Source organism: Pseudomonas sp. FW305-E2 (assembly GCF_058782925.1).
This window is the reverse complement of the sequence record NZ_JBYSYE010000046.1, coordinates 1-41,026: the sequence shown is the minus strand read 5'-3', so window position 1 is coordinate 41,026 and position 41,026 is coordinate 1. Positions and strand designations below refer to the sequence as shown.

Sequence of the window (41,026 nt, the reverse complement as noted above, 5' to 3'; positions counted from 1 at the left end):
GGTAAACCCGCGCCTACAGGGGCAGCGATAATCCTGTAGGCGCGGGTTTACCCGCGAAAGGGCCGGCACTGACAACACACATTCAGAATAAAAAAACGGGAACCCGAAGGTTCCCGTTTTTTCATTGCCTTACAAGCGAATCAGCGTGGAAACGCTGGCGGGTTCACACCGGCCATGTCTTCCATCACACGAACCACCTGGCAGCTATAACCAAATTCGTTGTCGTACCAGACGTACAGAACAACGCGGTTGTCGTTGGCGATGGTCGCCTCTGCGTCAACCACACCGGCATGGCGCGAGCCGACGAAGTCGGTCGAAACCACTTCCTGCGAAGCCACGTAGTCGATCTGCTTGTGCAGCTCCGAGTGCATGGCGGTCTGGCGCAGGTACTCGTTGATCTCGTCGCGGGTGGTGGCCTTTTCCAGATTCAGGTTCAGGATGGCCATCGAAACGTTCGGCGTCGGAACACGAATCGCGTTGCCGGTCAGCTTGCCCTTCAGCACTGGCAGTGCCTTGGCAGCAGCGGTGGCGGCGCCGGTTTCGGTGATTACCATGTTCAGCGGCGCGGCACGGCCACGGCGGCTGCCCTTGTGGAAGTTGTCGATCAGGTTCTGGTCGTTGGTGAACGAGTGAACGGTTTCGACGTGGCCGTTGACGATGCCGTACTGGTCGTTGATGGCCTTGAGCACCGGCACGATGGCGTTGGTGGTGCAGGAGGCCGCCGAGATGATCTTGTCATCGGCAGTGATGTCACCGTGGTTGATACCGTGCACGATGTTCTTCAGCGCGCCCTTGCCAGGTGCGGTGAGGATCACGCGGGCAGCACCCGGGCAGGCCAGGTGCTGGCCCAGGCCGTCGGCGTCACGCCATACGCCGGTGTTGTCGACGATGAGCGCATTGTCGATGCCGTACTGGGTGTAGTCGACTTCGCTCGGGCTCTTGGCGTAGATAACCTGGATCAGGTTGCCGTTGGCGGTGATGGTGTTGTTGGCTTCGTCGATGGTGATGGTGCCATCGAACGGGCCGTGCACCGAGTCACGGCGCAGCAGGCTGGCACGCTTGACCAGGTCGTTTTCGGCGCCTTTGCGCACGACGATGGCACGCAGACGCAGGCCGTCACCACCACCGGTCTTCTCGATCAGGATGCGCGCCAGCAGGCGGCCGATGCGACCGAAGCCGTACAGGACAACGTCGGTGCCTTTGCGCGCCGAAGCGTTCTGCTGACCGACCACGTCGGCCAGCTCTTCACGGACGAACTGCTCGGCAGTGCGGCCATTGCCTTCCTGCTTGAACTTGTTGGCCAGCTTGCCCAGGTCGACCGATGCGGCGCCCAGTTTCAGCTCGCTCATGGCCTTGAGCAGGGGGAATGTCTCGTGGACGGACAGTTCGGTTTCGTCGGTTTGGCGGTGGCGCGCAAAGCGGTGCGCCTTGAGGATCGAGATAACCGAACGGTTGATCAGGCTGCGGCCATAAATCGAGCTCACCACATTGTTATTGCGGTAGAGCTGACCGATAAGCGGGATCATCGCTTCAGCCAGGGCTTCACGATCAATCCACTCACCAAGACACTGGTCGGGCTTCTGAGTCACGGGAACCTTCCACATGTAGGGACAGAAAAAAGGGGCTACATTATGACGCCCCAACGCGGAACCGGCAATGAGTGCCTGTCACAGTGACGCAAGCCAGCGTTCATGCCCTTTCGAGCCTGACAGCCGGCACTGTCACCGGTACAATCGGTCTCTTTGCCGCAACGCTTGGAGTGCAATCTCCCGTGTCAGTTCTGCGCCTACCGCAAATGTCGGCCACGGCCGGCAAACAAACCTGGGGCAACCTGCCCGGTGCCGCCCTCAGCCTTGCCATCGCCGAAGCCGCCAGCAGCGCTGGCCGCTTCACCCTGCTGCTGACGGCCGACAGCCAGGCCGCCGACCGTCTGGAGCAGGAGCTGCGCTTCTTTGCCCCAGACCTGCCAGTGCTGCCGTTCCCCGATTGGGAAACCCTGCCCTACGACCTGTTCTCGCCGCACCAGGACATCATCTCCCAGCGCATCGCCAGCCTGTACCGCCTGCCGGAGCTGAGCCACGGCATCCTCGTGGTGCCGATCACCACCGCCCTGCACCGCCTGGCACCCACGCGTTTTCTGCTGGGCAGCAGCCTGGTGCTGGATGTGGGCCAGACGATCGACGTGGAACAGATGCGCCTGCGCCTGGAGGCCAGCGGCTACCGTTGTGTCGACACCGTCTACGAGCATGGCGAGTTCGCCGTGCGCGGCGCGCTGATCGACCTGTTCCCGATGGGCAGCAAACTGCCCTATCGCATCGACCTGTTCGATAACGAGATCGAAACGCTGCGCACCTTCGACCCCGAGACCCAGCGCTCGATCGACAAGGTGGATTCGGTGCGCCTGCTGCCGGCACGCGAATTCCCGATGCAGAAGGAAGAAGTGACCCGCTTCAAGGCACGCTTTCGCGAGCGCTTCGACGTCGACTTCCGCCGCAGTGCAATCTTCCAGGACCTGGCCAGCGGCATCATCCCCGCCGGTATCGAGTACTACCTGCCGCTGTTCTTCGAAGAAACCTCGACCCTGTTCGACTACCTGCCGACCGACACCCAGGTGTTCTCGCTACCCGGTGTGGAACAGGCCGCCGAGCACTTCTGGAACGACGTGCGCGGGCGCTATGAAGACCGCCGCGGCGACCTCAGCCGGCCGCTGTTGCCGCCGGCCGAGCTGTTCCTGCCGGTGGAAGATTGCTTCGCCCGGCTCAAGCAGTGGCCCCGGGTGGTGGTCAGCAGCGAAGCGCTGGAGCCTGGCGTGGGCCGCGAGCGCTTCCCGGCGCGCGCCCTGCCCAACCTGGCCATCGAGGCCAAGGCCAACCAGCCGCTGGCCGAGCTGGCCAACTTCCTCGACCAGTTCCCCGGCCGCGTGCTCTTCACCGCCGAATCAGCGGGCCGCCGGGAAGTGCTGCTGGAACTGCTCGAACGGCTGAAGCTGCGCCCGCATACCGTCGAAGGCTGGGACGATTTCATTACCGGTGCCGAGCGCCTGGCGATCACCATCGCCCCGCTGGACGACGGCCTGCTGCTGGACGATCCAGGGCTGGCCCTGATTGCCGAAAGCCCACTGTTCGGCCAGCGAGTGATGCAGCGCCGGCGCCGTGACAAGCGCGGCGAAACCGCCAACGACGCGGTCATCAAGAACCTCACCGAGCTGCGCGAAGGTGCGCCGGTGGTGCACATCGACCATGGCGTCGGGCGCTACCTGGGCCTGGCCACGCTGGAAATCGACGGCCAGGCCGCCGAATTCCTGACGCTGGAATACGCCGAGAACGCCAAGCTGTATGTGCCGGTGGCCAACCTGCACCTGATCGCCCGCTACACCGGCAGCGACGACGCCCTGGCTCCGTTGCACCGGCTGGGTTCGGAGGCCTGGCAGAAAGCCAAGCGCAAGGCCGCCGAACAGGTCCGCGACGTGGCCGCCGAACTGCTCGACATCTATGCCCGCCGCGCCGCGCGCAAGGGCTACGCGTTTGCCGACCCGTCCGCCGACTACGCCACTTTCAGCGCCGGCTTCCCGTTCGAGGAAACCCCGGACCAGCAGGCCGCCATCGAGGCCGTGCGCGCCGACATGCTGGCACCCAAGCCAATGGACCGCCTGGTCTGCGGCGACGTGGGCTTCGGCAAGACCGAAGTGGCCATGCGCGCGGCGTTCATCGCCGTGCACAGTGGCCGCCAGGTGGCCGTACTGGTGCCCACCACCCTGCTTGCCCAGCAGCATTACAACAGCTTCCGCGACCGCTTTGCCGACTGGCCCGTGACCGTGGAAGTGATGAGCCGCTTCAAATCGGCCAAAGAAGTGGCCGCCGCCGCCGCGGACCTTGCCGAAGGCAAGATCGACATTCTCATCGGCACCCACAAGCTGCTGCAGGACGACGTACGCTTCAAAGACCTGGGCCTGGCCATCATCGATGAAGAGCACCGCTTTGGCGTGCGCCAGAAAGAACAGCTGAAGGCGCTGCGCAGCGAGGTCGATATCCTCACCCTGACCGCCACGCCGATTCCGCGCACGCTGAACATGGCGGTGGCGGGCATGCGCGACCTGTCGATCATCGCCACGCCGCCAGCACGCCGCCTGTCGGTGCGCACCTTCGTCATGGAACAGAACAAGAGCACGGTCAAGGAGGCGCTGCTGCGCGAACTGTTGCGCGGTGGCCAGGTGTATTACCTGCACAACGATGTGAAAACCATCGAAAAATGCGCCGCCGACCTTGCCGAGCTGGTGCCCGAGGCACGCATCGGCATCGGCCACGGGCAAATGCGCGAACGCGAGCTGGAACAGGTGATGAGCGATTTCTACCACAAGCGTTTCAACGTGCTGGTGGCCTCGACCATTATCGAAACCGGTATCGACGTGCCCAGCGCCAACACGATCGTCATCGAGCGCGCCGACAAGTTCGGCCTGGCCCAGCTGCACCAGCTGCGTGGCCGGGTTGGCCGTAGTCACCACCAGGCCTACGCCTACCTGCTCACACCTACCCGTCAGAAGGTGAGCGCCGACGCCGAAAAGCGCCTGGAGGCGATCGCCAACACGCAAGACCTTGGCGCAGGCTTTGTGCTGGCCACCAACGACCTGGAAATCCGCGGTGCCGGCGAGCTGCTGGGCGAAGGCCAGAGCGGGCAGATCCAGGCAGTGGGCTTCACCCTGTACATGGAAATGCTCGAACGTGCGGTCAAGGCAATCCGAAAAGGTACCCAGCCGAACCTTGAGCAACCCCTGGGTGGCGGCCCGGAGATCAACCTGCGCCTGCCGGCACTGATCCCCGAGGACTACCTGCCTGACGTGCATGCGCGCCTGATCCTGTACAAACGCATTGCCTCGGCTGCCGACGAGGAGGGCCTCAAGGACTTGCAGGTCGAGATGATCGACCGCTTCGGCTTGCTGCCAGAGCCGACCAAGAACCTGATGCGCCTGACGTCACTCAAGCTGCACGCGGAAAAGCTCGGCATCAAGAAAGTCGATGCGGGGCCCAACGGTGGCAAGCTCGAGTTCGAAGCCGAAACACCGGTCGACCCACTGACCCTGATCAAGCTGATCCAGGGTCAACCCAAACGCTACAAGTTCGAAGGCGCCACCCAGTTCCGCTTCCTGGTACCGATGGAACGCCCCGACGAACGTTTCAATACCCTGGAGGCGCTGTTCGAGCGCCTGACCCCACAGCCTGCCTAAGGAAGACTCATGCGTGCCATCCGTTGCCTGACCCTGCTGCTGGCGCTGTTCGCCCCAGCGGCCTTCGCCGAAGGCCTGTATCAGGTAGAAATGATTCTGGTGCGGCAGAACAGCGTGCCCGCCTTCACCAGCCCGTTCGCCCCCGAAGACTGGAGCGCTGGCGCCCCACGCCTGGCGAAAGAGGCCGAGCGCCCCCCAGCACTTGAAGATGAAGCCACCCGCCTGGAAGCCACCGCCGACTACACGGTGCTGATGCACAAGGCCTGGCAACAGCAGGTGGGCAGCGAACCCAGCCGCATCGCCCTGGGCGAAGGCACCGAACAGTTCGGGCACTTCCCTATCGAAGGCAACCTGAGCATCGCTGAAGGCCGCTTCATCACCGTCGAGGCCAACTTCTGGGTCAACCAGCTGGATGGCAACGGCAACGTGCTGCAAAGCGAGCAGTTCAGGCAAAGCAACAGCAACGTCAAGGGCGGCCAGCTGACCTTTCTCGACGGCGGGCACCTGGCGGTGCTGCTGAAGGTGACCCCACCAGGCACGCCGAAAATGCCGGTGATGGACCCGGAGATGATGGAGCAGTAAGCCCATGAAGGACGATGCCGCCGAAATGGTGAACGCCTATCCGAACTGGATTCAATCGTTCAGCAAAGCTGCCCTGCAGCGCGGTGAGCGCTATGCCGAGGAAGGCAGGGCCGAACTGGAAGGCATTCATGGGCCAACCATAACGGCCAGTTGCCAGGGGAGCGGCAACAACCACTACCGGCAACACATCAAGTTGCACGTAGCGGGCGGCCGGTGCCATGTGCGCGGTGACTGCGATTGCCCGGTACGGCAAAACTGCAAGCATTGCGCCGCTGTCCTTTTCTGCGTCAGCGAGCGCTTTTCCAGCAGTAAGGACACGCAAGCCAACCCGGGCGCCTTGTCCGCCGAACTGCAGCACTGGTTGAGCGGCCTGGAGCAGGCCCCACCCAAGACCGACGCGACCGAAGACAAACGCGGGCGCATGGTGTGCTATCAGCTGCAGCTCACCGACGATGCGGGCTGCGCCCTGCTTGTGCGCAAGGGCACGCGAACGGAGGACGGCATCCGCTTCAGCCGCGTCCAGTCCCTTTACGATTTCCTCTACGAGCCACCGCGCTTCGTAACAGACGAAGACATCCGCATTCTGCGCCTGCTCTCGGCCCTGAATCAGGGCGGCGGCCAGGATCGCGGCTACCGACTGAAGGGCCATGAAGGTGGCGAGCTGTTCCAGCGCGCCCTCGAAACCGGGCGGATGTTCTTCGACACCGACCTCCCCCTGCTTCATGAAGGCCCGGTGCGCCACGCCGAGTTTCGCTGGGTACGCCTGGACAACGGAAATTACCGGGGGCGGTGGTACAGCGGCGAAGCGATGCTGCGCTGCGTCATCCCGCTGCTGCCGCTTTACTACCTGGACCTGCCGACCCGTGAAGTGGGCAAGGTCGAGCACAGCCTGGATCCCCACGTCGCCGTACAGCTGACTATTGCACCCGACGTGCCGGAACACCTGGTCGTACCCCTGAGCCACAAGCTCAATGCCCTCAGCCATAAGGTGCCGACCCCGACGCAAGTGCAGGAGCAGTTGCTCGATAACATCCAGCCAAAGCCCCTTCTTGCTCTCGGCAGCCTTGAATACACCGCCTACATGCCGAAAACCGGTCGCATGCAACGGCAAATGCAACACCGCGCCGCATTGGCGTTCGATTATGACGGCTTGCAGGCCAGCGGCACCGACGAAAAGCCGCTGACCCGCCTGGCAGGCAGCACCAGCCAGCGCATTCGCCGCCAGACTCAAGCCGAGCAGGCGCTGCGCAAGGTACTGCGCGATTTCGGCTTCAAGCCCGCCACACGGCAGAGCAAGGCCCTACCCGACAGCGCCGGCGAAATGCACCAGTTGCCTGACGACGAAGCCTGGCTGCGCTTTGCCCGCGAAGGCCTGCCGCGCCTGCGCGAAGCCGGCTGGGACATCGATATTCACCGCGACTTCGCCTTCAACCTGCAGGAGGTGGACGACTGGTATGCAACCATCGACGAAGCGCCTGGCCATGAATGGTTCGACCTGGAACTCGGCATCGTGGTCGATGGCCAGCGCCACAGCCTGCTGCCGATCGTGTTGCACCTGCTGCGCAGCAGCCCGGAGCTGCTACGCCCTAGCGAACTGGCCCGGCGCAGCGATGATGAACACCTGCTGATCGACCTCAATCGCGGCCGTCTCGATGCCCCGGCTTTGCGCGTCGCCCTGCCCTATGGCCGCATCAAGGCAGTCATGGGCACCCTGGGCGAGCTCTACCTGCACGAGGACACTGCAGGCCCGTCCCTGCGCATGGAGCGCGCCGACGCCGCGCGTCTGAACGAAATAGAAGGCCTGCCCCTGCACTGGGAAGGTGGCGAGCACGTACGCGATCTGGGCCGGCGCCTGCGCGATGCCCGGGACCTGCAGGTAGAACCGCCCACAGGGCTGCAGGCCAGCTTGCGCCCCTATCAGCAGCAAGGCTTGAACTGGCTGCAGGCCCTGCGCGAGATGGGTACCGGCGGTATCCTCGGCGACGACATGGGCCTGGGCAAGACCCTGCAGGCCTTGGCCCATCTGCTGCTGGAGAAACAGTGCGGGCGCCTGAATGCACCGGCCCTGGCAGTCATGCCGACCAGCCTCATACCCAACTGGCTGGACGAAGCCCAGCGCTTCGCCCCCGACCTGCGCGTCCTGGCACTGCATGGGCCGGGGCGCAGCAAGCACTTCACCAAACTCCATGAGTACGATCTGGTCCTGACCACTTACGCCTTGATGCCACGCGACCTGGAACAGCTGCGCCCCCAGGCCTGGCACGTGCTGATACTGGACGAGGCGCAAAACATCAAGAGCAGCAGCAGCAAGGCTGCCCTCGCCGTCTGCGAGCTACAGGCCGGGCAGCGCCTGTGCCTGACCGGCACGCCAATGGAAAACAACCTGGGCGAACTGTGGTCGATCTTCCACTTCCTGATGCCCGGCTGGCTGGGCGACCTGAAGCGCTTCAACCAGGATTACCGCAACCCGATCGAGCGCCACGGTGACAGCGAGCGCATGGCCCACCTGGCCAGCCGCATCCGGCCGTTCCTGCTGCGCCGCACCAAGGAGCAGGTAGCCACAGAACTGCCGGCCAAGACCGAGATGGTGCACTGGGTCGAGCTCAGTGATGCCCAGCGCGATACGTACGAAGCCGTGCGAGTGGCCATGGACCAGAAAGTCCGCGACGAAATCGCCCGCAATGGCGCCGCACGCAGCCAGATCGTGATCCTCGATGCGTTGCTCAAGCTGCGCCAGGTGTGCTGTGACCTGCGCCTGGTCAAGGGGGTAGAAAGCAAAGGCAACCAGGCCGACAAGGGCAAGCTGGGTGCGCTGCTGGAGATGCTCGAAGAACTGCTCAGCGAAGGGCGCCGGGTGTTGTTGTTCTCACAGTTCACCTCGATGCTGGCGCTGATCGAGCAGGAGCTTGAGAAGCGCAAAATCCGTTACAGCCTGCTGACCGGTGATACTCGCGACCGTCGCACGCCAGTGCAGCAGTTCCAGCAAGGTGAAAGCGAAGTGTTCCTGATCAGCCTCAAGGCAGGGGGCGTAGGCTTGAACCTGACGGCGGCGGACACCGTGATCCACTTCGACCCCTGGTGGAACCCGGCCAGCGAAAACCAAGCTACCGACCGTGCCTACCGCATCGGCCAGGACAAGCCGGTGTTCGTGTTCAAGCTGATTACCCGGGGTACGGTGGAAGAGAAGATCCAGTTGTTGCAGCAGGAAAAGGCAGCACTGGCGGCCAGCCTGCTGGACGGCGGGCAGGCTGGGCAATGGCGGCTTGGCGATGAAGAAATCGAGGCCCTGTTTGCGCCATTGCCTGGAAAGCGCGGGCGGTAGACCAAAAGCGGATACAGCCTGTGCGGGCCTCTTCGCGGGCAAGCCCGCGCCTACACACGCATCGGTGATTCGGCACAGGCCGCTGTAGGAGCGGGTTTACCCGCGAAGAGGCCGGACCTGCCGGCCAATTACCACCCGCCGTTCACCGTTGCCGCCGCCACCGTATCCGCGGGTAAACCCGCGCCTACAGGCACGCATCGGTGGTTCGGCACAGGTCGTCGTAGGAGCGGGTTTACCCGCGAAGAGGCCGGACCTGCTGGCCAATTACCACCCGCCGTTCACCGTTGCCGCCGCCACCGTATTCGCGGGTAAACCCGCTCCTACAAGCATGAGATGCGGTACCTGTGAGCGCGAACAGGCCAGCAGTCAATCGACCAGCTGAGCTTCCCTCAACGCCCCCAACGCCTCCAGCCAGCGCGGCTGCTGGCGATAATCGGTCCGCGCAAACCCTTGCCCACGCATCCGGGCAATCCGCGGCGATGGCTTGACCTTCATGCGCTGCGCCGCACTCAGCGCCAGCTCCGCCGCCGCCCGGTCATTGCACACCAGGCCCATATCACAACCGGCGCTCAGCGCCGCCTCGATACGGCTGGCCGCGTCGCCAACCACATGCGCACCAGCCATCGACAGGTCATCACTGAAAATCACCCCATCAAAGCCCAGCTCGCCACGCAGGATGTCCTGCAACCAACGCCGCGAGAAGCCAGCGGGCTGGTTGTCAACCTGCGGGTAGATGACATGCGCCGGCATCACTGCCGCCAGTTGCCCACTCAGGCGGGTAAACGGCACCAGGTCGGCCTGGCGCAGTTGTTCCAGGCTGCGCTCATCGGTGGGGATGGCCACATGCGAATCGGCTTCGGCCCAGCCATGCCCTGGGAAATGCTTGCCACACGCGGCCATACCTGCCGCATTCATGCCACGGATGAACGCGCCGGCCAGTCGCGTTGCACGCAGCGGGTCACCCTCGAAGGCGCGGCTGCCCACCACGGCGCTACGCTGGTGGTCCAGGTCGAGCACCGGAGCAAAGCTGAGGTCCAGGCCAACTGCCAGTACCTCGGTCGCCATCAGCCAGCCGCACTGTTCAGCCAGGTATTCAGCATTGTCGTTATCGGCCAGCGCACGCATGGCCGGCAGGCGCACAAAGCCCTGGCGCAGACGCTGTACGCGACCACCTTCCTGATCCACTGCCAGGATCAGCTCGGGGCGAATGGCGCGGATGGACGCGCACAGTTCGCGCACCTGGCGCGGGCTGTCGATATTGCGGGCGAAGATGATCAGGCCAGCCACTTCCGGCTGGCGAAGCAGTTGACGGTCTTCGGCGGTCAGCCATTTACCGGCGATATCCACCATCAGGGAGCCTTGCAGGCTGACAGTCATGGGTAATCCTTCATTGAAGACAGAGAGAAGCCCACCGGGGGGCAGCAGACACCGGCAGACACGCGCTGTTGGCCACAGGCGAAGCCATAAAGGCGCTGGTCAGCAAGGGAAATGTGAAGTAGATCGAGATAGGGCATGGGCGCTAGCTTAGCGGAAGCGCCCCGCCACGCCCAGCCTTCAGGCCTTGGCGGTAGCCGAACTGGTCTTGGTTCGCGGACGCAGCTGCGCAGTGGCCATCGCCTCGTCGGTCACACCGCTGTCAGCGCGCATGCCTGCCGCCAGGAACGGCACCATCAGGCGCATCACCTGCTCGATCGAGGTATTGATGCCGAAGTCAGTCTCGGCAATCGCCCGCAAGGCCTTGATACCGGACATGCTGAAGGCCGCGGCACCCAGCATGAAGTGCACACGCCAGAACAGTTCCAGTGGCGGAATGCGTGGCGCAGCCTCGTTCACCAGCAGCATGTAGCGGCGGAACACCTTGCCGTACATGTCTTCCAGATAGCGCCGCAGGTGACCCTGGCTCTGGCTGAACGCCAGACCCAGCAGGCGCATGAAGATCGACAGGTCGTTGTTGCTACGCGGCTGCACGGCCAGCGCCTGCTCTACGAGCATTTCCAGCAGTTCTTCAAGGCTGGGCTTTTGCTCCGGCTTGGCCTGGCGGCGCTCCAGCTCACGCTCGAGACTGGCGCAGAATGGGCCGAGGAAACGCGAAAAAACAGCCTGGATCAGCGCCTTCTTGGAGCCGAAATGATAGTTGACTGCCGCCAGGTTGACCCCGGCCTTGCTGGTAATCAGCCGCAACGAGGTTTCGGCGAACCCCCTTTCCGCGAACAGCTGCTCGGCAGCATCGAGAATGCGTTCAACGGTTTCCGATTGGGCCATGACTACTCCGACTACTCCGTCAGACAAACAGGTGTTTGAAACATACGTTTCAGCCCTGCTTCTGTCAAGGCTCGGTGACTGGGCGGTCGCCATTTAAAAGCGCCAGCCGGCCCACTGCAAGCGCCACCTCTTCTGTTTATTGCGGTTTTTGGCTTGCAGCGCACCCAGTACTGTATATAATCCCAGTCACTGTACAAAAAGACAGAGCGCTTACCATGTTGAAACTGACGCCACGCCAAGCCGAAATTCTCGCGTTCATCAAGCGCTGCCTGGAAGACAACGGCTTCCCGCCTACCCGCGCCGAGATTGCTCAGGAGCTGGGCTTCAAGTCGCCCAATGCCGCCGAGGAGCACCTCAAGGCCCTTGCCCGCAAGGGCGCGATCGAAATGACGCCGGGCGCTTCCCGCGGCATCCGCATCCCTGGCCTGGAAGCTAAGGCCGAAGAAGCCGGCCTGCCCATCATCGGCCGGGTCGCTGCCGGTGCGCCGATTCTTGCCGAACAGCACATCGAGCAATCCTGCAACATCAACCCTGCCTTCTTCCACCCCCAAGCCGACTATTTGCTGCGCGTACACGGCATGAGCATGAAAGACGTCGGCATCTTCGACGGTGACCTGCTGGCGGTGCACACCTGCCGTGAAGCCCGTAACGGCCAGATCGTGGTGGCGCGCATCGGCGACGAAGTTACCGTCAAGCGCTTCAAGCGTGAAGGCAGCAAAGTCTGGCTGCTTGCCGAAAACCCCGAATTCGCCCCCATCGAAGTCGACCTGAAAGAACAGGAGCTGGTGATCGAGGGCTTGAGCGTCGGCGTCATTCGCCGCTGATCCAGGAGGCGTCATGCAGCAGTTCATTCACGCACCCGAGCAAGCCCAGTTGCCCCTGTTCGAAGCATTCCTCGCTCAGCCCGTGCTGCCTGGTTTGAAAGCCAGGGAACCGGCGCGCAAGAGCAGTCAGCCCGAGCTGTTCAGCGAACTGTCGCTGCGCGGTGCCCCTGGCCACTGCCAAAGCCTGCTGGCACCCGTGCTGCGCGAACTGAGCGAAGAGGACGAGGCCCGCTGGCTGACCCTGATCGCCCCACCGCCAAGCCTGACCCAGGCCTGGCTGCGCGATGCCGGGCTCAACCGTGAACGTATTCTGCTGCTGCAACCCCGGAGCAATCAAAGTGCGCTGCAACTGGCCTGTGAGGCTTTGCACCTGGGCCTCAGCCACACCGTGGTGAGCTGGCTGGGCAACGTCAATGCCACTGCACGCCAGCAACTGCTACGTGCAGCCAGTGCCGGAAACGCACAAAGCCTGAACATCCGCCTCGGCTGATGTTCAGGCTCTGCCTGTCACTTCAAATAGCCTGATACGCTGCTGCACACTCAGTGCAGCACACGCGGCCCTTCATCACGCTCGAGCTCGCCATCCATCAGGCGACCGGCCATCTGCACGCCCACACTGAGCATGGCCTTGGCCACTTCCACATGCTGACCCTGCAGGAACACCTTGGCGTCTTCCGAGAAATCCAGGGTTACCAGAGAGCCCTCATCCTCGGCGCGACGAAGCTCGATGCGGCCGTCAGGCAACTCGACAATTTCCAGAAAAGACGTAGACATAAATGGCAGTTCTCCGCGAAAGGCGATTATTGTACCAGCCGTTGCGGCTATCAGCACTCACTCAACGCGTCACGGAAACGTCTCACCAAACTTTTAAGGTCATTGCGCCAGCTTTCCAGCTCGGCACGCGACAGCGCTGGATGCTCAGGCTCATCAAGATTGACAGCTTGAATCAGGGGTTGGGTGACGTCGGTTTTCGGCGCTTTTCTGGCGACCGGTGGTCGGAACAAATCGGCATAAGCACCGAGCATTTGCGCCAGCCAGGTTTCCCGCTGGCGGGCCAGTTCCAGCAACTCGGCCACTTCCGGGATGGCGATACCGTTCAGGGCATCGTCGGCCAGGGCTTGCTCCACCGTTGCGACGACCGGCAGGCGATAGAAGCCCCCGATTTCATGGCACAGCCCCAACAGAGCGCCATACAGGTGGAACAGCGCCGACTCGCGCTCAGCCTGGACCAGGCCTTGGGCATTCATGGCCTGGCTTTGTTCAGCCTTGGCCATGGACTCGAGGGCGAGGCCGGCGAAGAACAGTTTCTGGTTGGTGCGGGTGTAGAGTTCCTGGGCCATTTCAGTGCCCTCCCATAAGGCTACAAGGCGGATATCTGCATCATAAATGATTGGGGCCGCTTTGCGCCCCTTCGCGGGCTTGCCCGCTCCCACAGGTATCGCGCCGCCCATGAATGTGGCGCTGTACTGGTGGGAGCGGGCAAGCCCGCGAAGGGGCGCAAAGCGGCCCCAAATCACAGCACCGATGGATCAGCGCTTGTCTTCAACCTTCCAGGCATTGCCGTCGTAAAACGCCTTCCAACCGGTTGGCTTGCCATCGACCTCGGACTGCACGTACTGCTCCTTGGTCTTGCGGCTGTAACGAATCACCGCCGGGCGGCCATCCGGGTCTTTCTGCGGCGCATCGCACAGGAAGTGGTACTTCGGGTCGATCTCATGCTTGTGCGGCACGATCTCCAGCACCAGCGGCGCACGGGTTTCGCGGTTCTTGGGGAACTGGCTGGCAGCCAGGAACAACCCAGAAGCACCGTCGCGCAGCACGTAGGTATCGTCGACCTTCTCGCACTTGAGCTCCGGCATGTCCACCTTGTCCATCTTCGGTGGCGCCGCCTCGCCGCTCTTGAGCAGCTTGCGGGTGTTCTTGCATGCCGGGTTGGTGCAGCCGAAGAACTTGCCGAAACGGCCGGTCTTCAATTGCATCTCGCTACCGCACTTGTCGCACTCCAGGCTCGGCCCTTCGTAACCCTTGATGCGGTAGTTGCCTTCCTCGATCTCGTAACCGACACAATCCGGGTTGTTACCGCAGATGTGCAGTTTGTGTTTCTCGTCCAGCAGGTAGGCGTCCATCGCGGTGGCGCAGATCGGGCAACGGTGCTTGCCCAGCAGTACGCGCGACTCCGACTCGCCCTCGTCGTCAGCGGCAATCTCGTCGCCCGGCACCAGGTTGACGGTAGCCTTGCAGCGCTCTTTCGGCGGCAGGCTGTAGCCAGAGCAGCCCAGGAACACACCCGTAGAAGCGGTGCGAATCATCATCGGCCGACCACATTCCTTGCATGGAATGTTGGTCATGGTCGGCTGGTTGGCGCGCATGCCGTCTTCGCTGGACTCGGCAGTCTGCAGCTTTTTGCTGAAATCGCCGTAGAACTCGTCGAGCACGTTCTTCCAGTCACGCTCGCCCTGGGCCACGTCGTCGAGGTTCTCTTCCATGTCGGCGGTAAAGCCGTAGTCCATCAGGTTGGAGAAGCTCTCCGACAAGCGCTCGGTGACGATATCGCCCATCTTCTCGGAGTAGAAGCGGCGGTTGTGCAGCGTCACATAGCCACGGTCCTGGATGGTGGAAATGATCGCCGCGTAGGTCGATGGGCGGCCAATGCCGCGCTTTTCCATTTCCTTGACCAGGCTGGCTTCGGTAAAGCGTGCAGGCGGCTTGGTAAAGTGCTGGCTCGGGTCGATCTGGATCAGTTTCAGCGCCTCACCCTGAACCATCTCTGGCAGCACGTCGTCTTCGCCCGGCTTGCTCTGCTGTGGCAGCACACGGGTGTAGCCGTCGAACTTGAGGATGCGGCCCTTGGCACGCAGCTCGAAATCGCCGGCAGCGACGGTAACACTGGTGGACAGGTACTGCGCTGGCGGCATCTGGCACGCCAGGAACTGGCGCCAGATCAGCTCGTACAGGCGCTCGGCGTCACGCTCCATGCCGCTGAGCTTGGTCGGGTGGGTATTCACGTCAGAAGGCCGAATCGCTTCGTGCGCCTCCTGGGCGCCCTCCTTGCTGCCGTAAACCAGTGGCGCCTCCGGCAGGTACTGCTTGCCGAACTCCCGCTCGATGTAGCTGCGTGCCATATCCAGGGCGTCAGCCGACAGGTTGGTCGAGTCGGTACGCATGTAGGTGATGTAACCCGCTTCGTACAAGCGCTGGGCCATCATCATGGTTTTCTTCACACCGAAGCCCAGGCGGTTACTGGCCGCTTGCTGCAAGGTGGACGTAATGAACGGTGCCGATGGCTTGCTGCTGGTCGGGCGGTCTTCGCGCTTGACCACGCTGTAACTGGAAGCCTTGAGCTTTTCCAGTGCAGCCATGGCCTGAGCTTCGTTCAGCGGCTTGAAGGCCTCGCCCTTCTCGCGCGCCACCTCGAAACGCACCTTGGCGTTCTTGGCGGTGCCGAGGTCGGCGTGGATCTCCCAATACTCTTCCGGGATGAACGCGCGGATCTCACGCTCTCGCTCAACCACCAGCTTCACCGCTACCGACTGCACACGGCCAGCGGACAGGCCACGGGCAATCTTGGCCCACAGCAGCGGCGAAACCATGTAACCGACCACGCGGTCGAGGAAACGCCGCGCCTGCTGGGCGTTGACCCGGTCGATGTCCAGCTCGCCTGGCTGCGAGAACGCTTCCTGAATGGCCTTCTTGGTAATTTCGTTGAACACCACGCGCTTGTAGCGGGTGTCGTCACCCCCGATGGCCTCGCGCAGGTGCCAGGCAATGGCTTCCCCTTCGCGGTCCAAGTCGGTTGCGAGATAGATGGTGTCGGCATCCTTGGCCAGGCGGCGCAGCTCTTCGATCACCTTTTCCTTGCCAGGCAGGATCTCGTACTTGGCCTTCCAGCCATGGTCGGGGTCGACGCCCATGCGTGCCACCAGCTGGCGGCGGGCCTTCTCTTTCGGCGAAAGCGCCGGCGCCTCACCCGCAGCCTTGCCACGCTTGGCGGCCGGCTCTTTGCTCGCGCTGGCCGAACCGCTGGTGGGGAGGTCTCGGATATGGCCGATACTCGACTTCACCACGTACTGGTTGCCCAGGTACTTGTTGATGGTCTTGGCCTTGGCCGGGGATTCCACAATGACCAGCGATTTGCCCATGGATCGGAGTATTCCTGAATCTGAAGATAAAAAACGCGCCAAGTGCCAGACGCGGCACCGCTATATATAGTGGCAAAAGTGTGAGGTCAAGCTCGGACGATCACGCGTGCGACTTGCCCAGCAACCCGGGCAGCCCCTCTTCGGCCTTGACCAAAGCAAAGCGTGGCACCTGCTCGCCGTCAAATTCGACGGACTCCTGGAACATCGAAAGGGGACGTACCCAGAAGCTGTAATCACCATACAGGCATTGGTAGAACACCATCCACTCTTCGGTTTCGGAGTGCCGCGCAACACTGAAGACACGGTACTCAGGCCCTTTGTAATGCCGGTATACGCCTGGTTGTATCTGCATGTTGCACACCTCCTGAAGAAAACCTGAAAAAACAAAACCGGGGCACTAGGCCCCGGCTGCTGTCCCGCTACGCGATCAGACGCGTTCGAAGACAGTGGTGATACCTTGGCCCAGGCCGACGCACATGGTCGCAACACCCAGCGTACCGCCATTTTGCTTCATGACGTTGAGCAGGGTGCCGGAAATCCGCGCCCCGGAGCAACCGAACGGGTGGCCCAAAGCAATGGCGCCGCCGTGCAGGTTAACCTTCTCATCCATCTTGTCGAGCACTTTCAAGTCTTTCAGCACGGGCAGGGCCTGTGCAGCGAAGGCTTCGTTGAGCTCGATGAAGTCAATATCGGCCATGGTCAAGCCCGCACGCTTGAGGGCTTTCTGGGTCGATGGCACCGGGCCGTAGCCCATGATTGCCGGGTCGACACCGGCAACTGCCATCGAACGGATCACCGCCAATGGCTGGATACCGAGGTCCATGGCACGCTGACCGGACATGACGATCATGCACGAGGCGCCGTCGGTGATCTGCGACGAGGTACCGGCCGTGACCGTACCGCCTTTCGGGTTGAACGCAGGCTTCAGCGATGCCAGGCCTTCGAGGGTGGTTTCCGGGCGAATGGTTTCGTCGAAATCGAACACCTTCAGGAAGCCGTTCTCGTCGTAGCCCTGCATCGGGATGATCTCGTCCTTGAACTTGCCTTCGACCGTGGCCTTGTGGGCCAGCTGGTGCGAACGCAAGCCGAACAGGTCCTGCTGCTCACGGGTGATGCCATGCATCTTGCCGAGCATTTCTGCAGTCAGGCCCATCATCCCGGAAGCCTTGGCGGCATGCAAGGACAGGTGCGGGTTGGGGTCTACGCCATGCATCATGCTGACGTGGCCCATGTGCTCCACGCCACCGACCACGAACACATCACCGTTACCGGTCATGATCGCCTGGGCGGCCGTGTGCAGCGCGCTCATGGACGAGCCGCACAGGCGGCTGACGGTCTGCGCCGCGGAAGTGTGCGGGATCTGGGTCATCAGCGAGGCCATGCGGGCGATGTTCCAGCCCTGCTCCAGGGTCTGGTTGACGCAGCCCCAGATCACGTCCTCGACTTCTTTCGGGTCAACCTTGCCGTTGCGTTCCAGCAGCTTGCTGATCAGGTGCGCCGACATGTCTTCGGCGCGGGTGTTGCGGTGCATGCCACCCTTGGAGCGGCCCATTGGCGTGCGACCGAAGTCGACAATCACCACGTCTCTTGGATTCAGGCTCATATCAAATCTCTCGCTCTAGCTCGTTGACCGCTCAGTTGAAGAAGCGCTGGCCGTTCTTGGCCATTTCACGCAGCTTGGCGGTCGGGTGGTACAGCGGCCCCAGGTCGGCATACTGATCGGCCAGGGCGACGAATTCGGCCACACCGATCGAGTCGATGTAACGCAGCGCACCACCGCGGAAGGGAGGGAAACCAATGCCGTAGACCAGGCCCATGTCGGCTTCGGCAGCGGTTTCGACGATGCCGTCTTCCAGGCAACGCACGGTCTCCAGGCACAGCGGGACCATCATCCAGTTGATGATGTCTTCGTCAGTGACTTCGCGCTGCTCGAACACGATCGGTTTGAGCACGTCGAGCACGGTGGCATCGAAAACCTTCTTCGGCTTGCCGCGCTTGTCGGTTTCGTAGGCGTAGAAGCCCTTACCGTTCTTCTGGCCCAGGCGGTTGGCCTCGTACAACGCGTCGACTGCCGAGCGGCGCTCGTCCTTCATGCGATCCGGGAAGCCTTCGGCCATGACGTCACGGCCGTGGTGGCCGGTGTCGATGCCGACCACGTCCATCAAGTAGGCTGGGCCCATCGGCCAGCCGAACTTCTCCATGACCTTGTCGATGCGCACGAAGTCGACACCGGCGCTGACCAGCTTGGCAAAACCGCCAAAGTACGGGAACAGCACGCGGTTGACCAAAAAGCCCGGGCAGTCGTTGACCACGATCGGGTTCTTGCCCATTTTCTTGGCGTAGGCCACGGTGGTGGCGACCGCCACGTCACTGGACTTCTCACCACGGATCACTTCCACCAGCGGCATCATGTGCACCGGGTTGAAGAAGTGCATGCCGACGAAGTTTTCCGGGCGCTTGAGCGCCTTGGCCAGCAGGTTGATAGAGATGGTAGAGGTGTTGGAAGCGAGGATCGCATCGTCCTTCACCTGGCCTTCCACTTCCGCCAGTACCGCTTGCTTGACCTTCGGGTTCTCGACCACTGCCTCGACGACGATGTCGACATTGGCAAAATCGCCATAGGACAGGGTCGGTCGAATGGCGTTGAGGGCCTCGGCCATCTTGGCTGGGGTCAGGCGGCCCTTCTCGACGCGGTTGCCAAGCAACTTGGAGGCCTCGTTCAGACCCAGCTGAATGGCTTCTTCGCGGATGTCTTTCATCAGGATCGGCGTACCTTTGACCGCCGACTGGTAGGCGATACCGCCGCCCATGATGCCGGCGCCGAGCACGGCGGCCTGCTTCACGTCGTGGGCGATCTCGTCATGCGCCTTGGCCTTGCGCTTGAGTTCCTGATCGTTGAGGAACAAGCCGATCAGGCTCTCGGCGACCGAGGTCTTGGCCAGCTTGGCAAAGCCTGCGGCTTCGACTTCCAGGGCCTTGTCGCGACCGAAGTTGGCGGCTTTCTGGATGCTCTTGATCGCTTCGACCGGGGCCGGATAGTTCGGGCCGGCCTGGCCAGCGACGAAGCCCTTGGCAGTCTCGAAGGCCATCATCTGCTCGATGGCATTGAGCTTGAGCTTTTCCAGCTTCGGCTGGCGCTTGGCCTTGTAGTCCAGCTCGCCACTGATGGCACGCTTGATCAGGTCGAGGGCACCGGCCAGCAGCAGCTCAGGGGCGACCACGGCGTCGACGGCCCCCACTTTCAGGGCGTCTTCGGCACGGTTTTCCTTGCCGGCGGCGATCCACTCGATGGCGTTGTCCGAGCCGATCAGGCGCGGCAGGCGCACGGTACCGCCAAAGCCCGGGTAGATACCCAGCTTGACTTCCGGCAGGCCGATCCTGGCGCTGGTGGACATGACCCGGTAGTCGGCCGCCAGGCACATTTCCAGGCCGCCGCCCAGCGCGATGCCGTTGATGGCGGCAACGGTCGGCACTTCGAGGTCTTCAAAGGCGTTGAAGATGCGATTGGCTTCCAGGTTGCCAGCGACCAGTTCGGCCTCAGGCAGCTTGAAGTTGTCGACGAACTCGGTGATGTCGGCGCCGACGATGAACACGTCCTTGCCACTGCTGACGATCACGCCCTTGACTGAGGCATCGGCCCGGATGGCATCGACGGCCTGGCGCAGCTCGTTCAGGGTAAGGCGGTTGAACTTGTTGACGGACTCACCCTTGAGGTCGAACTTGAGCTCGACGATGCCACTTTCAAGAGCCTTAACCGTGATGGCTTTACCTTCGTAAATCATCAACTGATCTCCACGATATGGAAGCTGAACTGTACACGCCGATCGCTGCAGCAGAAGCAGGCCTAAGCTGCCTTGCCCCAGGCACACCCGTCAGCGCGCTAGTCGGAAGTATGGCTTGGCGTCATGACATACAAACGCTCAATTCATACGCCCGTTTGATTTGGGTGTGCACACATTCTCCGAAAAGATGGGCGTTGTCAAATGCTCACGAGCACGGCGAAAACGCGACTTTCCAGTCATTTTCTATCGTTCGGGTACAAAACATGATGACAGTGATCGCCGGTCATTCATGTCAGCGATTGACCACAAGCATTGGCTGATTGCTTTGCGCTTGCGCGGCGAGCCAGGGCGACTACACTGGCACTTGCTTGAATGAATAACCCGGCCTGCCTGGCCTTTTCTGCGCAGCAGAACGCAAAGCGGCGACTTGGCACCCCACCCCTTCAGGGTTATGCCGAGCCGCCGCTTTGTCGTTACAGAACAGATTGACCCGCCTGGATGCCCCCGTAGGAGCGGGTTTACCCGCGAAGCAGGCACCGCGGAGTTTGGCACCGGCTCTGCCAGTGTTCGCAGATGAATCCGCGCCTACAGGGGTCGCGCATGGGCGGCGCTCAAGCCAAGGTTTCGAGGGCGTAGGCAACATCCTGCAACACAGCAGTATCGCCACGTTCGGTCCAGTAAAGGGCAATCATCCGCGCATCGGCCTCGACCTTGTATACACTCGCCGGCAAGCGCGACAAGGCGCCCATGAAGCGTGGGTCTTCGCAGGGCTCGCGCCACTGGTTCCACCACACCCCGGGGCTGACCTGCCAGAAGCTGAAGCTGTCCTCATGCCCACGGCGCCGGGCTCTGTGATACTGCGGGCAAGGGCTTGGCGGCTCCTTTTCCAGCCAGTGCGGCCACTGCTGCGGCGCCAGTTGCATGGCCAACCCCATGCGCCGCGCCTCCAGGCGCAACTTCATCTGCTCGCTCTGCTTGCGCGAGCTGCGCAGCCAGGAAAGCGGACTGAGAATCAGCGCAAGGATTGACACCACCAGCAATACCGTCATATCAGTAGTTCCCATAAAGCGTTGCAAATGAGCTGGTTAGCCATTTTTCACGGTAGACCCGCCCTAAAGCGACCATACTTCTTCTATCGCGATTGACAGGAGTACCGCTCATGCAATACGAACATTTGTTGGTCGCCGTCGACCTGACCGAAGAATGCGACCCGGTGATCAAGCGCGCCATGGCGCTGGCAGAGCCTTCGAATGCCAAGGTATCCCTGGTGCACATCGTCGAGCCGATGGCCATGGCCTTCGGCGGTGACGTACCGATGGACCTGTCGCAGCTGCAACAGCAGCAGTTCGACCAGGCCAAGGAGCGCATGGACCGCCTGTTCAACAAATACCCGGGAATCAACCGCGGCGACTCGCACCTGACCTACGGCCAGCCTCGCCAGGAAATCCACCAGTTGGCCAAGGACCAGCAGTGCGATCTGATCGTTGTCGGCAGCCATGGCCGTCACGGCCTGGCATTGCTGCTGGGCTCCACGGCCAACGATGTGCTGCACGGTGCGCCGTGTGACGTGCTGGCGGTACGCTTGCTGAAGAAGGATTGACTGGACCTGAACCCGCCTCTTCGCGGGCCAGCCCGCGCCTGCAAGGGTATGGCAATCCCTGCAGGTGCGGCTTTAGCCGCGAAGAGGCCGGAACGGGCTAACGCCAATCAGCCTTCCAGCTCAGCCCAGCGCTCCACCAAGACATCCAGCTCGCCCTGCAGCTTCTCGATCCGTGCCAGCACCGCCGAAGTTTCTGCAATCGGCCGCTGATAGAAGCCCGCCGCATTCACTTCTTCCTGGGCTTCAGCCATACGCTGCTCCAGCTCATCAATCTGCCCCGGCAGCATCTCCAGCTCACGCTGCAGCTTGTAGCTCAGCTTCTTCTTCGAAGCGTCTTCCACCACCGGCGCCGCAACAGGCTCAGGCTTGGCCTCGACCTTCTCCACTACCGCGCTGTTGAGCGCAGACTTACCGCCCTTGCTCTCGGTCACACCCAGCAGCTTCGGCGAGCCGCCCTGGCGAATCCAGTCCTCGTAACCGCCCACATACTCACGCACCTTGCCCTCGCCTTCGAACACCAGGGTGCTGGTCACGACGTTGTCGAGGAAGGCCCGGTCGTGGCTGACCATCAGCACGGTGCCCTTGTAGTTGGACAGCACCTCTTCCAGCAGCTCGAGGGTTTCCACGTCCAGGTCGTTGGTCGGTTCGTCGAGTACCAGCAGGTTGGCCGGCTTGCTGAACAGCTTGGCCAGCAGCAACCGTGCTCGCTCACCACCCGACAACGCCTTGACCGGCGTACGCGCGCGCTGGGGGCTGAACAGGAAGTCGCCCAGGTAGCTCAGCACGTGGCGGTTCTGGCCATCGATCTCGATGAAATCACGGCCTTCAGCCAGGTTGTCGATTACGGTCTTTTCCAGGTCGAGCTGGTGGCGCATCTGGTCGAAATAGGCCACCTCAAGCTTGGTGCCGCGCTCCACTTTACCCGCAGTGGGCTCAAGGTCGCCCAGCATCATCTTGAGCAACGTGGTCTTGCCAGTGCCGTTTGCGCCCAGCAGACCGATGCGATCCTGCCGCTGCAGGACCATGGAAAAGTCCTTGACCAGCAGGGGGCCGTCCGCGTGATGGAAGCTGACATTCTCCAGCACCATCACCTGCTTGCCGGATTTGTCCGCGGCTTCGATCTGGATGTTGGCCTTGCCCTGTCGTTCACGGCGCTCGCCACGCTCCACACGCAGGGCCTTCAGTGCACGCACGCGGCCTTCGTTGCGGGTACGGCGAGCCTTGATACCCTGGCGGATCCACACTTCTTCCTGGGCCAGGCGCTTGTCGAACAGCGCGTTGGCGGTTTCTTCGGCGGCCAGTGCGGCCTCCTTGTGCACCAGGAAGCTGGCGTAGTCACCGTTCCAGTCGATCAGGCCGCCGCGGTCCAGTTCGAGGATACGGGTGGCCAGGTTCTGCAGGAACGAACGGTCGTGGGTGATGAACAATACCGCGCCGTTGAAGCCACGCAGGGCCTCTTCGAGCCAGGCGATGGCACCGATGTCCAGGTGGTTGGTCGGTTCGTCGAGCAGCAGCAGGTCGGGCTCGGACACCAGCGCCTGGGCCAGCAGTACGCGGCGGCGCCAGCCACCGGAAAGCTCGGCCAGGGTCTTGTCGGCCGGCAGCTGCAGGCGGCTGAGTGTGCTTTCCACCACCTGCTGCAGGCGCCAGCCGTCGCGGGCCTCCAGCTCGTGCTGGACGTGCATGAGTTTTTCCAGGTCTTCATCGCCCTGGATGTTCATGCTCAGGTGGTGGAACTGCGCCAGCAATTCGCCCACGCCGTCCAGACCAGCGGCTACCACGTCGAACACCGTGCGCTCGTCGGCCACCGGCAGCTCCTGTGGCAACTCACCGATCTTCAGGCCAGGGGCACGCCAGATTTCACCGTCGTCGCCCTTCTGCTCGCCCTTGACCAGGCGCAGCATGCTCGACTTGCCGGTGCCGTTGCGGCCGATGATGCACACCCGCTCGCCACGAGCGATCTGCCAGGACACTTTGTCCAGCAGCGGCATGGCGCCGAATGCGAGGGACACATCGCTGAATTTGAGCAGGGTCATGTTCGTCTCCATAAATCGGGCGCGCATTCTACCTGACTTGGCCCCCGACGGCATCCGCCAGGCCAACCGGCGAGCACCTGGCGACATCTGGTCGAACTTAATTTCCCGATACAAGCACAGTGCTTTCACCCACCGCCGGCAAACAGCTAAGCTAAGGCAATAGCTTTCAACAGTGCTGGCTCCGCCGACACTCCCCATGGTTCAACTGCCCGGACGTATCATGCGCAGCCGCCTGTTACACATCGCATCCTGCCTGCTGCTTACCGCTGCCACCAGCGCGGCGCAGGCCACCGACCTGACCCTGCAACGCCAGTACTATGACGAAGCCAAGCGAGCGCTGGCCAAAGGCGACAAAGGCCCCTACCTGCGCTATGCCCAGGCCTTGAGCGACTACCCGTTGACGCCCTACCTGGCCTACGACGAACTCACCGCCCGCCTGAAAAGCGCCAGCAACCAGGAAATCGAAGGTTTCCTGGCCAAGCATGGCGACCTGCCCCAGGCCAACTGGATGAAACTGCGCTGGTTGCGCTGGCTGGCTGAACGCGGCGAGTGGGATACCTTCGTCAAGTACTACGACCCCAAGCTCAACTTCACCGAGCTGGACTGCCTCAACGGCCAATACCAGCTCAGCCACGGCTTGCGCGCCGAAGGTTACGCCACCGCAGACAAGCTGTGGAACGTCGGCAAATCGCAACCTGCCGCCTGCGACACGCTGTTCGGCATGTGGGCAGCCGAAGGCCAGCTGACCGAGGCCAAGCGCTGGGAACGCACCAAGCTGGCCGCCCAGGCGCGCAACTACGGCCTGGCCAACACCCTGGTCAAGTCCCTGACCACCCTCGGCCCGCAGGGGCGCCTGCTGATCGACGTCGCGCAGAAGCCCGAGCTGCTCAACCAGCCGTCGCGCTTTACCCCGGTCAACGAGGCCATGTCCGACGTGGTCAGCCTCGGCCTTCGTCGCCTGGCCCGGCAGGACCCGGAGCGGGCCATGGCACTGCTCGACGATTACGCCCAGCGCATGCACTTCTCGCGTGACGAAAAGGTAGCCATCGCCCGCGAAATCGGCCTGACCCTCGCACGCCGCTACGACCCACGCGCGCTCGACCTGATGACCCGCTATGACCCCGAGCTGCGTGACAACACAGTCAGCGAATGGCGCCTTCGCCTGCTGCTGCGCCTGGGCCGCTGGGAGGACGCCTACGAGCTGACCAAGCGCCTTCCTCAGGACCTGGCCAGCACCAGCCGCTGGAAGTACTGGCAGGCTCGCAGCCTGGAGCTGGCACAGCCCAACAACCCGCAGATCCCGCTGCTGTACAAGACCGCAGCGCGTGAGCGTGACTTCTATGGCTTCCTCGCCGCCGACCGGGCACAGACACCGTACCAGCTGAACAACAAGCCGCTGCTGCTGAGCCCCCAGCTGGTCAAGAAGGTCCGCAACACGCCCGGCATCCAGCGCGCACTGGAATTCCACGCCCGCGGTCAGATCGTCGACGGCCGCCGTGAGTGGTACCACGTCAGCCGCCACTTCACCCGTGACGAAATGGTTGCGCAGGCACGCCTGGGCTATGAGCTGCGCTGGTACTTCCCGGCCATCCGCACCATCAGCCAGGCCCGGTACTGGGACGACCTGGACATCCGCTTTCCCATGGCCCACCGCGACACGCTGGTGCGTGAAGCCAAGGTTCGCGGCCTGCATTCGAGCTGGGTATTCGCCATCACTCGCCAGGAAAGCGCCTTCATGGAGGACGCACGCTCACCCGTGGGCGCCAGCGGCCTGATGCAACTGATGCCGGCCACGGCCAAGGAAACCGCACGCAAGTTCAGCATCCCGCTGGCCTCACCGGCGCAAGTGCTGAACCCGGACAAGAACATCCAGCTGGGTGCGGCCTACCTGAGCCAGGTACACAGCCAGTTCAACGGCAACCGGGTGCTGGCTTCGGCAGCCTACAACGCCGGGCCCGGGCGCGTGCGACAGTGGCTCAAAGGGGCCAAGCACCTGAGCTTCGATGTGTGGGTGGAGTCGATCCCGTTCGACGAAACACGCCAGTATGTACAGAACGTGCTGTCGTATTCGGTGATCTACGGGCAGAAGCTGAATTCACCGCAGCCACTGGTGGATTGGCACGAACGGTATTTCGATGACATGTGATTGCTGTTGAGCCTGTACCGGCCTCTTCGCGGGTGAACCCGCGCCTACAAGGGTTACGCGGTCGTTGTAGGAGCGGGTTCACCCGCGAAGAGGCCGGTACAGGCAACACACCTATTCCAGGATTTCTACTTCCATCCCCACCTCCAGCCACCCACTGCCATCCACAGCCAGGTTCTGGCCGAACAGCACGTCGCCTTCTTTTTCGCGGAAAGTCTTCAGCGTAGCCATCGGCTCACGGTCAGCGCTGCGCTCCCCGGTGGCTGGATCGATGGTCGTGAAGATGCACCGCACACTGGGCTTGAGCACGCGAAACACCAAGCTGCCGATGCGAATCCGCTTCCAGGCATCCTCGGCAAACGGCTCCGCGCCCTGCACCACCAGGTTGGGCCGAAAGCGCCGCATCGACATGGGCCGGCCAATACGCCGGTTAAGCTCGTCCAGCGAGCCCTGCCCAATCAGCAGCAAGGGGAAGCCATCCGGAAACGCCGCACGGTCACTGTTTAAGCCGTAACCATTGGGCAAGTAACGCGCACGCTGCTCCGGGCAATGCACCAGGCGTACGGCTTTGCCCAGCAACTCACTCAACCAGGCCGCCGCGGCATCGCCAGCGTCCGGCACACGCAGGGTATCGCGCCAGATCGTCACGCCGCGCAGGGCGTCATCGGCAGGCGGTACAGGCACCCGCAACGGCGCCTGTCCAGGGGCTTGCAGCAGCAACTGGCCGCTGTCGTCATCGCTCGCGTCGATCTGGCCAAGTTGTGGCCAGGCACGCTGGGTCAGGAAGCGTCCGTTTTCTTCCTCGACCACCATCCAGCGCCGGTCGCCTTGCAACCCCAACAACCCCACCGGTGATGCCTTCAGGCTTTGCGCCTGCCCCGACTTCACCGGGTATCGATACAACTCACTGAGAAACATCCCTGCTGCCTCGCTTCATGCCAAAAGCCAAGCTTATACCTGGCCGGCACAACGTTCACGCGGCGGTGGTATCCAGCAGCAGGCGCTGCTTGACCACATCGACCAGGCGATCAGGCTGGAACTTGGAAAGGAAGTTGTCACAGCCCACCTTCTTCACCATGGATTCGTTGAAACTGCCCGACAGCGAAGTGTGCAGCACCACATAGAGCTGGCGCAGACGGGCATCGCTGCGGATCTCGGTGGTCAGCCGATAGCCGTCCATTTCCGGCATTTCTGCATCGGTGAACACCATCAGCAGCTTTTCGCACACGTCCTCGCCGGCGTCGGCCCAGCCCTTGAGCATGCGCAGCGCCTTCAGGCCATCACTGGCCACATGCAGCTTCATGCCCAGCTGAGACAGGGTATCGCGCAATTGCGCCAAGGCCACACTGGAGTCGTCCACCAGCAGCACTTCGCGGCCGCGGGCCCGCGCCAGCACTGGGTCGGCGAGCTTGTCGCCAGAAACCCGGGCGTTGTAGGGCACGATTTCGGCCAGCACCTTTTCCACGTCGATCACTTCCACCAGCTTCTCATCGACCTTGGTGATGGCAGTCAGGTAGTGCTGGCGACCGGCACTGGAAGGCGGCGGCATGATCGACTCCCAGTTCATATTGACGATGCGGTCGACACCGCCCACCAGGAAGGCCTGCACCGAGCGGTTGTATTCAGTGACGATGATGGTGCTGTCCGGCCCCGGCTGTAGCGGGCGCATACCGATCGCCTGGGACAGGTCGATCACCGGCAGGGTCTGCCCGCGCAGGTTGACCACACCGCAGACATAGGCGTGGCGCTGGGGCATCAGGGTCAACTTGGGCAGTTGCAGTACTTCCTGCACCTTGAACACGTTGATCGCGAACAGCTGGCGACCAGCCAGACGAAACATCAGAATTTCCAGGCGGTTCTCACCCACCAGTTGCGTGCGTTGGTCTACCGTGTCGAGAATGCCAGCCATTGGAAAGCCCCCAGGCTTGAGTCTTAAAAGGTGAAATCATCTACCCTGTATCGGCGGCTTCACGCACACCTTGACCCTTGCGGGAAAATGCCGCGCAGATAATTGATATCACTTTACCATCATGTTTTACTGCCGACACGCCATGGCAAATCGGGGGCACGACAAAAGTTCCCTACCCTAGCCCTTGATCAGGGAAACCCTTAGCGGCAATCGGGTGCAACCTGATGTTCGCGATATCCTTTAGCCATTAATGTGACGCCATTCTCATTGCATGAATGGAGTCAGGCTTTTGCTAGCTATCGTTTCGGCGTGCCCGCCCCCTGCGCCTACCCCACGCGCGGGGACTTGATGATGGACACTGCCTTATCGTTCGATGACGCCCTGCAGGGCTTCCTGCTGGATGCCCAGGTACTGCTGACCCAGGCCCAGGAATGCCTGCAGCATCTGGAGCTTATAGACAATGACCCGGATGCCTGCAGTTGCCTGAACAACACCCTCGACACTATCGCCCGTCAAGCTACGCGCCTGGGCCTGCGTGAAGTTGCCCACTACACCACCGCCCTGCAACAGTTGCTCGCCCCGGCCTGTCACGGTGGTTGCCTGCAGCGTGAAGCCCTACCCGCGATAGAGGCGTGCCTGACCTTGCTGGCCTGGCAGTTGGAGCTGGTCGATAGCCGTACAGGGCGGCTGAACCTGGACATCGGCGAGCAACTGGTTCTACTGGGTGAATTGGCCAAAGTCGTACACCCCCCCTTTGCGCCAGCCTGCGCGTCGTGCGATGAAGAAGGCAGCGCGTGCATTCACCCGCCCAGTGACGTGGCAACCGGCAACCGCCCCAGCCGCTCTAATCGCATGCATTAACCTGACGCAAAGTGCAACTAAGCAACTTTATTGAAACCCGACCATGGTCGAACTTGGAAAGTTCACCAGGCTTTCGGTGCATGCCCTTGAATCATTGCCGCGTTAGTTACAGCACAAGTGGGTACAGGGCGATTAAAGGGTGGCACTTTGCTACCCGAAAGGGCCCGACCAGTAGGCGTTTCAACGCGTTACACGGCCGCGACCGATGCAATGCAAAGTGGTAATATGCGCCCCCACAAACGCTTGCGACCGGAACAAAGGTGGCAAGAATACGTGTTCGAAAAAACAACGAAAGTACTGCGCCAAAGCCTCTGAGCAGCATTGTGCAAGGCCTCCATCAGCAATACTTCAGTGGCCTCCCTACCTATGTTTCCACGCTTGAAGACTTCTTTGCATTGCTGCTCCCGCGCCGCCGTGCTGCGTTGGGCAACGGTCGGGCTTTGCGTGGCCTCACTGGTTGCCAACATGGCGCTGTACCTGGCCAACCAGACAATCCCGGCCACCCTGCTGGTGCTGCAGTTGGTCGCCACGCTGGGTGCTGTTGTACAACTGGGGCTGGGCGCCAGGTCGATCCACCTGCGCCCGGCCGAGCTGGCCGAGCGCATGCTCAAGGTGCAAGAAGACGAGCGTCAGCATCTGAGCCGGGAACTGCACGACGACATCGGTCAACTGCTCACCGCTGCCAAGCTGCAACTGCAGTGGCTGCAACGGCGCATGCCCGAAGACTTGCAGGGGCACTGCGACGCCCTGCGCAGCACACTGGATGACACCCTCGGTAACGTGCGCGATGTTTCCGCGCTGCTCAACCCCCGGCAGTTGGCCAGCCTTGGCCTGGAGGCCAGCCTGCGCGCGCACCTGGTACGCACCCTGGCCAGCAGCGGCGTGCACTGGAGCCTGGCGTGCAACCAGCGCCTGGGCGGCATCGACGAAGCCGTGGCCATGGCGGTGTTCCGTATTACCCAGGAGGCAGTGACCAACATGCTGCGCCACGCCCAGGCACACAACCTGGTCATCCGCCTGCAACGCACCCCTGAGGGGCTGGCGTTGTCGATCCACGACGATGGTCGTGGTTTCGCCCCTGCCCGGCACCCGGCCGAAGCCGGTCAGCGCGGCTTGGCCGGCATGCAGGAGCGGGTAATCGCGCTGCAGGGCAGCCTCGACATCACCAGTCAGCCTGGCCGAGGCACGCAGATCGAAGCGATGTTCCCGTGGTCCCCGCGCACCCAGCAACGCGCCAGGAGTATTACCAACCATGACCTGTAGACTACTGCTGGTAGATGACCACTCGCTGATCCGCGCCGGGGTGCGCGCACTGGTCTGCGATATCCCCGGCTATGACGTGGTCGGCGAAGCCGACGACGGCAACCAGCTACTCGACCAGGTACGCACACTGGCGCCCGACATCATCTTGCTGGACATCTCCATGCGTTCGACCAGCGGCCTGGACGCCCTCACCCAACTGCGGGCCAGCGGCAGTACCTGCAAAGTGCTGATCCTCTCCATGCACACCGACCCGGACCTGATCATGCGGGCGCTGGAAAGCGGTGCCCACGGCTACCTGCTCAAGGACACCAGCGCCACCGAGCTGGAACAGGCGCTGGGTGCCGTACGCCACGGTGAGCGCTACCTCAGCCCGGCCATCGCCCACACCGTCATCAACCAGGCGCTGCGGCACACCAAACAAGGCAAGCAAAGCGCTGGCGAACGGCATAATCTGACCTCACGGCAACTTGAGATCCTGCGCCTGATCGTGCGCGGCAAGTCCACCCGGGAAATCGCGGCGGGTCTGGGCCTGTCGATCAAGACCGTGGAAACTCACCGCTCGCAAATCATGAAGCGCCTGCAGATTCACGACGTGGCCGGCTTGGTGCTGTTCGCCGTACGCGAAAAAATCATCAGCCTGGATGACTGAGCAACGGCGACCCGGCAGGCAGGTGCAGGTGCAACGCCGCCGGCCTTGCCTGAAAGCGCAGGCTGGCAGCCTGCAACGGCTCGCCATCGAGGTTGATGTCCAACCCTTGCGAACTCTTGATCTCGACCCATGGCAACCTGGCCCGAACGAACAGGCCGTCACCACCCAACAGGTCCCGCAGAGCCCCCACCACTTCCTGTGGTGCAGGCAGAATAGCGACGTCAAGCAAACCGTCGTTGACCATGGCTTCGGGGCACAGCACTTGCCCGCCCCCAGCCTGTCGGCCATTGCCGATACCCAGCGCCAGCAAATCCCCTTGCCAGTGGAAGCCTGGCCCTTGTAGCTCTACCGAAGCCGCCTGTAGCTCACTGAAGCGGGATAACCCGGTGAACAGGTAGGCGGCAGCGCCCAGTACTTTCTTGAGGTCTTCGGAGGTATTGGCGGTGACCTGGCTGCCAAAGCCACCCGTGGCCATGTTGAGGAACAACTGATCGCCAGCCTGCCCCAAGTCTATCGGTTGTGGCGCGATATTCAGCAAGGCCAGCGCCGACGCTGGCTCCAGGGGGATGCCAGCGGCTTTGGCGAAATCGTTGGCCGTCCCCAATGGCAACAAGGTCAGGCTGGCGTTGGTAGCGGCCAAGCCCATGGCCTCGGCCACATCCCGCAACGTGCCGTCCCCGCCACCGGCGACGATATGGCTGTAACCCGCCGCCAGTGCCTCGGCGACCAGCCGTTGGGCGTCGCCCGCCTCCCAGGTAACCCGTACATCCAGCACCCAGCCGCTATCGCGCAGGTCGCGCACGGCGCTGCGCACGTCTTCGTTCATCGCCTGCTTGCCGTGCAGCACCAACATTGCCTTGCGCCCTTGCATGTGCGCGTCTCCGTAAAGTGGACCACCCCCTATCTCGACCACTGGTCCAACCAGATCGTTGCATGCCCTGGAAAAAACAGTGTGCCGGCGCCAGGCCTGCAACTGGTCACGTCGCCGGTCATTTTTTCCACACCTGACAATCCCGGCTATGCTCAGCAAATACCCCTATTGCCATGGACGCGCCCGGCAGTGGCTCCCCCACTGCTGCCAACGGGCGCGTTTTGCTATCTGCAGCCTTTCGCGAGGACTTCGGGTCATGCGCATTCTCTGGACACTGCCCTATCTGCCTTGGCCGACCACCAGCGGCCACAAGACCCGGCAATACCATCTGCTGCGCGCACTGGCCCAGCGCGGTCACCGGATTACCCTGCTGGTGCAGTCGAAGATCCCTCTCTGCGACGCAGCACGTGAGGCCCTTGAGCCCCTACTCGAACGCCTGATCGTGCTACCCCGCAGGCCGCTGCACAGCCCACTCAACCTGCTGGCCTCACCCATCATCGACTACCCCATGCGGGCAATCATCAATGGCCTGGCGCCTTGCCTGCGGCACCGGTTCGAGCAACTGCTGGACGAACCTTGGGACGTGATCCAGATTGAGCACAGTTACAGCTTCCAGCCGTTCGAAAAAGCCCTGCAGGCTCGCAGGCTGCCCTACATGCTTAGTGAGCACACCCTGGAATCGGTAATGGGCAGCGCCTGCCACGATCGCCTGCCGCTGTGGCTGCGCCCGCTCAACGCCTTCGACCGCTGGCGCTACCGGCGCTGGGAGCACCGTGTGCTGCGCCAGCCCACCGAACTGGTGGCTGTCAGCGCCCATGATGCCGAGCTGATCGCGCAGATCAGTGGGCGCCCGGTGAATGTGGTGGTTAACGGCGTGGACTGTGATTTCTACCAGCAGGTGCAACCTGCGCTGCACAGCCAGCGTCTGTTGTTCGTCGGCAATTTCGAATATGGCGCCAATCTGGAGGCCATCGAATGGGCACTGGACGACATCATGCCGAAGGTGTGGATGAGCAACCCGGCGGTGCGCCTGGCGATTGCCGGGCACGCCATGCCGGCCAACTGGAAGCTTCACTGGAACGACCCACGCATTGAATGGTTTGGCTACCGCCCCGACCTGCGTGAACTGCAACGACGTTCAGCGCTGTTCTTTGCTCCCCTGCGTTATGCCGGTGGCTCGAAGGTGAAAATCCTCGAAGCGATGGCCGCCGGCTTACCCGTGATCACCACCGACAAGGGCGTGTCAGGCCTGACCGTGAACAACGGCGAACACTACTTGGGCAGTGACGACGGTGATCAACTGGCATTGCTGATCACCCAGCTGCTCAATCAGCCCTGGCGCATGAGCCAGTTGAGCGATGCCGGGCGCCAGTTTGCCCGCCAGCGCCACGACTGGAGCGTGGCTGCCCAACAACTGGAGAATGTGCACATACGCCTGACCCAGGCGGCACCGGCCGAGGCCACGCCGCTGGCCAGTGCCTGGCTGGGCCGCTCAGCCAAGTAGCTCGCTGAAGGGGATGAATGGCACGATGTCGCCCTGCTTCGGCGTGCTGCCTTCACGCACTTCCACCAGGCCCTCCGCCCAGGCTGCGCTGCGCAGCACACCCGAGCTCTGGTTCTTGTAGATGCGCACGCGGCCCTGTTCGATGCGCGCGCGCAGGTATTCGCGACGCGTACCCGGCTTGGGCCAGTCAAACCCTGCCGGCATGTCGAACCGCAACGGCGTGACGTCAATCACACCCTGACGACGCAGCAGGTAGGGCCGGGTCAGCAGACCGAAGGTGACCAAGGTCGAGGCGGGGTTGCCCGGCAAGCCAATCACCGGCACGCCCTGGAAGTGGCCGAAGGTCAGCGGCTTGCCCGGTTTGATCGCCAGCTTCCACAACGCCAGTTCGCCGGCCTCGCGCAGGGCGGCACCGAGGTAGTCGGCTTCACCCACCGAGACGCCTCCGGTAGACAGAATCAGGTCTACGCCACCCAGTTCAGCCAGGCAGGCGCGAGTGCGCGCCAGGTCATCCGGCAGGATGCCGGCATCGACCACTTCGCAACCCAGCCGCTGCAACCAGCTGACCAGCAACCTGCGGTTGCTGTTGTAGATCTGCCCAGGCCCGAGCGGCAGGCCTGGCTCGACCAGTTCGTCGCCGGTGGACAGCACCGCCACTTTCACCTTGCGCACCACGTCCAGACGGCCATGCCCCAAGGTCGCCGCCAGGCCCAGTTCGATCGGCCCAAGGCGGGTGCCGGCGCTCATCACCTGCTCGCCCTTGCGGGTCTCCTGACCTTGAGGGCGTATGTTCTGCTCGGTGCGCAACGCTTCGAGAAAGCGCACCCGGCCATCTTCGAGTACTTCGGTGTTTTCCTGCATCTCGACGCAGTCGGCCCCCTCCGGCACAGGCGCACCGGTGAAAATCCGTGCGCAGGTACCCGGTTGCAGCGGCTGGGGCGCATGGCCGGCGAAAATACGCTGGCTGACCGGCAGCGGCTGGCCCTGCCAGTCAGCCAGGCGCAAGGCATAACCGTCCATGGCGCTGTTCGGCCAAGGCGGCAGGTCGAGGGAGGCCACCAGGTCAGTGGCCAGCACGCGGCCTTCGGCTTCGGCCAGCGGCAGGTTTTCGGTCTCGCGGATCGGTGCAGCTTCGGCCAGCGCCAGCAGTTGCTCCAGCGCCTGTTCCACCGGCATCAGCGGCCGGGCCTGGCTGAACTCAGCCACGGCTGTCACAGGCCGCTGCCTGCTTCAGGTGCGCCACGAAGTTGCACGGGCGATGACGGGCATCAAGCTGCTCGGCAAGGATGCCATCCCAACCGGTGCGCACAGCGTTGGTCGAGCCCGGCAGGCAGCACACCAGCGTGCCGTTGGCCAGCCCGGCCAAGGCTCGCGATTGCACGGTGGAGGTGCCAATGTCGGCCACGGAAATCTGCCGGAACAACTCACCGAAGCCGTCCACTTGCTTGTCCAGCAGGCAGGCCACCGCCTCGGGGGTGCTGTCGCGGCCAGTAAACCCGGTACCGCCCGTAATCAGCACCACTTGCACGCTGTCATCGGCGATCCAGGTGGCAACCTGGGCTCGGATCTTGTACAGGTCATCCTTGAGCAGCACGCGCTCGGCAAGGCGGTGACCGGCGGCGCTCAGGCGGTCGACGAACATTTGGCCAGAGGTGTCGGTGTCGAAGGTACGGGTGTCGCTGACCGTCAGTACGGCGATGCTTAGCGCCACGAAGGGGGTATCTGCCTTGGCTTTCATGGGTGTCCGTCACAACAGGATGAGATGGACGCAGTTATATCACAGCGCACCTTTTCCAGCGTTGCCCCCCTAAGCCTTGCCATGGGTCAAGGGGACAAATTAGTCGCTATGCTGCACTTGGAGTGAACTTGCACTAACGTCCTGCGTCATAAATGTCATCTAGCACCATCGCACTTGGAGAAACACGATGATCAAACGGACCCTACCCGCCTTCCTGCTTGCCTTGGGTTTGGGCGCCCTTGCTGGCTGCTCGACCCCAACCGTCATTACCCTGAACGATGGCCGGGAGATCCAGGCAACCGACAAACCGTCCTACGACGAAGACTCTGGCTTCTATGAATTCGAGCAACTCGACGGCAAGCGCACGCGCCTGAACAAGGACCAGATCCGCACCGTCAAAGAGCTCTGATCAAGGCCCCGTTCAGGCCATGGCCCTTTAAACAACAAGGGCTTGCGGGCAAAAACGGGATGCAGTAGGATTTTGGTCATCGGAGTGTAGCGCAGCCAGGTAGCGCGTCTCGTTCGGGACGAGAAGGCCGCAGGTTCGAATCCTGTCTCTCCGACCAAATCCTTGTCAAAAAGCCCGCCTTGCGCGGGCTTTTTGTTGTGTGCGAAAAATACGTCAGTGCGCCGCTTCAGCCTCCAGGGGCACATGCAACCCCTGCAGACCGAGTCAAGCGGTCAGCCGGGAGGTGACTTCGCCCAACTGCCCTGACAAACCATGCAGGCGCTGCCCCGCCTGCTCGGTATGCTGCACCGCTTCCTGGTTGGCCGTGGCAATTCGGGTAATTTCGATCAGGTTACGCGAGATATCTTCGGCCACGCTGGTCTGCTCCTCGGCCGCGGTGGCGATCTGCCGGTTCATGTCGCGGATCGCCTCCACCGCCTGGGTAATACGTTGCAGCATCTGCCCGGCCTGCTCGACCTGCTCAGCCCCTTCCTGGCTACGTTGCTGGCCGCTTTCGATGGCCTTGACCGCCTCCACAGCCCCCGACTGTACCGCTTCGATGATCTGGTGAATTTCTGCAATCGACGCTGCCGTGCGCTGGGCCAGGCTACGCACTTCATCGGCGACCACCGCAAAACCACGCCCGGCTTCGCCCGCACGGGCCGCTTCGATGGCCGCGTTAAGCGCCAGCAGGTTGGTCTGTTCAGCAATGCCGCGGATCACTTCCAGCACTTTGCCTATACGCGTGCTGTCATGCTCCAGATCGCGAATGACCGTCGCCGTGCCGGCGATTTCGCGGTTGACCGCGCCGATAATGTCGATGGTCTGCTGCATCACCCGCTCGCCGGCCTGGGCGCTGTGGTCGGCGTCATCGGCCGCGCGGGCAGCCTCGGCGGCGTGGCGAGCGACCTCTTGGGCAGTGGCGGACATTTCGTGCATGGCCGTGGCCACCTGGTCGGTACGCTGGAACTGGTCATGAGTACCGCGGGCCATGTCACCGGCAATACTGCGCAACTGGCCGCTGGCACCTTCCAGCTCCTGCGCGTTGTCCTGCAGCCGGCCGACAGTATCGGCAAGAAAGTCACGCAGGGTGTTGGCCGCCCGCGCCAGGCGCCCCAGCTCATCCTCCCGACGGCTGTCGACCCGGGCAGCAAAGCAGCCCTGGCTGAGCTGCGCGACGTACTCGATCAACTGGCGGATCGGCTCGATCAGGCTACGGTTGACCAGCCACAGGCTGAGCAGCCCCACCAGCACCGCTGAAGCCAGCATCACCAGCAGGCCCAACCATACCGTGCGCTCGGCACTGGCATTGAGGCTGGCGGCACGCTGGCGAGCATCGGCGCGCAGTTGCTCGACCAGTTCGCTCATTTGCTCACTGGCGGCACGGTCCACGCCTTTGACCGCCCGGTCGCCCGCTACCGGGTCACCGCCTGCCGCCAGGAAGGCCTGACGGCCTTGCGCATAGGCCTGGCCCAACTGGCGATGGCTGTCGCGCAATTGCTGCAGCGACACCTTGAGCCTGGCATCGCTGTTGTCGATCAATTGCCCGAGCAGTTGTTGTACTTGCTCTTCGCGGGCCTGGAACTGCTGCCAGTACTTGTCCATTTCCGCAGGCTGGCGCCCGCGCAACAGCACGTTCTTCCATTCCTGCACCTGGATCTTGAACTGCAGGTTGGCTTCGTCAATCAATTGCGAGGCCCGCAGCGGCCCGTCGACCAGCTCGGCGTAGCCCCGCACGCTGGACGACAGGAACTGGAAACAAACCAGGGCGATCAGCAGCATCGCCAGCACACTGCCGCCGAGCAGCGAGAGAATTTGCACTCTGAGGGATTTACGCAACATCGAGGGTCTCGGAACCAGAGGGAGTAGGCTGAGGCCGCTGTACAGCCCCATTACTGGCAGGCCAAAAAAAAGCTGCCATCACGCAATGGCAGCCAGGTCGAGCACTTACGCAACAGTTGAAGCAAATCTTCTCAGGCAATTACTACAGAAATGTTACAAAGCCACGACACGCTAGCCCGTGGTGAACTGCAGCGCTGCCAGCCGCGCATACAGCGGGCTGTCCTCGATCAACTGACGGTGGGTGCCCACCGCCACCAGCCGGCCCTGGTCGATGACCGCGATGCGCTCGGCATGCTGCACCGTGGCCAGGCGATGGGCGATCACCAGCGTGGTACGGCCGGCCATCAGGCTGGGCAGCGCTTGCTGGATCAAGTATTCGCTTTGTGCATCAAGGGCACTGGTGGCTTCGTCCAGCAACAGGATCGGCGCATCGACCAGCAAGGCCCGGGCAATCGCCAGGCGCTGACGTTGCCCGCCGGAAAGGCCTATGCCGCCCTCCCCCAGTTGTGTCTGGTAGCCTCGGGGCAGTTGCCGGATGAATTCGTCGGCATGGGCGCCGCGGGCTGCTGCTTCGACTTCAGCCAAGGTCGCCTCGGGCCGGCCATAACGAATGTTGGCCTCCACCGTGCCACGGAACAGCGAGGGGTTTTGTGCCACCAAAGCGAACTGCCGGCGTAGCTGGTCGGGATCACATGCGGTAACCGGCCGGCCATCAAGCAGGATGCGCCCTTGTTGGGGGTCGTAAAAGCGCAGCAACAGATCGAACAGGGTCGACTTGCCTGCCCCGGAAGGGCCTACCAGGGCGACGGTCTGCCCGGGCTCGATGGTCAGGCTCAGGCCGTCGACAGCTGCCACCGTGGGCCGTGAAGGGTAAGCGAACACGACCTGCTGCAGCTCGATACGCCCACTGGCCCGCGGCTGTGGCAGCACCTGCACCACGTCGGGGGGCAGGATGGCACTTCGCGCTGCCAACAGTTCGGCAATGCGCTCGGCGGCACCCGCGGCCCGTTGCAGTTCGCCGATCACTTCACTGAGGGTACCGAAGGCGCTGCCGACGATCAGGCTGTAGAACACAAATGCAGCCAGCTCGCCTGCGGATATACGCCCGGCGATCACATCCATGCCGCCGACCCACAGCATCACCCCCACCGCCCCCAACACCAGCACGATCACCAGGGTAATCAGCCAGGCACGCTGTGTAATCCGCTTGCGGGCAACAGTAAACGCGGCTTCGACCGTATCGGCGAACAATGCGCGGTCGTGCGCCTGGTGGTTGTAGGCCTGCACGGTCTTGATCTGCCCGAGCGTTTCAGCCACGTAGCTGCCCACATCGGCGACCCTGTCCTGGCTCTGCCGCGACAGGCTGCGCACCCGACGGCCGAACAACAGGATCGGGGCCAACACCAGTGGCAGCGTTACCACCACGATGCTGGTGAGCTTGGGGTTGGTGATGAACAGCAAGACCACACCGCCAATGACCATCAGCGCGTTGCGCAGGAACATCGACAGCGATGAACCGATCACCGATTGCAGCAAGGTGGTGTCCGCAGTCAGCCGAGACTGGATCTCGGAGCTGCGGTTGTCCTCGAAAAAACCTGGGTGCAGGCCGATCAGGTGATCGAAGACGGCACGACGGATATCGGCCACACAACGCTCGCCAATCCACGACACCAGATAGAAACGGCTGAAGGTACCCACCGCCAGCGCCAGCACCAGCAGCAGGAACAGCCCGATGGTCTGATTGAGCTGATGCGCGGAGCGGGTCATGAAGCCTTGATCCACCAGCAGGCGGATGCCTTGGCCCATCGACAGGGTAATGGCAGCGGTGACCACCAGCGCCAGCAATGCCAGCAGCACCTGGCGGCGATAAGGGCGAACGAACTGCCAAGCCAGGCGCAAGGCGCGGCGTTGGCGCGGAGAAACCGATTCGGGCATGGCAACGACCACAAAGGGTGGGGAAGCCGCAGCCTACCACTCATCCCGGTCGGGAGACTGCATGAAGGTTGCTATAACGCATCGATCTAACCAGCTTATGGAGCTTTCACAGGGTTTCTGCTGGACTGTTGCTGCCGTGACCCGGAAGCTGTCACAGGCCAGTCACGGCGCAGGGCTACCCTGAGCTTGAACCTGAAGAGGAGACAGTGCATGAGCTTGCAGCATGGCAGTGATAACCAGAAGCCCCAGACCTCCCCGCAACCGCAAGTATGCGGTTCGATCATCGACGCCAAGGGGCGCGAAGTGCCGATCACCGAGCAGATGATCCAGCAGGCCTGCAAGGCCCTGGAAGAAAGCCGTGTCGAGCGCGTACGCAAAGGTTGATCGGCGAATTCTTTGCAACCCGGCGCTTGCGCCGGGTTTTTATTGGCCCAGCCAGTGGGCTTGGCCGCCCCCACAGGTAACCGCACCTACCTGCAAGATCAAGGCAAGGCGTGCTTAGACCAACACCCCACCCAGGGCACTGACCAACTGCGCCAACTGCGGCGCCTCCCCGTGCAAGCGCACGGCCAGCCCCTCGATCTCGCGCCTTGGCGGGTATTGCTTGCGCAACTGGTCGAACGCTGCTCGCTGTTGCTGCGGATCATCGCTGAGGCTACGGCGGAAATCGGCATCATCACGGCGCGGGTCATACACGGCGCGACACAGGGTGGCCAAGGCCCAGGACAGGTCGGTGCTGGCATCCAGCTCGATCTGCGCCAGCGGTGGCTTGGGCAGCAGCTCGGCCAGTCGCACCTGCTCATTCACACCGAGGAAGCGGCACAGCGCTTGGTAGATCTGCGCCGTGCCACGCTGGCGGCCATCGAGGCTATAGCCGGCAATGTGCGGCGTAGCCAGGGTGCACAGGTCGGCCAACGTCAGGTCGACCTGCGGCTCCCCTTCCCACACATCCAGCACCGCGTGCACGTCTTCACGGTCCAGCAGCAGCTCGCGCAGGGCCACGTTGTCCACCACCGGGCCACGGCTGGCGTTTACCAGCCAGGCACCCGGGCGCAACTGTGCCAGCTGCGCCTGCCCCAGCAGGTGCCAGGTCGGGTGCTGGCCGCCGCGTTGCAACGGAGTATGCAAGCTGATCACATCGCACTGCTGCAGGATGGTTTCGAGGCTGACGTAGTCGCCACCCTCCGCGGCCTGACGCAATGGGTCGCACACCAGCACCTTCCAGCCCAGGCCATGCAGCACCCGCACGAGGCGGCCACCCACTTCACCCGCGCCGACAACGCCATATACGCGCTCAGGCAATGCCACGCCATCCAGTTCGGCCAGGGTCAGCAGGCTGCCCAGCACGTAATCGACCACGCCACGGGCATTGCAGCCAGGTGCGCTGCTCCAGCGGATGCCAGCTTCTGCAAAGTAGTCCAGGTCCAGGTGATCAGTGCCGATGGTGCAAGTGCCGACAAAGCGTACACGGCTGCCTTCGAGCAACTGACGGTCGACCTTGGTCACCGAGCGCACCAGCAGGATATCGGCGTCCTTGACGCTGGCAGCATCGAGGCTTCGGCCGGGGTAGCGGCGAATTTCACCGAAACCCTGGAAGAAGGCATCGAGCAGCGGGATGTTCTCGTCGGCAACTATCAGCATGGCGCTCTCCTGTGTGGGGAGCGCAGTGTAGGCGCAACGCCGGGCGTGTTCCAGAGCGATTCAGTCGGCTTTCTTGCGGATCCAGTACAGGAAAGTGCCGGCGTCCTCTTGTTGCTGCAGCAGCTCGTGGCCGAGGAAGTTGCAGAACTTGGGGATGTCGCGGCGGGTCGACGGGTCGGTGGCGATGACCTTGAGCAGGCCGCCGGCGGCCAGGTTGCGTACGTGCTGGTGCAGCATCATCACGGGTTCCGGGCAGTTCAGGCCGGTGGCATCGAGGATGGCGTCGGGGGTGAAATCGGTCATGGGGGGCTCCGAAAATGATCGCTATTGTCGCGCATAGCGCGACGCGGTCCAAGCACGGCTTTCAAACCCAGCGCTCTTGATCTTGATCTTGATCTTGATCTTGATCTTGATCTTGATCTTGATCTTGATCTTGATCTTGATCTTGATCTTG

The 41,026-nt window shown here is 62.7% G+C and carries 33 protein-coding genes, 1 tRNA gene and 1 pseudogene; 14 read left to right on the top strand and 21 right to left on the bottom strand.

Annotated elements, in window-relative coordinates; all coding sequences use genetic code 11:
* Nucleotides 1–140 precede the first annotated feature (140 nt).
* A complete protein-coding gene (locus tag AC3WLP_RS24050; protein WP_010953137.1) occupies nt 141–1,604 on the bottom strand; it encodes a glyceraldehyde-3-phosphate dehydrogenase in 1,464 nt (487 codons plus the stop codon).
* Nucleotides 1,605–1,771: 167 nt separating this feature from the next.
* Here AC3WLP_RS24050 and mfd point away from each other — a divergent pair, with 167 nt between their 5' ends.
* From mfd to AC3WLP_RS24035, 3 genes are read left to right on the top strand one after another with little or no spacing between them, the layout of a single operon-like run.
* Complete coding sequence (gene mfd / locus AC3WLP_RS24045; protein WP_012053155.1) at nt 1,772–5,221, top strand: transcription-repair coupling factor; 3,450 nt, start codon at nt 1,772–1,774, stop codon at nt 5,219–5,221.
* A 9-nt stretch (nt 5,222–5,230) separates the two neighbouring features.
* Entirely contained in the window at nt 5,231–5,803 is a 573-nt protein-coding gene (locus tag AC3WLP_RS24040) for a CsiV family protein (protein ID WP_003248789.1), read from the top strand.
* A gap of 4 nt (nt 5,804–5,807) precedes the next feature.
* Nucleotides 5,808–9,125: a DEAD/DEAH box helicase gene (locus AC3WLP_RS24035; protein ID WP_088513652.1), complete on the top strand. Its 3,318-nt coding sequence runs from the start codon at nt 5,808–5,810 to the stop codon at nt 9,123–9,125.
* 366 nt (nt 9,126–9,491) lie between these two features.
* Here the strand turns inward: AC3WLP_RS24035 and nagZ are convergent, their stop codons facing one another.
* Both nagZ and AC3WLP_RS24025 read right to left on the bottom strand, forming a co-directional pair.
* The gene (nagZ, locus tag AC3WLP_RS24030; RefSeq protein ID WP_178085923.1) at nt 9,492–10,490 is read right to left on the bottom strand and encodes a beta-N-acetylhexosaminidase; all 999 of its coding nucleotides are present in this window, start codon (nt 10,488–10,490) and stop codon (nt 9,492–9,494) included.
* Nucleotides 10,491–10,679: 189 nt separating this feature from the next.
* On the bottom strand, nt 10,680–11,387 hold the full coding sequence (locus tag AC3WLP_RS24025) for a TetR/AcrR family transcriptional regulator (protein ID WP_003248784.1): 708 nt from the start codon (nt 11,385–11,387) through the stop codon (nt 10,680–10,682).
* Nucleotides 11,388–11,602: 215 nt separating this feature from the next.
* Between AC3WLP_RS24025 and lexA the strand changes: the two genes are divergently transcribed.
* Nucleotides 11,603–12,211 carry a transcriptional repressor LexA gene (gene lexA, locus AC3WLP_RS24020; RefSeq protein ID WP_010953131.1) on the top strand — a complete coding sequence of 203 codons (609 nt, stop codon included), beginning with the start codon at nt 11,603–11,605 and terminating at the stop codon, nt 12,209–12,211.
* Between the two features lie 13 nt (nt 12,212–12,224).
* Nucleotides 12,225–12,701, top strand: a complete 477-nt coding sequence (gene sulA / locus AC3WLP_RS24015; protein ID WP_014753928.1) for an SOS-induced cell division inhibitor SulA — start codon at nt 12,225–12,227, stop codon at nt 12,699–12,701.
* Between the two features lie 50 nt (nt 12,702–12,751).
* Here sulA and AC3WLP_RS24010 read toward each other — a convergent pair whose 3' ends face one another.
* From AC3WLP_RS24010 to AC3WLP_RS23980, 7 genes are all read right to left on the bottom strand, one after another.
* Complete coding sequence (locus tag AC3WLP_RS24010; RefSeq protein WP_003248777.1) at nt 12,752–12,985, bottom strand: hypothetical protein; 234 nt, start codon at nt 12,983–12,985, stop codon at nt 12,752–12,754.
* Between the two features lie 50 nt (nt 12,986–13,035).
* A complete protein-coding gene (locus AC3WLP_RS24005; protein ID WP_003248773.1) occupies nt 13,036–13,551 on the bottom strand; it encodes a DUF6586 family protein in 516 nt (171 codons plus the stop codon).
* 189 nt (nt 13,552–13,740) lie between these two features.
* Nucleotides 13,741–16,350, bottom strand: a complete 2,610-nt coding sequence (gene topA, locus AC3WLP_RS24000) for a type I DNA topoisomerase (protein ID WP_003248770.1) — start codon at nt 16,348–16,350, stop codon at nt 13,741–13,743.
* Between the two features lie 100 nt (nt 16,351–16,450).
* A complete protein-coding gene (locus AC3WLP_RS23995; RefSeq protein WP_003248769.1) occupies nt 16,451–16,702 on the bottom strand; it encodes a DUF1653 domain-containing protein in 252 nt (83 codons plus the stop codon).
* Between the two features lie 75 nt (nt 16,703–16,777).
* The gene (gene fadA, locus AC3WLP_RS23990) at nt 16,778–17,953 is read right to left on the bottom strand and encodes an acetyl-CoA C-acyltransferase FadA (RefSeq protein WP_003248768.1); all 1,176 of its coding nucleotides are present in this window, start codon (nt 17,951–17,953) and stop codon (nt 16,778–16,780) included.
* A gap of 31 nt (nt 17,954–17,984) precedes the next feature.
* Complete coding sequence (fadB, locus tag AC3WLP_RS23985) at nt 17,985–20,132, bottom strand: fatty acid oxidation complex subunit alpha FadB (RefSeq protein WP_014591781.1); 2,148 nt, start codon at nt 20,130–20,132, stop codon at nt 17,985–17,987.
* A gap of 611 nt (nt 20,133–20,743) precedes the next feature.
* On the bottom strand, nt 20,744–21,181 hold the full coding sequence (locus AC3WLP_RS23980; RefSeq protein WP_003248762.1) for a hypothetical protein: 438 nt from the start codon (nt 21,179–21,181) through the stop codon (nt 20,744–20,746).
* 110 nt (nt 21,182–21,291) lie between these two features.
* On the opposite strand from AC3WLP_RS23980, the gene AC3WLP_RS23975 reads away from it, so the two are divergent.
* Nucleotides 21,292–21,732, top strand: a complete 441-nt coding sequence (locus AC3WLP_RS23975; RefSeq protein ID WP_012053160.1) for a universal stress protein — start codon at nt 21,292–21,294, stop codon at nt 21,730–21,732.
* A gap of 107 nt (nt 21,733–21,839) precedes the next feature.
* Here AC3WLP_RS23975 and AC3WLP_RS23970 read toward each other — a convergent pair whose 3' ends face one another.
* Complete coding sequence (locus tag AC3WLP_RS23970) at nt 21,840–23,768, bottom strand: ATP-binding cassette domain-containing protein (protein ID WP_003248759.1); 1,929 nt, start codon at nt 23,766–23,768, stop codon at nt 21,840–21,842.
* A 220-nt stretch (nt 23,769–23,988) separates the two neighbouring features.
* On the opposite strand from AC3WLP_RS23970, the gene AC3WLP_RS23965 reads away from it, so the two are divergent.
* Complete coding sequence (locus AC3WLP_RS23965) at nt 23,989–25,914, top strand: transglycosylase SLT domain-containing protein (RefSeq protein WP_041168502.1); 1,926 nt, start codon at nt 23,989–23,991, stop codon at nt 25,912–25,914.
* Nucleotides 25,915–26,025: 111 nt separating this feature from the next.
* On the opposite strand, the gene AC3WLP_RS23960 is transcribed toward AC3WLP_RS23965, so the two are convergent.
* Nucleotides 26,026–26,829 carry an MOSC domain-containing protein gene (locus tag AC3WLP_RS23960; protein WP_012053162.1) on the bottom strand — a complete coding sequence of 268 codons (804 nt, stop codon included), beginning with the start codon at nt 26,827–26,829 and terminating at the stop codon, nt 26,026–26,028.
* A 55-nt stretch (nt 26,830–26,884) separates the two neighbouring features.
* Nucleotides 26,885–27,820 (bottom strand): chemotaxis protein CheV, encoded by a 936-nt coding sequence (locus AC3WLP_RS23955; protein ID WP_003248753.1) that lies wholly within the window; start codon nt 27,818–27,820, stop codon nt 26,885–26,887.
* Nucleotides 27,821–28,171: 351 nt separating this feature from the next.
* Between AC3WLP_RS23955 and AC3WLP_RS23950 the strand changes: the two genes are divergently transcribed.
* The 3 genes from AC3WLP_RS23950 (at nt 28,172) to AC3WLP_RS23940 (ending at nt 30,593) form a co-directional block, all read left to right on the top strand.
* Nucleotides 28,172–28,681 carry a hypothetical protein gene (locus AC3WLP_RS23950; RefSeq protein ID WP_017147798.1) on the top strand — a complete coding sequence of 170 codons (510 nt, stop codon included), beginning with the start codon at nt 28,172–28,174 and terminating at the stop codon, nt 28,679–28,681.
* A 366-nt stretch (nt 28,682–29,047) separates the two neighbouring features.
* Complete coding sequence (locus AC3WLP_RS23945) at nt 29,048–29,944, top strand: sensor histidine kinase (protein ID WP_012053164.1); 897 nt, start codon at nt 29,048–29,050, stop codon at nt 29,942–29,944.
* The gene (locus AC3WLP_RS23940; protein ID WP_012053165.1) at nt 29,934–30,593 is read left to right on the top strand and encodes a response regulator; all 660 of its coding nucleotides are present in this window, start codon (nt 29,934–29,936) and stop codon (nt 30,591–30,593) included. The genes AC3WLP_RS23945 and AC3WLP_RS23940 overlap by 11 nt, the downstream gene beginning before the upstream one ends.
* Here AC3WLP_RS23940 and yegS read toward each other — a convergent pair.
* A complete protein-coding gene (yegS, locus tag AC3WLP_RS23935) occupies nt 30,577–31,464 on the bottom strand; it encodes a lipid kinase YegS (protein ID WP_088513650.1) in 888 nt (295 codons plus the stop codon). The genes AC3WLP_RS23940 and yegS overlap by 17 nt on opposite strands.
* 256 nt (nt 31,465–31,720) lie before the next feature.
* On the opposite strand from yegS, the gene AC3WLP_RS23930 reads away from it, so the two are divergent.
* A complete protein-coding gene (locus AC3WLP_RS23930; RefSeq protein ID WP_012053167.1) occupies nt 31,721–32,968 on the top strand; it encodes a glycosyltransferase family 4 protein in 1,248 nt (415 codons plus the stop codon).
* Here the strand turns inward: AC3WLP_RS23930 and AC3WLP_RS23925 are convergent.
* Nucleotides 32,957–34,183, bottom strand: a complete 1,227-nt coding sequence (locus AC3WLP_RS23925) for a molybdopterin molybdotransferase MoeA (protein WP_088513649.1) — start codon at nt 34,181–34,183, stop codon at nt 32,957–32,959. The genes AC3WLP_RS23930 and AC3WLP_RS23925 overlap by 12 nt on opposite strands.
* On the bottom strand, nt 34,167–34,706 hold the full coding sequence (moaB, locus tag AC3WLP_RS23920; RefSeq protein WP_003248741.1) for a molybdenum cofactor biosynthesis protein B: 540 nt from the start codon (nt 34,704–34,706) through the stop codon (nt 34,167–34,169). Before moaB ends, AC3WLP_RS23925 begins: the two co-directional genes overlap by 17 nt.
* A 187-nt stretch (nt 34,707–34,893) precedes the next feature.
* Between moaB and AC3WLP_RS23915 the strand changes: the two genes are divergently transcribed.
* Both AC3WLP_RS23915 and AC3WLP_RS23910 read left to right on the top strand, forming a co-directional pair.
* On the top strand, nt 34,894–35,115 hold the full coding sequence (locus tag AC3WLP_RS23915) for a YgdI/YgdR family lipoprotein (RefSeq protein ID WP_003248738.1): 222 nt from the start codon (nt 34,894–34,896) through the stop codon (nt 35,113–35,115).
* 80 nt (nt 35,116–35,195) lie between these two features.
* Nucleotides 35,196–35,272, top strand: a tRNA-Pro gene (locus tag AC3WLP_RS23910).
* 107 nt (nt 35,273–35,379) lie between these two features.
* Here the strand turns inward: AC3WLP_RS23910 and AC3WLP_RS23905 are convergent.
* From AC3WLP_RS23905 to AC3WLP_RS23895, 3 genes and pseudogenes are all read right to left on the bottom strand, one after another.
* A complete protein-coding gene (locus AC3WLP_RS23905; RefSeq protein WP_373270671.1) occupies nt 35,380–36,093 on the bottom strand; it encodes a methyl-accepting chemotaxis protein in 714 nt (237 codons plus the stop codon).
* 171 nt (nt 36,094–36,264) lie between these two features.
* A pseudogene (locus AC3WLP_RS23900) lies at nt 36,265–36,423 on the bottom strand (HAMP domain-containing protein); the annotation flags it as partial.
* 744 nt (nt 36,424–37,167) lie between these two features.
* Nucleotides 37,168–38,931, bottom strand: a complete 1,764-nt coding sequence (locus tag AC3WLP_RS23895) for an ABC transporter transmembrane domain-containing protein (protein ID WP_088513647.1) — start codon at nt 38,929–38,931, stop codon at nt 37,168–37,170.
* A gap of 210 nt (nt 38,932–39,141) precedes the next feature.
* On the opposite strand from AC3WLP_RS23895, the gene AC3WLP_RS23890 reads away from it, so the two are divergent.
* Nucleotides 39,142–39,315 (top strand): PA1571 family protein, encoded by a 174-nt coding sequence (locus AC3WLP_RS23890; protein ID WP_003248731.1) that lies wholly within the window; start codon nt 39,142–39,144, stop codon nt 39,313–39,315.
* 114 nt (nt 39,316–39,429) lie between these two features.
* Here AC3WLP_RS23890 and pdxB read toward each other — a convergent pair whose 3' ends face one another.
* A complete protein-coding gene (gene pdxB / locus AC3WLP_RS23885; RefSeq protein WP_004577094.1) occupies nt 39,430–40,572 on the bottom strand; it encodes a 4-phosphoerythronate dehydrogenase PdxB in 1,143 nt (380 codons plus the stop codon).
* Between the two features lie 60 nt (nt 40,573–40,632).
* Nucleotides 40,633–40,875: a sulfurtransferase TusA gene (gene tusA / locus AC3WLP_RS23880; protein WP_003248727.1), complete on the bottom strand. Its 243-nt coding sequence runs from the start codon at nt 40,873–40,875 to the stop codon at nt 40,633–40,635.
* Nucleotides 40,876–41,026: the final 151 nt, after the last annotated feature.

Bases quoted from the DNA above. Each gene is read 5' to 3' on its own strand.
- fadA (WP_003248768.1), bottom strand. From the start codon at position 17,953: ATGAGCCTGAATCCAAGAGACGTGGTGATTGTCGACTTCGGTCGCACG.
- AC3WLP_RS24035 (WP_088513652.1), top strand. From the start codon at position 5,808: ATGAAGGACGATGCCGCCGAAATGGTGAACGCCTATCCGAACTGGATT.
- AC3WLP_RS23950 (WP_017147798.1), top strand. From the start codon at position 28,172: ATGGACACTGCCTTATCGTTCGATGACGCCCTGCAGGGCTTCCTGCTG.
- AC3WLP_RS23945 (WP_012053164.1), top strand. From the start codon at position 29,048: ATGTTTCCACGCTTGAAGACTTCTTTGCATTGCTGCTCCCGCGCCGCC.
- AC3WLP_RS23890 (WP_003248731.1), top strand. From the start codon at position 39,142: ATGAGCTTGCAGCATGGCAGTGATAACCAGAAGCCCCAGACCTCCCCG.
- AC3WLP_RS24050 (WP_010953137.1), bottom strand. From the start codon at position 1,604: ATGTGGAAGGTTCCCGTGACTCAGAAGCCCGACCAGTGTCTTGGTGAG.
- AC3WLP_RS24005 (WP_003248773.1), bottom strand. From the start codon at position 13,551: ATGGCCCAGGAACTCTACACCCGCACCAACCAGAAACTGTTCTTCGCC.
- AC3WLP_RS23965 (WP_041168502.1), top strand. From the start codon at position 23,989: ATGCGCAGCCGCCTGTTACACATCGCATCCTGCCTGCTGCTTACCGCT.
- AC3WLP_RS23940 (WP_012053165.1), top strand. From the start codon at position 29,934: ATGACCTGTAGACTACTGCTGGTAGATGACCACTCGCTGATCCGCGCC.
- AC3WLP_RS23930 (WP_012053167.1), top strand. From the start codon at position 31,721: ATGCGCATTCTCTGGACACTGCCCTATCTGCCTTGGCCGACCACCAGC.
- sulA (WP_014753928.1), top strand. From the start codon at position 12,225: ATGCAGCAGTTCATTCACGCACCCGAGCAAGCCCAGTTGCCCCTGTTC.
- topA (WP_003248770.1), bottom strand. From the start codon at position 16,350: ATGGGCAAATCGCTGGTCATTGTGGAATCCCCGGCCAAGGCCAAGACC.
- tusA (WP_003248727.1), bottom strand. From the start codon at position 40,875: ATGACCGATTTCACCCCCGACGCCATCCTCGATGCCACCGGCCTGAAC.
- AC3WLP_RS24010 (WP_003248777.1), bottom strand. From the start codon at position 12,985: ATGTCTACGTCTTTTCTGGAAATTGTCGAGTTGCCTGACGGCCGCATC.
- yegS (WP_088513650.1), bottom strand. From the start codon at position 31,464: ATGCAAGGGCGCAAGGCAATGTTGGTGCTGCACGGCAAGCAGGCGATG.
- moaB (WP_003248741.1), bottom strand. From the start codon at position 34,706: ATGAAAGCCAAGGCAGATACCCCCTTCGTGGCGCTAAGCATCGCCGTA.
- pdxB (WP_004577094.1), bottom strand. From the start codon at position 40,572: ATGCTGATAGTTGCCGACGAGAACATCCCGCTGCTCGATGCCTTCTTC.
- AC3WLP_RS23905 (WP_373270671.1), bottom strand. From the start codon at position 36,093: ATGCACGAAATGTCCGCCACTGCCCAAGAGGTCGCTCGCCACGCCGCC.
- AC3WLP_RS23970 (WP_003248759.1), bottom strand. From the start codon at position 23,768: ATGACCCTGCTCAAATTCAGCGATGTGTCCCTCGCATTCGGCGCCATG.
- AC3WLP_RS23975 (WP_012053160.1), top strand. From the start codon at position 21,292: ATGCAATACGAACATTTGTTGGTCGCCGTCGACCTGACCGAAGAATGC.
- AC3WLP_RS23955 (WP_003248753.1), bottom strand. From the start codon at position 27,820: ATGGCTGGCATTCTCGACACGGTAGACCAACGCACGCAACTGGTGGGT.
- fadB (WP_014591781.1), bottom strand. From the start codon at position 20,132: ATGATTTACGAAGGTAAAGCCATCACGGTTAAGGCTCTTGAAAGTGGC.
- AC3WLP_RS24040 (WP_003248789.1), top strand. From the start codon at position 5,231: ATGCGTGCCATCCGTTGCCTGACCCTGCTGCTGGCGCTGTTCGCCCCA.
- AC3WLP_RS23995 (WP_003248769.1), bottom strand. From the start codon at position 16,702: ATGCAGATACAACCAGGCGTATACCGGCATTACAAAGGGCCTGAGTAC.
- AC3WLP_RS23980 (WP_003248762.1), bottom strand. From the start codon at position 21,181: ATGACGGTATTGCTGGTGGTGTCAATCCTTGCGCTGATTCTCAGTCCG.
- AC3WLP_RS23915 (WP_003248738.1), top strand. From the start codon at position 34,894: ATGATCAAACGGACCCTACCCGCCTTCCTGCTTGCCTTGGGTTTGGGC.
- lexA (WP_010953131.1), top strand. From the start codon at position 11,603: ATGTTGAAACTGACGCCACGCCAAGCCGAAATTCTCGCGTTCATCAAG.
- AC3WLP_RS23960 (WP_012053162.1), bottom strand. From the start codon at position 26,829: ATGTTTCTCAGTGAGTTGTATCGATACCCGGTGAAGTCGGGGCAGGCG.
- AC3WLP_RS24025 (WP_003248784.1), bottom strand. From the start codon at position 11,387: ATGGCCCAATCGGAAACCGTTGAACGCATTCTCGATGCTGCCGAGCAG.
- AC3WLP_RS23895 (WP_088513647.1), bottom strand. From the start codon at position 38,931: ATGCCCGAATCGGTTTCTCCGCGCCAACGCCGCGCCTTGCGCCTGGCT.